The organism is Edaphobacter modestus (genome assembly GCF_004217555.1).
GTDB lineage: Bacteria > Acidobacteriota > Terriglobia > Terriglobales > Acidobacteriaceae > Edaphobacter > Edaphobacter modestus.
This window is the reverse complement of the sequence record NZ_SHKW01000001.1, coordinates 4,895,217-4,952,887: the sequence shown is the minus strand read 5'-3', so window position 1 is coordinate 4,952,887 and position 57,671 is coordinate 4,895,217. Positions and strand designations below refer to the sequence as shown.

Below are 57,671 nucleotides of genomic sequence, written 5' to 3'. Positions count from 1 at the left end.
CGATCATGCGGCGCGTCTGCACTGCGATGTTGTTAAGAGCCTCGAACGAGATTCCGTTGGTGAAGGCTGCATCTCCGGCCAGGGCGACGATGTGCTCGCTGCCTCCGGCGAGGTCCCGCGCGACAGCCATTCCGAGCGCGGCGGAGAGAGCGGTTCCGGCGTGGCCGGCGCCATAGCTGTCGTGCTCGCTCTCGGTTCGCAGCATGAATCCGTTGAGTCCTTCAGGCTGGCGAATGGTGTGAAAGCTGCGCTCGCGGCCGGTGAGGAGCTTGTGCACGTAAGCCTGATGGCTGACGTCGAAGACGAAGCTGTCGACGGGAGTGTCGAAGACGTAGTGAAGAGCGATGGTCAACTCGACGACGCCTAGGTTGGGGCCGATGTGTCCGCCTGTCCTGGCGACTACGTTGATAAGCCGTTCGCGAATCTCGTGGGCGAGCTGCTCCAGCTCGACCGGCGAAAGCTTCTTTACGTCGGCTGGCGATTTGATCTTTTCTAAAATCCCGTCCATCTGTTGTCCCGTATCCAATGGTCTATCCCTGAATTGACTCGGCTTCCCTTACATGAGACTCTTCGGGCTCTCTTCTGGACAGCTTTTAGTATTCTTCTGGACAGCTTTTAAGTATAACGACGGTCCGGGAGTTTAGTTGTTGTGGGTCAAACACCCTGGGATGGGTACCCCCTGCCTGCGATTTGTGGAAGTCGTTTCCTCTGTTAGGTTTGCGAGATTTCCACAGTGTAAATTGTTGCAAACAAAGGGATTAACCCCTAAAATATTGAATTTACGTCACTTATTGGCGAACTCGCGGGAATTGCTTCTTTGAGTTTTCTCTACCTTTCTATGCTAGCAAGGAAAGGGAAACTAATCGGCAATTCTATGTGCCGTGTTTTGTGTGTTTTATGGGATTAACAGCTTGACAGGGTTTTGGTGAGCAGTTGTCTTGAGGGGCGGGGATCGCCTTTGGAGAGTGGATAATGCAGGTCCTTCGACTGCGGGGTTCGCTGGTGCGAACCCCTTCGCTCAGGATGACACTTTCTCGGTGAGCCCTTTGTGAGTGGTGGACTTTGGTGGGACTCTTGCGTGCGGACTCTGGGGGAGTCTTATGGGGATTCTTGCGGGTGGGCTCTTACGGGGACTCTGGTGGGGGTTTCCAGAGGGTGGCTCTTGTGAGGCGAGGAGGGGAAGATGGATATCCCCCTCCCGGTTGCCCATCGCGCCGGACGTTTCGCCCGACGCGCGATGGTTGCGGCTTCAGATCTGCGAGTAGGGCGCAGGTGTGAGGATGAGGTTATCGACGTTGCTGACGGTGGGCTCGAAGTTATAGCGCGGGTCGGCGCCGAGTTTCTTCCAGTCCGGATCGGCGTTGAAGCGCGCCCAGCCCGCGTCGAGGGCGTCGAGATCGGGAAAGGCAAGCATGTAGGTGAGCTTGGGCAGGTTGGGTCCGACGAGGCCGTCGGCGAAGAAGACGTTGTCGCAGCCGGACCGGCGGAAGAATTCGAACTCACCGTGGTGGAACATCTCGACCTTGCGGATGTGATCGAGGGGAGTTGCGCTCTCGTAGGTGCGGAGCTGAAAGATGCGCTTGGAGGCCTTGGCGGGAACGGTGAGCTTGGGATACCCCTCGAAGGCTTTAAGCAGGGTGCTTTCGATGCGCTGGAAGGGAGGCTCTTTGGCGGGGGCGGTCCAGAAGGGCTCGGCGGCCTTGAGGAACTCGGCGTCTTTGGCGAGGATGAGATCGACGTCGACGACGGTCTCGAGTTTGGTTCCCGGGATGAGGATGTAGGTGGTGGGGGTTTGAGGGCCGAACTGAACCTTGAAGGCCCCGATGGAGTTGAGGCCGAGACGGTTGAGGGCGGGGATAAGAGCGGAGGAGAAGAACTGGTCGGAGAGCTTGCCCTGCGGTCCGCTGCGGAGGGTGTACTTACGGAGCTGATAGTACTCACGGGCGGAGGAAGCGGGTGCCTGCGCCGAGGCCGAGGAGGCTAGGGTCGCGGCAGAGGTCGCGAGAGCGGACTTTAGAAAATTTCTTCTTTGCACAAAAATCTCCGGGATGGTTTGTTCTCTGGTCTGACAGTCTAACCGATAGTCGTTCGTAGAAGTAGAGATGCGCCTTCACTTATGGGAATTCATGAACGCTCTGCTTTTTGGATTTCGGGCTGGCGTGCGGGATTGGCGGCTTCGGAGGGATATCTGGTGTTACGGGCGAAATACTGGGATTCTTCGCTTCGCTCAGAATGACGGCGGGCGGTGGGGGTGGTGGCGGACGGTAGTGGTGCTCATGACGGCGATCGGCAGTGGCGACTTCGGCGTGGCGGCTTTGGTGGTGGCGGCTTCGGCGGGATGTCTGGCGCTACAGGCGAAATACTGAGATTCTTCGCTTCGCTCAGAATGACGGCGGCGGGTGTGGTGGCGGACGGTGGTGGTGCTCATGACGGCGGTGGCGGCTTCGGCGGTCGGCGGTGGCGGCTTCGACGGTCGGTGGTGGTGCTCATGACGGCAGTCGATGGCGGGCGTGGTGGTGTTCAGGCTCGGGAGTGGGAGGAAGCGTTACAGGACGGTGTCAGTCCGAGACGCCTTCTAGAACCTGTTCGCTGATGGGTTCGGAGCCGAACTCTCCTTCCCACTTGGCGACGACGACGGAGGCGAGGCAGTTTCCGACGACGTTGACGGTGGTGCGGGCCATGTCGGCGAGAGCATCGATGCCGAGGAGGACGAAGATGGGCTCGGAGGGGAGGCCGAAGGTGGAGGCGGTGGCGAAAAGCACGACGAGGACGGCGCGGGGAACTCCGGCGACTCCCTTGCTGGTGAGCATGAGGGTGGCCAGCATCATGATCTGCTGCCCGAGGGAGAGATGGATTCCGGCGACCTGCGCCACGAAGATACTGGCCGCTGAGAGATAGAGCGCGGAGCCGTCGAGGTTGAAGCTGTAGCCGGCGGGGATGACGAAGGAGACGATGCGGCGGGGAACGCCGAGGGCTTCCATGCACTCCATGGCGCGGGGCAGGGCGGCCTCGCTGGTGGAGGTGGCAAAGGCGATGGTGGCTGGCTCGGCGACGGCGGAGAGAAAACGGCGGACAGGCACACGGAAGAGCAGGGCCGCGGGAAGGAGGACGACGAGGCCGAAGGCGACGAGGGCTCCATAGAGGGTGAGCAGGAGTTTGCCGAGGTTGACGAGAACGCCGAGTCCCATGTGGCCTACGGTGTAAGCCATAGCCGCACCGACGCCGATGGGAGCAAAGTACATGACGATGTTGGTAAAGCGAAACATGACCTCGCTGAGGCCTTCGCAGAGGTGAAGAACCGGGGCGCGCCGGGATGGGCTGAGACCAGCGAGAGCAATTCCGAAGAAGACGGCGAAGACGGCAACCTGGAGGATCTGGCCTTCGGCGACGGATTTGGCGATGTTTTCGGGAAAGACGTGAAGGAGAAACTCCTGCCAGTGGGTCGCGGGGGGCGCGAGCTGCGTGGTTTCGATGGCCGCGGGGGGTGGGGGAAGGGTGAGGCCGCGGCCAGCCTGACTGAGGTTGATGGCGATGAGGCCGACGACGAGGGCGAGAGTGGTGACGACCTCGAAGTAGATGAGGCTCTTGATCCCGATGCGCCCGACTCCCTTGATGTCGCCGTGGCCGGCGATGCCGGTGACGAGGGTGGCGAAGATAAGCGGAGCCACGATGGTCTTGATGAGACGAAGGAAGATGTCGCTGAAGACGCGGAGCGAGACGGCGAAGTGCGGAGCGTCAAAACCAAGCTCCGCGCCGGCGACCATGGCGACAAAGATCCAGGGAGTAAGGGTTCGGCGGCGGGCGGCGAAGACGGCAAGCAGACCGATGGCGATGCATCGGAGAAGGCGCGCGGCGATGAGGGAGCCATGAAACGCAGGGACAGCGATACCGGCCGCAAGCAGAAGGGCTGCCGCGGCGAGAAGAATTCGTTCGAGAGATTGCGTTCTCACTTCGCGAAGAATATCAGCAGGAGACGAGGAATCATGCGAGGCGGAGCTCGCGGAGAATCTCCGCAGGATTTCTTGGTATAAAGAGCTTTGGCCTCTTGCCGTGCCGCTCGGACACTGCGCTGCGCTTCCTTCCTGTCCTCGGAGCGGATTTGCCCGGTGAGAGAAAACACGTGGCTGTCTCCTGTGCAGGAAGGCTGCTTCCGAGGTCTGATGATGCGAGATAAAAATCTGTACGTTTCCGTTATGGTCTTCGGGCTGTTGCTGGCATCTTCGGCGCGCCCGATCGCGGCGCAGATGCCGACGTCGGCGGCGGGGCTGGATGGACTGGGCCAGAAGGGCCCGGCTTTGAGTCCACTGACGCAGCCCACGCTTTCGCCCGGGGTGATTCTTCTGATGGAGCTGGAGGGAAGGTTCGCCCAGGCAGTGGCTGCGGGGGGAGGCAAGGCGTTTGCGGAGTGGTTTGCCGAGGACGCGGTGGTTCTGAACAACGGCCAGCCCGCGACCCTGGGGCGGGGAGCGATTGCGGCGCAGGCTCAGTGGGACCCGAAGGTTTACCAGTTGACCTGGGCTCCTCAAGGCGCGCAGATGGGACCCTCGAACGATATGGGGTTCACGTGGGGTCACTACGAGGGTCACTCCAAGGACAAGAACGGGCAGCCGGTGGTGATCTCGGGACGCTATATGACGGTGTGGAAGAAGATGCCGGATGGGAGCTGGAAGGTTGCGATGGATGCGAGCTCGAATGAGCCCGCCCAGGCAGCCGAATGCTGCGCGGTGCCAAAGCCGTAAGCCTCGCTACACCTAAAGTTGGATACCCGGCACCCCCCTGCTCCCCTAGGATCGACCTGCAAGCATGAACGCTCTTTTGGTCAAAGACGAAGGCTCGCGAAGTCAGGCCCTTGAGCAAGACGATGGGCTGAACTCCACAACGGACCCTGTCGTCGAAGACCTGGCGGGACTGGCGGCGCAGATGTGTGAAACGCCGGTTGCGCTGGTTTGCGTGGTGGAGGAAGACTGCTTCCGCCTGAGGGCGACGGTGGGCTGCAGTGCGACAGCGCTGCCGCGGGGAAGCATACCCTATGAGATCGCGATCGAGGGAGACGGGATCCATGAGGTCTCCGACGCGCGGCTTGAGCCTGAGCTTGCGCCGGACGGATTGCAACTGGATGGACAGTGCTACTGCTTCTACGCGGCCGCCCCACTGACCATGTCGACGGGAGCTCATCTGGGAGTTCTGGCCGTGGTGGATCGGCACCCGAGACAGCTTACGAAGACACAGTCGAGCGTTCTTGGCACGCTGGCTCGACAGGTAGTGGCGAGACTGGAAGCGAACGAGCGGATCCGGCAGATGGAGCTGGAATCGCAGTCACAGGGACGGTCCGAGTCGGAGCTGGCGATCGAGAAGAATTTCGTTTCGGCGGTGCTGGATACGATCGGTCTGCTGGTGGCAGTCTTCGATGCCGAGGGGCGGATCGTACGATTCAATCGTGCCTGTGAGATGACTACGGGGCACAGCTTCGGCACGCTGAATGGAGGCTATCTGTGGGATCACCTGGTTCCAACGCGGGAGATTCCGGCGGCGATGGCGGCCTTCGGCCGGCTGCGGGATGGACTGTTTCCAGCGACCTTTGAAAATCGCTGGCTGCATCGTGACGGCACGACACGACGCATTGCGTGGACGGCGACCGCGCTACAGGACACGGACGGGCAGGTTGTGTTCGTGATTGCGACGGGAATGGACGTGACGAAAGATCGAATGGCGGAGCCGACGCTCAAGGAGAGTGAGGCTCCGTATCGGCAGCTGGTAGAAAGCTCGCTCGGGATGGTGTTCACGCACGACATTCGAGGGCAGCTGCTTTCGTTGAACGCGCATGGAGCGGCGACGGTAGGCCGCACGGTCGAAGAGATGGTGGGGCATTCGCTGGCAGAGTTTATTCCGGCGAAGCGCCAGACGGCGATCCACGACTACCTGCGAATGGTTGGAGAGGTGGGCGAGGCGCAGGGCGTGCTGCATCTGGCGCACTCCGATGGCGAAGTTCGCGTGATTGCGTACCGAAACAAGCTGATCACGGTGAGCGAAGGCGCGCCTTATGTGCTGGGGTTCGGCGTGGATATTACCGAACAGGTGCGTGCGGAAAGAAAGCTTCGTACGCTGGCGCGGCAGTCGAACTCGATCCTGGAGTCGGTGGGCGATGGGATCTTCTGCATCGACCTGGAAGGCAGGGTGACGGTGGTGAACTCCGCCGCGGTGCAGATGCTGGGCTATCGCAAGGACGAGATGCTGGGGAAGGTGATGCATTCCCTGATTCACCATACGAAGGCCGATGGAACGGTTTATCCGATGGAAGAGTCGCCCGTCCGCAGGTGCCTGTTGAACTTTGGCACAGCGCGTGTGATGGACGAGATCTTCTGGCGCAAGAATGGAACCTATTTTCCGGTTGAATATGTTGCCCGGCCGCTGATCGATTCGCAGGCGAGCGAAAGCGGGGAGACGCGGGCAATCGGGGTAGTGGTGGCATTCACGGACACGACGGAGCGACGCGCCCTGGAGCGGATGAAGGATGAGTTTATCTCCACGGTCTCGCATGAGCTGAGGACACCGCTCACCTCGCTGCGCGGCGCGCTTGGCCTGTTGCGCGGCGGCGCACTGGAGGAGAGGCCGGAGAAGTCGCAGCAGATGCTCGAGATCGCGATCAACAATACGGACCGGCTGGTACGGCTGGTAAACGACATTCTGGATCTCGAGCGGATCTCGAGCGGAAAGAGCGAGCTGCACCTGGCGAGAGTTCGCGGTGACGAGCTGTTGCGGAGGGCCGCAGGCTCATACGAGGCTGAAAGCTCGCGCTCGAGCACGCGGATTCTGGTTGCGGCAACCGATGTGGCCGTATGGGCGGATCGGGATCGCATTCTGCAGGTGCTGCATAACCTGCTTTCCAACGCGTTCAAGTTTTCAGCGCCGGAGCGCGAGATTCAATTGACGGCGTGCAAGCTGGATGAGCAGGAAGCCCTCTTTGAAGTGCAGGATCACGGGCGCGGGATTCCTGCGGACAAACTGGAGAATATCTTCGATCGCTTTCAGCAGGGAGACGCTTCGGATTCACGCGCGCTGGGTGGAGCGGGACTGGGGCTGACGATCTGCCGCAGGATCATCCATCAGCACGGCGGACGCATCTGGGTGACCAGCACTCCTGGAAAAGGCACGACCGTTCACTTCACTTTGCCGACGGGGCCGAAGACGAATCTGCGGTAAAGAGGAAGGCCGGCTGGACCTCTTCGGAGTTCCAGCCGGAGAATCTATTCTTCGTTTTCGCGAAGTTTCGCAATCACGGTGAAGTCCTCGAGTGTGGTCGTGTCGCCTTTGATCTCTCCTCCGGAGGCCAGCTCGCGCAGAAGACGACGCATGATCTTGCCGCTGCGGGTCTTGGGGAGGGCCTCGGTGAAGCGAACGTCATCGGGGCGAGCAAGGGCTCCGATCTCCTTGGCGACCCACTGACGGATCTCCTGCTTGAGCTCGTCGGAGGCGATGTGGCCCTCTTCGAGGGTCACGAAGGCACAGATGGCCTGTCCTTTGAGATCGTCGGGACGGCCGACGACGGCGGCCTCCGCAACCTTCGCGTGCGCCACCAGTGCGGACTCGACTTCCATGGTGCCGAGGCGATGACCGCTGACATTGAGTACGTCATCGACGCGGCCCATGAGCCAGTAGTAGCCGTCGGCATCGCGACGGGCACCGTCGCCGGTGAAGTAGCTTCCCGGAACCTCGACCCAGTAAGCCTGCTCGTAGCGCTCGGGGTTGCCATAGACGGCGCGGGCGAGCGACGGCCAGGACGTCCGGAAGACGAGCAGGCCTCCCTTTCCGTCGGTGATCGGCTGGCCTTCCTTGCTGACGATCTCGGGCACTATGCCGAAGAAGGGCCGTGTGGCCGATCCCGGTTTCGTTGGGACGGCACCGGGGATGGGAGCGATCATGATGGCTCCCGTCTCGGTCTGCCAGTAGGTATCGACGATGGGGCAGCGCTCTTTGCCGATCTCGCGGTGGAACCACATCCACGCCTCGGGGTTGATGGGTTCACCGACCGTTCCCAGGAGCCGCAGCGAGGCGAGCGAGTGCTTCCGGACATGCTCAACTCCCCACTTCGTGAAGGCACGAATGGCAGTAGGAGCGGTGTAGAAGATGGACACCTTATGGGCATCGACGATCTTCCAGAACCGATCGCACTCCGGCCAGTTCGGAGCGCCCTCGTACATCATGACCGTCGCTCCATTCTGCAGGGGGCCGTAGACCACGTAACTATGGCCGGTCACCCAGCCGATGTCGGCGGTGCACCAGTAAACATCCTCTTCGTGGAGGTCGAAGACGTACTTCGACGTGAGGTAGGTCTGGACCGCATAGCCGCCCGTGGTGTGAAGCAATCCCTTCGGCTTTCCGGTTGTGCCGGAGGTGTAGAGAAGGTAGAGCGGATCTTCCGCGTCCATCCACTCGGCGGGACACTCTTTCTCCGCCGCAAGCATGGACTCATCCCACCAGACGTCGCGGCCGGGCTTCATCTGCACGGGCGTTCCGGTGCGGCGGTAGACGACGACATTCTTGATGGTGGGGCACTGCTCCAGAGCCTCGTCCGCGATCTTCTTCAAATGAATCTCGGAGCCGCGGCGATAGGAGGTGTCCTGCGTGATGAGCGCGACGCAGGAGGAGTCGTTGACCCGGTCCACGATGGCATGAGCAGCAAAGCCACCGAAGATGACCGAGTGGACAGCCCCAATGCGAGCACAGGCAAGCAGCGCGATAGCGAGCTCCGGGCACATGCCCATGTAGATGGCGACGCGATCTCCCTTGTGAATGCCGAGACCCTTGAGGACGTTGGCAAAGCGCTGCACCTCCGCATGAAGGTCGGCGTAGGTGAGCTTGCGGACGTCTCCCGGTTCCCCCTCCCAGAGCAGCGCGACCTTGTCGCGCCGGGAGCCGGTGGCGTGACGGTCGACGCAGTTGTGCGACAGGTTGAGCTTGCCGCCCGTAAACCATTTTGCTCCGAAGCCGGAGCCATCGCGTCCGGGCTCGAGAACGCGGGTCCAGGGAGCAAACCATTCGAGCTCCGAGGCCGCCTCGGCCCAGAACTCTTCCGGCTTTTCGATGCTGCGGCGATACATCTGCTCATACTGCTCGAGGCTGGAGATATGAGCCTTGGCGCGGAACTCCTGTGAGGGCTCGAAGACCCTGTTCTCCCGCAAGCTCGAATCCAGATTCGCCGTTCCTTCTGCAATCGCCGTCACGCAACATCCTCCACTAAATTTCTGTACAAAAAAGGTACGCTATCGCTTATACGAGCGGCAACCAGAGGGTAGGACAAATGTCCGGGGCTTGAGAGGGTGCGGGAAGGTTTCGTACTTTCATGGGTTAGTTTTTTACATTTCCGCGGGGAACAAATGGCAGTTCCATCGATTGCGGCATCTGCCGCCCCGGTGAGCAGCTTGCACGAGGCCTATGCCTCAGGAAACGAGGCAGGAGAGATTCATGGCTCGGTTGTCTCTTGATCGGGAATGTTCGATTGCGCCGGCGGGGTACAAAGCAGCGGACGGCATAGGGGCTGTGGGCAGGACAGGAAGCCCCAGAATGAATCACGAGCCACGTTCCGCCCTGTGGTTGGGTTGAGGCAGCATGTTATCCGCTGACGGCGAGGCGAGCGGTAGACTTTAGAACAGAATGTCCTCGACAACTGTCTTCTGGTCCGCCGGCGTGGGATTTTTTCTCGGCTTCGGTTTTGGCGTGGGGTGTGCGCTGGCGGTGATGTATTCGATCTACCTGGGCGGCTACCGGGCGGCGATTCGTGACTCCCGCCTGTTGGAACCTCCGGAGCGCTATCGAAGCGCGCTGAAGAAGGTCGAATCGGCGGGCGCAGACAAGAAGGGTTGAACCTGTACATCCTGCAGCGCCCCCAGTAGTCTCGGCAATGTCGTCAGCCTTTCCGGTTGCCGATCTCCAGGTCCCTGTCCCGCTTCGCCAAAAAGACAGGGCGGGGACCTGTTCCCTCCCCTTCGCCGTCGCAGTTGATTCTTCATCGTCTCCGCCAAGATCTCGTAACGCGTGACGATGCGAAAGCAATCGCAGCACGCTAGCCGCGGGCGGCGAGCAGGGTCTTCAGCTCCTTGACTTCGGCGGTCAGTGCGACGATCTGTCGGAGGATCTCACCGCGCTCTTTGCCTTCGCGCAGTGGATCTTTCTCTTCCACGTAGAAGTTGCCGCTGGGTTCAAGCACCAGGCATTCCACCTGGCTGAAGTCGTTCAGTCCCCCTCTGTGCAATATCGTCTTCAGTTCAAGTTCGCTGAGCGCCTCGCGCTTTACGGCCTCAGTGTCGACCTTGCCCTGCTCGATCAGTACCGTCTCTTTGCCTTCAACAATCCTGTTGAGCCGGGGAAAGCGAAACAGAATGCGCGTCAGCACAAAATTGATCCCGAGCAGAGAGAAGACACCGACGATGCCCCCGGAGACGGAGTTGTCATCGCCGATGATCGAATTCTGCACGGTGTTCGAGAGGCAGAGCAGGACGATCAGGTCGAAGGGGTTAAGCTGCGCCAGTTCGCGTTTCCCGAACAGGCGCAGGAACAGGACGAGACAGAGATAGACGATCACCGGCCGCAGAATCTTCTCCAGCAACGGCACATGGAGGTGGAACATGCTGTCGATCACAGAGGACTCCTTACGCGTGGTTGGATCGTGCGGCCCGGATGTCGCCTAGGCGTAACGCTTCTGATGCCACTGCCAGGCGCTGGCGATGATCTGGTCGAGCTCGGGGAACTTCGGCAGCCATCCCAGCTCCGCCTTGATCTTCTCCGAGCTGGCGACCAGAACTGCCGGGTCTCCGGGACGGCGCTCGCACTCCTCGACGGCAATGGGGCGGCCGGTCACGCGGGCCACCGAGTCGATCACCTCCCGAACCGTAAAGCCCTGTCCGTTGCCGATGTTGTAGATGAGACGGTCGCTGCGTTCGAGCGCGCCAAGAGCGAGAAAATGGGCCTCGGCGAGGTCGCGGACGTGGATGTAGTCGCGAATGCAGGTTCCGTCCTTGGTGGGATAGTCCAGGCCGAAGACCTTGATGCCTTTGCGGCGGCCGAGGGCGACATCGAGGATGAGGGGAATCAGGTGGGACTCCGGCTCGTGGGCCTCGCCGTATCCCTCAATGGCTCCTGCGACGTTGAAGTAGCGGAGACTGGCGTAGCGAAAGCCATGAATGCGATTGAGCCAGGTGAGCATCTGTTCGACCAGCAGCTTGCTCTCGCCGTAGGCGTTGGTGGGGAGCAGCCGGGCATCTTCGGTGATGGGAGTCGTTTCGGGCTCGCCGTAGCAGGCGGCGGTGGAGCTGAAGACGATGCGGTCGTGACCGGTGGCAAGCATCGCCTCGAGCAGGGTGAGGGTGGCCATGGTGTTGCTGCGGAAGTACACCTCGGGGACTTTCATACTCTCCCCGGCCTCTATGAGCGCGGCGAAGTGCATGACCCCGTCGAAGTGCTGCTCGCGAAGGGTCGCTTCGATTTTTGGGCGGTCTGCGAGATCCGCCTGGACGAAGCGCGCGCCTGGTGCGACGGCCTCGCTGCGGCTGTGGCAAAGATTGTCGTAGATCGTGACCTGATGGCCCGCAGCGAGCAAAAGCCGGCTTACCGTGCCCCCGATGTAACCTGCGCCACCTGTTACTAAGATATTCATTTCATAGCTCCTAAACCCTTCTTTCTGCATACCACAAAAGTATCAGTGTCATCCAAATGGGGTTACGGCACTATACTTGAGTAAGTGAATTGGCAGAGCCCCGGCGAAAGAGAACCGGATTGGACTCCCGATTGCACGGTGCCTGCTGCAACCCTGACGCAATTCTTCACGTCTGTCTTGTTACGCTCCACGGCGGCAGCGATGCGTTGTCGTAATTGTTGCATCGAGCAAAATGCTCGACGGCATTCACCCAAGTTGGGCTAGGGTTCAATCTCCCCGGTACACCAGTCCTCCGGTATCTTTACCCGGATTGGTCCCAATGTTCCACCTCTTCTGCAGAGAGGTGTCAACAAAAAGGACTCTTTATGGCGAAGCCACTCCACACTGACGATCTCTCCCCTCCCAGCGTTCAGTTCTCTCATTTCGGCGTCTTACACGACGGTCAACAGAGCAAAGGATCGCTGTTCACCTCGATCACGGTAAACGTCGTGATTGCCATCATCGTCTGCATCGTGGGAGCAGCGGCAAAGAAGATTGAAGAGACTCACAGGTTGACAGAGGTGACCCTGTCCCTTCCTCCGAAGCCGATCGAGCCGATCCGCCCCAAGATTATTCCCAAACCCCTTCCTGCCCCGCCGGTGGCAAAAGTCGAGCCACCGAAGATCAGGATGCCGGAGGTCAAGCCTCCGGAGCCCATCAAGCCGGTCGAGGTGAAGATGGCGCAACCGGCTCCGGAAGTTCCTCCCGCTCCCCCGAAACGGGTGACGGCACCGGCGGCTCCGAAGCCCGTATCGCTGGCTCATCCTCAAGCGGCGTCGGTGGTGAACGAATCTCCCCACCCGTCGCCGGTAGCGCTTGGCCGACCGGACAATCCGATTGCGCCTTCAAACCGCCCAGCCACCAGCTCGGTGGATCTGGGCCAGAAGGGCGCGCCTGGCATGCCGGCCTCGAATACCGGAGCGGGCCCGCGTGCAACCGCCGTCAACCTGGGCTCGGGTTCCCCGGGCAGCCAGAGTATGTCGGGCAACGGATCTCGTCCGGTGCAGGGAGTGAAGCTCGGAGTTCCCGGCGGAACGGGTCCTTTGAACTCGACGAGCCGGACGGCTTCGACGGGCCCCGTGAATCTGGGCCAGGCCGTGCCGCCGATGCCGAAGGCGCCCACGCCCGCGGCGACGGCAGCGAAGGCTCCGAAGGTTCTTTACAAGCCTCGGCCTGAATACACGCAGGAGGCGATCAAGCTCCGCATCGAGGGAACGGTCTCGGTGCGACTGCACGTGTCCGCAACGGGCGTAGTGCAGGTTCTCGGCGTTACGAGCGACCTGGGCCATGGCCTGGGGGAGTCCGCCATACGTGCCGTTCAAGCAACTCGTTTTCAACCCGCCACGGATGCTTCGGGAAACCCGGTGGACTGGGAGGGGATTGTGAACGTCGTCTTCCAGCTTGCTGGATAGCGGCAGGATGCTCCGGCCATTTCGTTGTTTTTTGTAACCGTCACTAACCGCAGCAAGACATCATGGATGACCTAAAGGTCGCCGCAGGAGCCGTAATCATGATTTTTCGGAGACAGCCTACCGCCGGTTTCGTCCTGGCAGTAATCGCCACCACCTTTTCCGCCCACGCGGCCTTCGGGTTCCCCCTGCCGGGCAAGAAGGCAGCGGCGCAGGATATACCGGCGGCCAAGCTAACGGCCAACCAGAACCAGTTGATCGACAAGGCCATCGTAAGGGAGAAGGAGGTCATCAAGACCGTCAAGGAGCGAGCTCCGCTGGTCGAGACCTACATCCAGAACATGCGGGCTGACGACAAGCTGGGTCAGACACCGGACTCGGACCAGCACTTTCTGGGCCGCGTCGAATTCAGCCGGATCATCGGTGGAAGCGAATACGAGGTTAACAAGTCGACCGCACAGGGAAGCGATGGCGGCAAGTTTGGCTTCTTCAAGCACTCCACCTCGTTCATAACCGGTCTGGGCAGCAGCCTGCACCTGAACTTCAGCGAGGTCGGCTTCGTCCAGATGCTGCTGATGGACTCGAACGACTTCGACCGGCAGCACTACCAGTTTGGCTATGTCCGCAACGAATTTCTGGGCAACACTCCCACGGCGGTCTTCGATGTGACGCCGCTCGGGAAAGACAAGCGGGGCCGCTTCTTTGGCCGTATCTGGATAGAGACGCGTGAAGGCAACGTTGTACGCTTCAACGGCAACTTCGCCGGCTCGGAAAAGGATTCGCGCGAGTACTACCACTTTGACAGCTGGCGCACCAACGTCCAGCCCGGTCTCTGGCTGCCAACCTCGTTCTACGTGGAAGAGAGCGATTCGAAGAGTGTCACCCGTACGCTGAAGTTCAAGGCGATCAACCACATCTGGGGCTACGTTCTGAAGGTTCCGCAGAAGGACTCCGAAAATACGTCGATGGACGTGGTCGGTGCGACGGACGTCAGCAGCGAGGCACAGGATCTCAGCCCGCTGGGAGCGCAGCGCGCCTGGGTGGCACAGGCCGAGGACAACGTTGTCGAACGGTTGTACCAGGCCGGCCTGCTGGATGCACCGAGCGAATTCGACAAGACTCTCGAGGCGCTGGCGACCAATATTCTGGCGTACAACAACATCACGCTGTCGCGGCCGATTCACTGCCGAACGCTGTTGACCGAGCCCCTGGAGTCGCTCTCGGTGGGAAACACCATCATCCTGTCGAAGAGCCTGATCGACACGACTGCCGTTCTCAGCCAGGACGGCGCCCAGCAGATGGGCAATTTGAATGCGCTGCTGGCCTTCCAGCTTGCCCACATTATTCTCGGCCACCGGCTCGACACGAAGTTCGCGTTCAACGACCGGCTTCTCTTCCCGGCGACTTCGGTCTTCAACCGTATTCCGATGCACCATACGAATGCCGACAATGAAGCGGCTGCGAAGAAGGCAGTTGAGCTGCTTGGAGCGAAGGAGCTGGTCGGAGGCGAGCAGTATTTTGGCCTCTACCTACAGCAGCTTCAGCAGCGGCTGCCGTCGCTGAAGGCTCTTAACCAGCCGATGATCGGCGATGGACTGGTGAAGAGCGACAACGACCAGACCTTCTGGATGGCGGCCATGGTGGCCAAGTCTCCGAAGCTGGATATGGCAGACCTGAAGCAGCAGGCCGCAATGCCGCTGTCGAGCTTCCTGCGCCGCGATCCGTGGACCGATCAGACGATCACGCTCCACCCGGCCTTCGAAACACTGCTGTCGCCCGCCGACAAGATGCCCTTTGAAGTGGGGCCGGTATACATTAAACTTGGTTACTACAAGCCACCGACTGAAACTCCGGCCCCGTCGGGCGGAGCTCCAGCCGCCAATTCGCAACCGGCTCCTGCCACCTCCCCGGCAACTCCGGCAGAGCCCACCTCCCCTGCAGCTGCTACAGCCAATCCGCCGCAGAATTGAAATTCGATCGTTCCACCGGGGATCGTCTTATACGGCGATCCTCACCTTTCGACCATCTAACAGAGAATAGAGAGTTCTGCTTTTCTCTGTAACTTAGCCTGAAAGTCATCACTGGAGGACCGCGGTTGAAACGTATTTTTTCGATTACTTCCATCGTCTTTTTATTGTGGGCCAGTGCCCACGTTTCCCATGCGCAGGCAATTCCCACGGCCACCCGTACCGGCTCAATCCAACTGGGCGCAGGGTATTCCTTTGCCAGTCCTGACTATGGGGAAAAAAAAATTCAGGGCTACACGATTTACGGGAGCTATGACTTTACGCGGCACTGGGGAATTGAAGGCAATATCCACAAAGTCAGCGTGATTACCCCAACCGATATTGGCGAAGACTCTTATCTTCTGGGACCTCGCTATGTCTTCCACATCAGCCGCTTCAGCCGCTTGAAACCCTATGCCAAAGGGCAGCTTGGTCTCGGCCGTTTTAAGACCGACTACGATAAAGACTCTCTCAGGCCGAACTACTCGTACACCTACAAGATCTATTCGGTGGGTGGCGGTGTCGACGTACGGACGACCCCTCATATTAATGTCCGGGCGTTCGATTTCGAATACCAGGGATGGCCGGGATTTGCGGCGAATGGATTGTCGCCCTATGTCTTCACCTTCGGGGCAGCGTACACTTTTCACTAAGAGCCAGGGCTGCTCTGCCGATAAGCAGGTAGAGCGGCCCTTCGCGTGAATGTTTCAAGGCCTGTTCGAACGAACATACAGGCCTCTTTCAGGGGAACGTGATTGTTTAAGAAGATTCTGATAGCAGCATCCTTGTTTACCACCTCCGCAGTTCTTCATGCACAAGCCAGTCCAACCGCCGAGCGGCCAGCCTCACTACAGATTGGGGCAGGCTTTTCCAGCGCGAACACGGACTACCTGCCGAATCGGGTAAACGGAACCACCCTCTACGTGGATTGGGACTTTTATCGTCACCTCGGCGTGGAGGGCGAGTTTCGTTACGTGAAGGACGGGCAGACCAATATGTACGAAAAGACCTACGAGATCGGCCCACGATATTCCCGTACGTATCGGGGACGGTTTTCTCCCTACGTCAAAGGGCTCTACGGACGAGGAGTGTTCAACTTCACCTATCGCGGGGAGACTACGGCGAATCTGGCTTATAACATGTTGGGTCTCGGCGGCGGCCTGGACTACAAGTTGCTTCGCCACGTCAATGTTCGAGGCGAATACGAATACCAGCGCTGGTTCGGCTTCCCGACCAACGGCCTGTCTCCCTCCGTCGTTACCATTGGCGGCGCATACCGCTTTTGAATAGCAGTTCAGCGATTCGCTGGCCAATAGCTGACCACAAGAGAAAGGCCCCTGATCGATCAGGGGCCTTTCTCTTGAAGCGGATGTTTCTTTAGAAGTGATATGCCATACCGATGGCGGGCATCGAGACCACTTCCCAGCGATTGGTCTTGAAGTTCGTGAGGCCGAAGTCCGGAGCCTTGACGACAAAGCCACGGTATTGCGCACGGATGTCCCAGCTCGGGCTGAGCTCATAGGCAACGCCGCCGCCGAAGAGCGCGCCGATGCTTGTATTCTGGCTCGTGTCGAAGTTCGTCGTTTGGAAGTCGCGAATCGGCGTAAAGATCAGCCCACCGACGCCGCCTTCCAGGAAGGGGTTGAAGTTCCGGAAGTTCAGAGAGTAGACATACGCGCCTGTAATCTCCTGCTGGCGGGTATGGATACGCACATTCGGAAGAAAGCTGGTGTTGTAGTTTGAACTGTATTGTGCGAAGGAGTAGTTCATCTCAAGCGCGCTTCGGGGTGTCAGCATATAGCGGTAGCTACCCAGAAATCCGACGGTCTTCGTCGTGTTCAACTGCACCGCGTTTCCATTCACCTGCGGCGTCAATACCCCAATCACGCTTGCACTTACGTCCTGCCGGCTCTCCTGTGCGTACCCGAAAGACGCCATCAGCATCAGCGCGCCCAACACCATCGTCTTCTTCATTCTTCGCTAGATCCCTTCGAATTCGTCCAGAACAACTTGGGGCTGACTTGTCGGCAATGGCACCTGCCGCAGTAACTTCCAGCGCCTTCGTCACTGTCCCTTCATTGTAAACGCACAACCGGGCCTGATGGGATGCCGAACGCAGAAAGGCCGGAGAGGACCTCCGGCCAGACCGTTCCAATCTTGATATTGCATTTTACTGAGGTGCTGGCGCGCCCTGCTGACGATCCTTCATCCGCTCCCGCATCTCTGCCTGCATCTCGTCGTATTTCGTCTTCTGATCGTCCGTCAGAACGGCGCGGATCTTATCCTGAGATGTCTTTCGAATCTCCATCATCTTGGATCGTTTGTCGTCGTTCGACATCGAGGTGTCATTTCTCAAAGCCATAACCTGCGACCTTGCATCGTCATTGATGGACTTGACCTGGGCCTGCTGGTCCGTCGTGAGGTTCAGTTTCTGGGTCAGCATCGCGGTCGCGTCTCCACGCTGATGACCGTGCGTGCCTTCCGTTCCCTGCGAAGCTGCCGGCGCGGTGTCCTGCGCCATCACTGGAAGAGCACATAGCGCGCCAGTACAAAGCGCAACCATTGCCATCCGCATACCTGCTTTGCGAAACATGGTTATCGTCATGGAATCTTTCCCTCTCAATTGGCGCGACCAGGAGACCTGGCCCAAAGCCTGCTCCATCAGACGTGGATTGCCGGGAAATGTTCTGCGTTGCGGAGAATTTAATCTTCCCGTCATGCCCCGCGGTCGGGCTGGAAGCTGTAGGGATCGCCGTGACTCGCTGCGTAGGATTCCACCACTTTGAGGAAGGCGGCCGCGGCGTGGGACAGGTTGGCCTGTCGCCGGTAGACCAGGCGCAGCTTGCGCTCAGTCTGCAGCTCCGGCACTTCCAGCATCACCAGGGTGCCGCTGGCGAGTTCCGGAACAGCAGTGAGGCGCGGAACTAACGCAACGCCATTGCCCATCTCCACAAAGCGCTTGATGGCCTCGAGCGAAGGCAGCTCAACCCCCATCTGCAAGGGGGTTTTATGCTTCTTGAAGGTCTGGATCACCTTCTGGCGTTGGGGCGAAGGAATATTGTGGGCGATGAAATTCTGCGATCCCAGCTGCCGGATGGACACCTTCCCTGCCCCGGCAAGAGGATGGCGGGGATTGACGACGAGGACCAGATCGTCCCGATAGACCACGATCGACCGGATCTGGCTGTCGTCGGGACGGAAGGAGAGCACCCCGAATTCGACGGAATGAATGAGGACTTCATCGGGAATCCTGCTGGCGAGCGTGCGCTGCACGGCCAGCTTGATCCGGGGATTCTGCCTGCGGAACTCGTCCAGCAGGGGGAGAAGATAGAGGCTGGTGTACTCGTTGGCGGCCAGATTCAGCCTGCCCCGATGCAGCGATCGCAGCTCCGTCAGGGCGCCTGAGGCTTCGCTCCGCAGATTCAACATCTTAGCGGCATACTCTCGCAACACTTCGCCGGCATCGGTGAGGGTGCCGTCTCTTGACGAACGATCAAAGAGAACCTCTCCGATCTCCCCTTCGAGCTTGGCGATTGCCTGACTCACCGCCGGCTGAGTACGATGGAGCCGAGAGGCGGCCCGTGAAAAACTTCGCTCCTCCGCTACGGCCAGAAATGTCTCCATCTGGACGAGATCCACGTTTTACCTCACTTTGGGCCCATGCCCTTGATCGCGCGAATGCTTCGATTAGAAGTTTTGATATGAGCGCAAACCTTCATAAGCCTGGGTTATGATAACGCCTAGGTACGAGAGTGACCAGAGCTATGCCAAATCCTGATCAGATCGTCTTCTTCGATACCACCCTCCGCGACGGCGAGCAGTCCCCGGGCTGCACGATGCACCACGACGAGAAGTTACGCATGGCGCATCAGCTTCGCGACCTGGGGGTGGACATTCTTGAAGCCGGCTTCGCCATTGCGTCGGAGGGGGACTTCGACGCGGTCCGGGCGATTGCCCGCGAGGTGACCGGCACCCGCATCGCCTCGTTGGCGCGTTGTAAGCGCGAGGATATCGATGCGGCTGGCCGTGCCATCCAGCCGGCCAAGTTAAACCGGATCCACATCTTTCTTGCCTCCTCCGACCTTCATCTCGAATACAAGCTGCGCATCTCGCGCGAGCAGGCGCTCGACCAGACCGCCGAATCTGTCCGGCACGCGCTTACCTATACCGATAACGTCGAGTTTTCGACCGAGGACGGCACCCGTACCGATCCCGAGTTCCTGGTGAAGATGATCACCGTCGCGGTGCAGGCGGGTGCGACGACCATCAATATTCCGGATACAGTCGGCTACACCACTCCCGAAGAGTACTCCGCAATCTTCCGCATGGTGCGCGAGCGCGTTGCTGGAATCGAGAACGTCATTCTCTCCACCCACTGCCACGACGATCTCGGCATGGCGGTTGCGAACTCGCTGGCGGGAGTGCAGGGTGGCGCGCGTCAGATTGAATGCACGATCAACGGCATCGGCGAACGTGCCGGCAACGCGGCTCTCGAAGAGATTGCCGCGGCACTCATGGTTCGACGCGACAAACTTCCTTACACGAGCAACATCCGGATGGATCAGCTTTACCCGACCAGCCAGATGCTGGCGGAGTGCATCAGCTTCGGAGCCGCGCCCAACAAGGCTGTCGTCGGGGCGAATGCTTTCGCGCACGAATCCGGCATCCATCAGCACGGCATGCTGGCAAATCCATTGACCTACGAGATCATGACCCCGGCCTCGGTCGGCGCGGGCAGCACTAACCTCGTGTTGGGCAAGCACTCTGGGCGACGGGCTCTGGCGGACCGGCTCGAAAGACTTGGTCACACGCTCACACGCGAGCAGCTCGACGAGGTCTATCACCGCTTTACCGAGCTTGCCGATCGCAAGAAGTCGATCTATGACCAGGACATTCTCGGCTTGCTGAAGCCCGAAAAGGTTCCGGCCGTGGCGACTCCATAGCAACGGTTGGACGAACCAGAAAATGCGGGGCACGAAGCCCTCATCACTTCTCGAAGAAGGAATAGCGAATGCGTCTCAAAGTTGCAGTTCTCGCCGGCGACGGCATCGGTCCTGAAGTCACACGGGAAGCTACGAACATTCTGCACGCGGTTGCCGAGTTGGGCGGACACGAATTCACCTTTGTCGAAGGTCTGATCGGCGGTGTTGCCATCACCGACAGCGGATCGCCACTCCCCACCGCGACGCTCGACGCCGCACTCGATGCCGACGCCGTTCTGCTGGGCGCGGTCGGCGACAACAAGTTCAACTCGCTCACGCCGGACAAGCGTCCCGAGGCCGGCCTGTTGCAGATTCGCCAGGCGCTTGGCGGCTTCGCCAACCTTCGTCCTTCGGTGGCCTACACCGCGCTTGCGGGCAGCTCTCCCCTGCGCCCCGAGGTGACCGAAGGCGTCGACATCCTGTTCGTTCGCGAGCTGCTGGGCGGTCTCTACTTTGGCGCGCCACGCCGGTGGAACAAGGAGACCAACGAAGCCATCAACACGATGCGTTATACCCGCGACGAGGTGGTTCGGGTCGCCCGCGTCGCCTTCGAGCTTGCGTCGAAGCGCCGCAAGAAGGTCACTTCGGTCGATAAGGCCAACGTGCTTGAGGTCTCGCAGCTGTGGCGCGCGACCGTTACCGAGATCGCCAAGGACTATCCCGAGGTCACCCTCGAACATCAGCTTGTCGATTCGATGGCGATGCACATCATGAATATCCCGCGGAACTTCGACGTTGTACTCACCGAGAACCTCTTCGGCGACATTCTCTCCGATGAGGCGGGAGTGATTACGGGCTCGCTCGGCATGCTGCCCTCGGCCACCATCGGTGGTGCGGTGAATCTCTACGAGCCTGTGCACGGCTCCGCCCCTGACATCGCCGGAACCGGCAAGGCGAATCCGCTGGGAGCGATCCTCACCGCCGCGATGGTTCTGCGCCACTCCGCGAATCTCGAGCAGGACGCGCGCGCGGTGGAGCAGGCGGTCCTCAAGGTTCTGGAGGCGGGTTACCGCACCGCGGACATCGCACGTAAGGGCGAGAACGTGCAGCTCGTCAACACGCAGGAGATGGGCAAGCATGTGCACCAGGCCCTGGCCGAGTCCATCGACCGCCGTCAGGCCATGCACGCCGTATGAGAAATCGATGACACCAAAGACTAAGGCTATCCTCATCAATTGTTCGATTGTTGCCGCGTTGATCTATAGGTATTGGACTGGCAGTCCGTTATTCATCCTCATAACTGTTGGCATCTTTCTTCTCGTCTTTGCCAACTTACTGATGATGTTTGCGGCGAAACAGCAAAGCAAAAAGATTCGATAAGTCTTCAAGTGCGACGTCACCTCCAACTCGGTGCGGTTTTCCTCCTGATCTTCGTGACCTCAGGAATCCGCGCGCAGCTTCAGCTGAAGCACGATAAGCCGAAGGCGGAGGATCTGTCGTGGATGTGGCAGTACACGCAGCCTGCAGACGGCGGAAACGGCAGCGGACTGCTAAACGACGTGCGCTTGAAGGCCTTGTTGCAGGCACATTTCACGGCACCACAGACCTTCTGGAGCAACGGCAAGAGTCTTCCCGAGACCATCTTCGAGTTTCTCGGTCAGTCCCGCTCCGTGGTCGCCGACGATAACCGCTACTTCGTTGCCACTGGCTGCGTGGCGCAGTTCTGCCCGAACCGCGGCCTGCTCTGGATCGATGTTGGCAGCGCCCATCCGTTGTTCGTCTTTGCAGCGACCAACTGGATTGCAGAGAGCAAAGCCACCGATCAGGCGGGATCGACCTATACGTTGTGGGTCTTTGCCAGCCGCGCGCTCGACCCTGCCCATCTTCCCCAGCCACTTACGCGCTCGATTGCACCCTGGGCCACCGAACCTCTTGCCGACAACACCGTCGAGCAGATCGCCAATGTGATCCTCGTCGATCCCGACGGACAACCGCACCCGATTCAACCGGCCGATCTTGGCATCGGCCAAACCAAGAAACAGACTGAGCAGAAGGCAAACTCATGAGCACAGCACCCAAGACGTTGTTCGAAAAAGTCTGGCAGCAGCACGTCGTCGCAGAGCCCGCAGGCGAACCGACGATCCTCTACATCGACCTGCACCTCGTCCACGAAGTCACCTCGCCGCAGGCCTTCGACGGCCTTCGCATGGCTGGCCGCAAGCTGCGCCGCCCTGACCGCACGATCGCCACGGTGGATCACAATGTTCCCACCACCAGCGCGTATGACCGTCTCCACATCGTCGACCAGATCTCTGCCAACCAGGTGAATGCGCTGCGCAAGAACTGCGCCGAGTTCGGCGTCGAGTTCTTCGACGTGCAGGACGCCTCGCAGGGCATCGTCCACATGATCGGGCCGGAGCTGGGCGCAACCAAGCCGGGCATGACCATCGTGTGCGGCGACTCCCACACCTCCACCCACGGAGCCTTCGGCGCGCTCGCCTTCGGCATCGGCACCAGCGAGGTCGAGCACGTGATGGCCACGCAGACACTACCGCAGGACAAGCCCAAGACCTTCCGCATCACGGTTGATGGTGCCGCAGGCGCTGTCGACGGCGGGCTTCCCTTCGGCGTCACCGCCAAGGACATCATCCTCGACATCATCGGCAGGATCGGCACCGACGGGGCCACAGGATATGCCGTCGAATATGCCGGCTCGGCCATCCGCGCCCTGTCGATGGAAGGCCGCATGACCATCTGCAACATGAGCATCGAGGCCGGTGCCCGCGCCGGAATGATCGCTCCCGACGAGACGACGTTTGCTTACCTCAAGGGCCGTCGTTTCGTTCCTCAGGGAGCCGCATGGGATGAGGCCGTCGCCCACTGGCGCACACTGCCCACCGATGAAGGCGCAGCCTTCGACCGCGAGCTTCACATCGATGCCGCCACCCTCGCTCCCGCCGTCACCTGGGGAACCTCCCCCGGCATGACCACCACCATCGATGCGAAGGTTCCGACGCTGAATGACGCGAAGACCGAGGCCGACAAAAAATCCTTCGAACGCGCTTACGAATACATGGGCCTCACGCCCGGCACGCCGATGGAAGAGATCAAGATCGACACGGTTTTTCTGGGCTCCTGCACCAACGGACGCATTGAAGACCTCCGTGCCGCAGCAGCCGTCGTCAAGGGTCATCACATCGCCACAAAGATTCGCGCCATGGTCGTTCCCGGATCGCAGGCGGTCAAGCATCAGGCCGAGGAAGAAGGTCTCGACGAGATCTTCAAGACCGCCGGCTTCGAGTGGCGCGAGCCCGGCTGCTCGATGTGCCTCGGCATGAATCCCGACATCCTGCAACCCGGCGAGCGCTGCGCCTCCACCAGCAATCGCAACTTCGAAGGACGCCAGGGACGCGGCGGACGCACACACCTGGTCTCGCCGGAGATGGCCGCCGCAGCTGCCATCACCGGTCACTTCACCGACATCCGCAAGTGGAAGCAGACGGAAGGAGCCTCGCGCTAATGGAACCGATCAACATCATCACCTCGAAGGCCGTGCCGCTGCCGTTCCCGAACATCGACACCGACCAGATCATCCCCAAGCAGTTCCTCAAGCGCATCGAGCGCACCGGCTACGGCGAGTTCCTGTTCTTCGACTGGCGCTACGATCTCGAGACACCCGACCACGTCGAAGAGCGTAAGGAATTCGTTCTCAACAAGCCCGAGTACAAGGGCGCCGAGATCCTCATCGCCGAAAGGAACTTCGGCTGCGGCAGCTCACGCGAGCACGCCGCCTGGGCAATCAATCAGTACGGCTTCCGCGCCGTGATCGCGCCGACCTTTGCCGATATCTTCTTCTCCAACGCAGGCAAGAACGGCATTATTCTCTGCCGCCTCACCGAAGACGAGGTGAAGACGTTGCTCGAGCGCACTACCGCCAACCCCGAGCACAAGCTCACCATCAACCTCGAGCAGCAGACCGTCACCGACGAACAGGGCTTTCACGCAACCTTTGATATCGACCCATTCCGCAAGTACTGCCTGCTGAACGGTCTCGACGACATCGGCCTCACGCTGCGCCACGAAAATGAGCTCGACAGCTTCGAAGAGAAGCACAACAAGGACTTCTGGTCGCTGCCAAAGACCGCCGCTTAACGTCGCCGTCATTCTGAGCGCAGCGAAGAATCTCAGTAGTTCTTTGCAGCGCCGCAAAGCTTAGAGAGGAAGAGAACAGCAAGTGAGCAACGAACTCAATCCGGCAAAGAAGTATTCGAAGGTCCTCACCGAAGGCCCATCACGCGCCGCTGCGCGCTCCTACCTGCGTGGCGTCGGCTTCAGCAAAGAAGACCTGCACAAGCCCATCATCGGCATCGCCAACACCTGGACCGAGATCGGCCCCTGCAACTTCCATCTCCGCCAGGTCGCGGAGGCGGTCAAGCAGGGCGTGCGCGACGCAGGCGGCACCCCGATGGAGTTCAACACCGTCACCATCTCCGACGGCATCACGATGGGGACCGAAGGCATGAAGGCCTCGCTGATCTCGCGCGAAGTCATCGCCGACTCAATCGAGCTCGTCGCTCGCGGCAACAGCTTCGACGGCCTCATCTGCATCGCCGGCTGCGACAAGAACATGCCCGCCGCCATCATGGCGCTTGGCCGCCTCGACATCCCCGGCCTCATGCTCTACGGCGGCTCCATCGCTCCGGGCAAGCTTCCCCAGCCTGACGGCACCACGAAGGAGATCACCATCCTGCAGGTCTTCGAAGCCATGGGCTCGCACGCGGCTGGAAAGATCAATGATGACCAGCTCGAAGCTCTCGAAGCCGCAGCCTGTCCCGGCCCCGGGGCCTGCGGCGGTCAGTTCACCGCCAACACCATGGCTATGGCAGGCGAGTTTCTCGGCATCTCTCCCATCCAGATCACCGGCGTTCCCGCCATGTCGCCGGACAAGGCCGAAGCCAGCCGCGAGGCAGGCCGTCTGGTCATGGAGCTGGCGAAGAACGATCTTCGTCCCTCGAAGATCGTGACGCGCAAGGCCATCGAGAACGCCTACGTCTCCGCCTGCGCGTCTGGCGGAAGCACTAACGCTGTCCTGCATCTGCTCGCCATCGCGCGCGAGTTCAACATCCCCTTCACTATCGACGACTTCAACGCCATCAGCGATCGCACTCCACACATCTGCGACCTCTCCCCCGGCGGCAAGTACGCCGCCAAGGACTACCAGGACGCAGGCGGATCGCGCCTGCTCGCGAAGCGGCTGCTCGACGCTGGCCTCATCGACGGCAACCTGATCACCGTCACCGGCAAGACCCTCGCCGAAGAGGCACAGCACGCCGTCGAGACGCCGGGACAGGTGGTTATCTATCCGATGGACAAGCCTCTTAAGCCCACCGGTGGACTCGTTATCCTCAAGGGCAACCTGGCTCCCGAGGGCTGCGTCGTCAAGGTCGCAGGCCACGAGCGCATCCTGCACACCGGCCCCGCACGCGTCTTCAACTCCGAGGACGAGTGCCACGCTGCTGTCGAAGCCGGCAAGATCAAGCCCAACGACGTCTGCGTCATTCGCTACGAAGGCCCCCGCGGAGGCCCCGGTATGCGCGAGATGCTCGCCGTCACTGCAGCCATCAAAGGCATCCCCGAGCTCACGGATACTGTCGCGCTGCTCACCGACGGCCGATTCTCCGGAGCCACGCGCGGCCTCATGGTCGGCCACGTAGCCCCCGAAGCCCAGCTCGGAGGCCCAATCGCCGCCGTCCACGAAGGCGACACCATCACCTTTGACATCAAGAACCGCGAGCTGCGACTTGAGGTTCCAGCGGAAGATATTGCAAAGCGCTTGAAGGAAGTGAAGCAGCCGGAGCCGCGTTACAAGCGTGGAGTCTTCGCGAAGTATAGGAACAGCGTGAGCAGTGCCAGCGAAGGAGCGGTTACCACGTAATTTGCATCCTTCCAGAAAGATTTTATGCCCATTGAATTTGCTCAGTTAAAACCCGGAGAACTCTACTCGAGACAAATACTCGCCGAGTTATGGAGCTATAAAACATTTCATGCTTTGGCCAGAGGAGTAGTCACGCCTGCTGGAGATAACAAGATCGTTTTGTTCGTTACCGAGAACAAACAAACATCTTCAGAGCAGTATGAAGACAAACTGCACGAAAAGACGCTTGATTGGGAAGGACCAAATGACCACTTCGCCGAAAAAAGGATGCTTGCTACATCTACCACCGGCGAAGAAATTCATCTGTTCCACAGAGAACGACATCACTCAGATTTCGTCTACGTCGGGCAGCTCAAGATCTTGCAAACCGAATTGAATATAGACAAACCAAGCCGATTCAGATTTCAAATTCAATCGGCATAATCCTCGATGGCGAATGGAGCATGTATGACAGACCAGAAAAACGCACACCCCACCCTGACCGGAGCCGAGATCCTCTGGGCCACGCTTGTAGGCGAAGGTGTCACCACGGTCTTCGGTTACCCCGGCGGAGCCATCCTTCCCGCCTACGACGCTCTGCGCAAGTTCCCCATCCACCACGTGCTCACGCGGCACGAGCAGGGCGCCGCGCACATGGCTGACGGCTACGCGCGCGCCTCGGGCAAGGTCGGGGTCGCCATCGCCACATCGGGCCCCGGCGCGACCAACCTCGTCACCGGCATCGCCACAGCGATGCTCGACTCTATCCCGATCGTCTGCATCACCGGGCAGGTCTCGTCCAAGGTGCTCGGCTCCGATGCCTTCCAGGAGATCGATATCACCGGCATCACACTACCGATCACCAAGCACAACTTCGTCGCCACGCGCGCCGAAGACGTTGCTCCGATGATCCGCGAGGCCTTCCAGATCGCGCAGTCCGGACGCCCCGGCCCCGTGCTGGTCGACATCACCAAGGACGCGCAGCAGGGTGCCGCACTCTTCAACTTCGACGAGGCCGCGCCCGCCGCCTTCCGCCCGCACCCCATGCTACGCGCCGAATCCACCGAGATGCATCGCGCCATCGAGCTGATGAGGGCCTCGACGAAGCCCGTCATCCTCGCGGGCCACGGCATCATCCTTTCCGCCGCAGAGCGCGAGGTGCTGGCCTTCGCCGAACGCTACCAGATTCCTGTTGCTACGACGCTGCTCGGCCTCGGAGCCTTCCCTGCCTCGCACCCGCTGGCGCTGGGCATGATGGGCATGCACGGCGAGTCGTGGGTGAACCATGCCATTCAGGAGGCCGACCTGTTGCTTGCCTTCGGGATGCGCTTCGACGACCGCGTGACCGGCAATCTCGCCAGCTACGCGCCGAATGCGAAGAAGATCCACATTGAGATCGATCCCTCGGAGATCAACAAGAACGTCAAGGTGGACGTCGCGCTGATCGGCGACCTCAAAGAGGTCCTTCGCACGATGGAGCCGCTCATCCACGACAAGAACTATCTCGTCGACGCGAGCGCGAATAACAACACCAAGGAGTGGCTGCGCGAGATCCGCGCCCTGAAGGGCGACGCCGCCGTGCGCGACATCATCAACCTTCCCGACAACGGCCATCTCTACGCCGCGCACGTCATCAACGACATCTGGCAGGAGGCAAAGGCCGCAGGTCGTCTCGACAAGACCATCATCGCCACCGACGTGGGACAGCACCAGATGTGGGAGGCGCAGTACTTCAAGCACGAGGACACGCGCACCCTCATCACCTCAGGAGGCCTCGGGACCATGGGCTACGCTCTGCCCGCAGCCATCGGAGCCAAGATCGCACGGCCTGACTGCGACGTCTGGTGCATCGCCGGTGACGGCGGCTTCCAGATGACCGCCGCAGAGCTTTCCACCATCCAGCAGGAGTCCCTTCACATCAACGTGGCCGTCATCAACAACGGCTTCCTGGGCATGGTGCGCCAGTGGCAGGAGGCCTTCTACGACAAGAACTACTCCTGCTCCCCAATCCTCTCGCCCGACTTCGTCAAACTGGCGGAAGCGCACGGCATTCCCGGCTCTCACGTCACCGAGCGCAAGGATGTAACACAAACCGTCACAAATGCACGAACGGCACCGACGGCGTTCCTCATCAACTTCTCTGTCGAAAAGGAAGATGGAGTTTACCCGATGATCGCTCCGGGCAGCGCGCTGCATGAGATGGTCCGCAGGCCGAATCCGCTGATAGAGACGGCGGAGGACGAGTAAGAAGAAGATGAAACTGGAACAGTTCGATCTGAAGGCACTCGCTCCAATATCGAGCTTTATTGCAACTCTGTAGATTGAAATCTTTTATTGGAAAGAGCCTTGCATGAAGATCGTGCTTCAACAGAAGTCTGGCCTTGGGAATCAACTGTTCCAGTATGCTGCGGGTCTCTACTTTTCCCATAAGCACGCAGCCACGCTGGAGATTATCCGTGAATCAGAGGAGCGCGCCGTGTCGTTCGGTCATCCACGTCCCTTTCTGCTTTCGAAGTTCCGCATCACCACACCGGTGCGGCAACGGAACGGATGGGATCGCCTGCTCTGCTCGACGGCCTCCTATAAAGATCCCATCTCCATACCTGCGCGTCTTCTTTCCGGCACCCATCGCTACAAGCCGGACTTCCGCACCGACTGGCTCTTCGTTCCGGAGCTTCCCGTGACTTCGACCACCAGGAACATTTACGTCGACGGCTACTTTCAGGCGCATCAGTATGCGAAGACCATCGAGCAGCAGCTACGGAGCGAGCTCGCGCTTCGGGATGCTCCTACAGGCAAGAACATCGAGACGCTGAATCAGATTCGCGCGTGCGAGTCTCCGGTATCGCTCCACGTACGGCGCGGCGATTACACCACCATCTACAGTGGCCGCGACGCAATGCCCATCACCTACTACCAAAATGCCATTGCGGCCATCCGCGAGCACGTATCTGACCCAACGTTCTTCGTCTTCTCCGACGACATCGCTTTCTGCCGCGAGAATTTTCCTGCAGGCCCACGCTATGTCTTCGTCGGCCACAACAGCCAGACCGAGGCGCACGAAGATCTCCGGCTCATGTCCTCCTGCCGCCACCACATCATCGCCAACAGCAGCTTCTCCTGGTGGGGAGCATGGCTCAACCCAGATCCCGACAAGGTCGTCCTCGTCCCCGACCGCTGGCTCGATCCCAATGTTCCGCACACCGATCTTCTGCCTTCCTCGTGGAAGCGCGTCGCCACCGCAGCCCCTGACTCATCACGCAGTTCAACTTCAGACGACAGCCTGATAAGGACGTAACGAATGCTTCACACCTTTGTAGCTCTCGTAGACGACAAGCCCGGCGTGCTCACACGGGTCGCCTCGCTCTTCCGCCGCCTCAACGTCAACATCGTTTCACTTACCGTGGGCGAAAGCGAACGCGAGGGGATCTCGCGCATGACCATCGTCTGCGACGCACCCGAGCACGCCGCAGACCGTGTCCGCGCCTCTCTTTACAAGCTTGAGATCACTCGCGATGTCGATGAGCTTGGCCGCAGCGAAGCGGTCATCCGCGAGCTCTGCCTCATCAAGGTCGCTGCCGGCCCCAACTCTCCGCATGGCCAGCACTCGCGCTCGCAGATCTTCGAGCTCGCGAATGTCTTCCGCGCTCGCGTCGTCGATCTCGCGCCCGAGTCCATCATGCTCGAGATGACCGGAGCCGCCAGCAAGATCGAAGGCCTCCTCCAGGTCCTGCGCGAATCCTCATTCGAAGTTCTCGAGGTCTCCCGCACCGGCCGTATGGCCATGCGTCGCGGCCACCACACCAGCCGCGTGCTCAAAGCCCTCGGCACCAAGACCTCTGAAGAGACTCCGCTGGCCTTCCCGGATCGCCCGGAAGCCGACGATCTCCCTAACCAGTTCGCCGAAGACGACGCGTAATCACTCTCCATTTACGATTAACGAAACAACGAAAAGGAAGAAGACAAAGCAATGGCAAAGACCTACCACGACGCAGACGCAGACCTCTCCCTCATCCAAGCCAAGAAAGTCGGCATCATCGGCTACGGCTCGCAGGGCCACGCCCACGCCCTCAACCTCAAGGACTCCGGCGTCGAGGTTCGCGTAGGCCTTCGTCCTGATTCCCCCAATGCCGAGCGCGCCCGCAAGGCTGGCCTCCAGGTCGACACCGTCGCCAATGTCGCCAAGTGGGCCGACGTCATCATGAATCTCACGCCCGACCAGACCGCGGCCAAGGTGCATAAGACAGAGGTCGAACCAAATCTCGCCCCCGGCAAGACCCTCATGTTCGCGCACGGCTTCAACATCCGCTTCGGAACCATCGTTCCGTCCGCAGGCGTCGATGTCTCGCTGGTCGCTCCCAAGGCGCCCGGCCACCGCGTCCGCGAGGTCTTCACCGAAGGCGGCGGCGTTCCCGGACTGGTTGCCGTCGAGCAGAACACCTCTGGCAAGGCACTTGAGCTTGCGCTCAGCTACGCCAAGGGCATCGGTTGCACCCGCGCCGGAGTTCTCGAGACCACATTCACGGAAGAGACCGAGACCGACCTCTTCGGCGAGCAGGCGGTTCTCTGCGGAGGCACCGCCGCCCTGGTCAAGGCTGGCTTCGAAGTCCTTACCGAGGCGGGCTACCAGCCCGAGCTCGCGTACTTCGAGGTTCTGCACGAGCTCAAGCTCATCGTCGACCTGATGTATCGCGGCGGCCTTGCCTACATGCGTCACTCCATCTCGGACACGGCGGAGTGGGGCGACTATGTGGCCGGACCACGCATCGTCACCGCCGAGACCAAGCAGGCCATGAAGAAGCTGCTCGAGGAGATTCAGAACGGTTCCTTCGCCAAGAAGTTCATCGAGGAGAACGAGACCGGTCGTCACGAGTTCGCTCGCATCCGCCAGCAGGAGGCCGCGCACGGCATCGAGAAGGTTGGCGCCGAGCTGCGCAAGGCCATGCCCTTCCTCGATCCCGTCAAGGTCGAGAATGGCGCGGTCGTAAAGGCATAACTTTTCTTCATCGAAACGAGGTACGGCGGCATCCTAAGGGTGCCGCCGTTTCCTTTCGTCACAAAACCCGGAGAATTCCTCCGCATCTTTGCTCCTCCCCTGTTTGCAAACCTGTCACAATGGAGCAAGAGTCGCCGTTTCTTGTTTTCCTGCCCACGACGGCAGAAGGAGATTCGCCTCATGGCCGCCCCAAGCAGTTACGAAGCTCTACTTCCCCAGCAGCTCGGGCTCCAGGTGTTCATCGCTCCTCCCACACACCCGACGCCGCAATCAGAGATCATCGCGGCGCTGCGTACTATCTCTGCACTCGACGGTCTCAACGAAGAGGAGTACCTCTGGTTCGCCACTCACGGCACCGAACGCGTCGGTGACGACGGAGCCATGGCATTCGCCGAAGGCAGCCCCTGCGATCGCATGGTCTTCATCCTCAAGGGTGAGGTGCACGTGCGCCGCCACAATGCCGGCCCAATGGCGCTGTGGATCGGCCGCGCCGGCCAGATGACCGCTAAGCTGCCCTTTTCGCGCATGAAAGTCTACGGCGGCGAAGGTTACCTCGTGGGCCCAGGCTGGTTGCTCGACATCCATGAAGATCGCTTTCCCGAGATGCTCGCGGCGATCCCTTCCATGACGCAGCGCTGTGTCTCCACCATGATGGATCGCGTGCGCGAGGTCACACGCATGGAGCAGCAGGCGGAAAAACTCGCCGCTCTGGGCAAGCTTGCGGCGAACCTGGCCCACGAGTTGAATAATCCGGCCTCCGCTGCCCAGCGCTCCGCCTCCAGCCTCTTCTCCGAGCTGCGGCAGTACGGCGACCAGAAGTATCGTCTTGGCAATCTCTGCCTCTCCGATACGCACACGTCGCAGTACCGCTCCTGGGTGGCGCGTACGCGCTCCACGCTCGGGGAACACGAGGCTGCGAACGGCAGGTCTCCGGATGCGCTGGCTATCAGCGATCGCGAGGTCGATCTGCTCGGCTGGCTCGAAGGCCACAACGTCCCGAATCCCTGGGCCATCGCTCCGTCGCTGGCCGAAACCGGCATCGCCTCCGCTCAGCTCGACGAGCTTGCCGGCCTCGTCACCTCCGAGGCGCTTCCGGTCGCAGTAGCCACCTTCGCCAGCTCCCTCCGCGTCGAACGCATGGCAGAGACCGTGGTCAACTCGACGGTACGCATCTTCGACCTTATCCGCGCCATCAAGGACTACTCGTACATGGACCAGGCGCCGATCCAGGACATCGACCTGGCACAGTCGCTCGAGAACACTCTCGCCATGTTCAAGTCGCGCCTGCAGCATGTGTCCGTTGTAACGGATTTCGATCCCGCACTTCCTCCGGTCGCCGGCTACGGACGCGAGCTCAACCAGGTATGGACCGCGTTGATCGAGAACGCGCTGGATGCGATGAAAGACCAGGGAACGCTTCGGGTCTGTGCACGGTTGCAGGGACGGATGGCCTTCGTCGAGGTATGGGATACTGGCCCCGGCATCGATCCGGAACTCAAGAGCCGCATCTTCGAACCGTTCTACACCACCAAGGCCCCCGGCCGCGGCCTAGGGCTCGGACTCGATACCGCGCAGCGCATCCTCGAGCGTCACTCCGGCTACATCCACGTGGATTCGAAACCCGGAGCTACCTGCTTCCAGGTTAGACTGCCGCTGGAACAAGCCCAGACTTACTAACCGCAGCAGCGCCGAAGCAAACAGCCGCAATCAACTTAGCACGGCGCTGCTTGTCGTTTTAGTCACATCCCGCCCAATCTGCTTCACTGAATCGACCAGCAGATCGAAGTCGCTTCGTCGCGATCTGTGATTTGAGATTGCCACGCGAATCGCAAACCGGCCATCGAGCATTGTTCCCGACGGAACGGCGATCCCACTCTCCTGCAACCGCATGAGTATCTCGCTGTTCTCCGTGTCGTTCGCGCCGGCATACCGGAGACAAACAATATTCAAGGGAGCCTCGGCTGCCAGCTCAAGCTCAGGGCAGGCCTTCACCAGCGACACCAGGTATCGCGCCTGCTCTACGTTCTGTTCGATGGCGGCCGCTATCGCGTCCACTCCCCGCGCCTTCAGGCTCATCCACGCCTTCAAAGCCCTGAACCCTCGCGACAGCTCGATACCGCGATCGGCAAAACGCAGTCCCCCCGCGGCCGGCCCTCGTTCCATCGCGGTCAGATAGCTGGCTCCCGTGGCAAATGCGGCCTTATGGCCCTCTGCATCCCGCACCAGCACACAGCCGATGTCGTAGGGCATGTAGCCCCACTTGTGCAGATCGAACGCCAGCGAGTCGGCCCGTTCGATTCCCCGTACCAGGGGCCGCAGCTTCTCGGACCAGTACGCGGGAGCGCCAAAGGCGCCGTCTACGTGAAACCAGAGATTCTCTTGAGCGCATAGATCCGCAATTGCCGGGAGATCATCCGTGGCCCCGGTGTTCACCGTTCCCGCTGTAGCCACCACGCAGAGAGGCAGGAGGCCAGCCCCGCGATCCGCGGCGATCGCCTGCCGCAGCTGCTCGAGCTTCATCCGGTATTCCGAGTCGACTTCAACCACGCACAGAGCCGCCCGTCCCATCCCCATCAGCTCCATTGCCTTCTTCAGCCAGCTATGCGCTTCACTCGAGCAGTACACCCGCAGCCTGGGTCCTCCCAGCAGACCCTCGGCACGCACGTCGAAGCCGGCCTTTGCGTGCCGGCCCACCGCCAGCCCGATCAGATTCGCCATCGTGCCGCCGCTCATCAGCAGGCCGCTGGTCCCGACAGGCATCCCCATCAATCCGGCCATCCAGCGAATCACCTGCTCCTCGATCAGCGTTGCGGAGTCATCGAATCCCCCTACGTTAGGATTCATGCCAGCGGCCAGCATCTCCGCCAGTACGCCCTCCGCAGTCCCATTGCCCATGACCCAGCCCCAGAAACGGGGATGCGTATTCCCGATTCCGTACGGCAACACGTCCCGCAGGAAGCTCTCATAAGCCGCCATGGCCCCTTCGCCCGTGCGCGGGACCGGCTCCTGCTCGATGGCCTGTCGTGTCTTCGCCGGGAGTCGCTGCCACACGGGCTGCTCTCGTCTTCCCTGCAGATGGTCGAAGATTCCATCGACCATCCGATGGCCAAGCGCCCGGAGCGCGGCCCATTCCTTCTCATTTGCGGGATCCAGGGTTGTCTCTTCTCTATCTGAATACGTATCTGCGCGGTGCGAAGTTCTGCCCATCCCCTAACAATACTCGGGGCAGGGCTGCATCCTTCGCCGCAGGCGTAAACGGAGGAGCACCACAGGACACGATCCGTCCAGAACTTAACGGACTAAAATGTAGATGCGTTTGCTCGGAAGAACTACTTCGTCACTTCCACACCCCGCCAGAAGGCGGTATGGTGTTTCACGTTTCGGGCGGCAGGCTTGGGGTCGGGGTAATACCACGCTGCGTCCTGATTCTCCTGCCCGTCGACCAGGATCGTGTAATAACGAGCCTGGCCCTTCCATGGACAGCTTGAGGTCGTCGAACTTGGCCTCAGGAACTCGCGTTTGACCGATTCGTCGGGAAAATAGATGTTCCCTTCAACTGTCTCGTAGGTCTCACTCTCGGCCAGAACCTGCCCATTCCAAACTGCCTTCGCCATAGTCTGCAACCCGTCTTTTCAATAATTTACAGCAACGCTGCCCAATTTAGTGGGCGGCACAGTACACCAGACCCCATAGACTACTACTGAGTAGTTGTAACAGAAATGATGCAAAAAAGAAAAAGCGGTATACCGCCGGTTATCCCTTCGTAAGCCCTAGCGATCGCTGAAATCCTTCGTGCAGCCTGGCGGCCTCCGGAAATCGTTCGATGAGGGCCGCTGTGTGCCGCATAAACGGATGTCCCGACTGCTTCTCCGTCTCCGCGTGAAAGTGGTGGAACTTGGCGTAGATCAGGATGCCTTCGCCGTTCGAATCCAAGAAGAGATCCGGGTCCAGCGCGCCGCGGAGCACCAGCGAGGCTGCCATCTCCCAATAGCCCAGCACCTGCCTCCAGGCGGCGTTGTGCTGCGAGCCTACATCTCGCGAGACCGCTCGCAGCTCCTCCAGCGTCTTCGGCTGAAAGTCGAAGACCATGAAGCGTCGCGACCTTCGCAGGGTTTCCTCACGACGCATCTCGTACAGCTTCAATATCAGTTCCGCGTCAGACGCAGTCGCCATCCACTCTTCCTCTTCTTAAAAGTGCTGTCAGGCCGCTTCGCCTTCAGGCTTCGCCACGGGATCAGCAACCAGCTTCTCGTAGCTGCACGGCGGGGCACTCGGAGCTGCTTCTTCTTCCTTGTCCCCCTTCTTCTTCCGTCGCTTCGGCAGAGCCTCATGGTTATTCGGACACACCCAGAATGTTCCCTTGTCGTTAGCCACCTCGAGCAGATATGCACTATCGCACTTCGGGCAGGTCTCGCTGATCAGCTTCTGGTTCGAGGCGAAATCGCACTTGGGATAGTTCACGCAGCCGTAAAAGACATCGCCGCGCTTCGTCTTCCGGACCGCGATATCGCCGCCATCCTTCGGACACTTCACCTCCAGCAGCTCCTGCTTGATGTACTTGCACTTCGGGTATCCGCTGCAGCTGATGAACTCGCCATACTGCCCATGCCGCAGCAGCAGCGGCTTTGCGCACTTCGGGCAGCTCTCCTCCAGCTGCACCGGAGGCTTCTGCTGCACCTTCTGGCTCAGCTTGCGAATCGTCTTGCAGGGTGGATCCTCGTTGTAGCCGGGGCACGCCATAAACGGCCCCCACGGTCCATTACGCAGCACCATGACGCGTCCGCAGTTGTCGCAGAACTCTTCTTCCGCGACCTCGTCGGCTCCCGGCGCGCTCAGGTCGGGCTTCGCCGCGTAGTTTTCCTTGGTGAAGTCGCAGCTGAAGGTCTCGACCGTGATCTTCTTGCCCTTACCCTGCGCCTCGTTGATTGCGGCAGCAAGCTCCTTCGCATCCGCCGCTTCACGGCTGAAGTCCGTAACATCTTCCGTCATCGCCTTCACCGTCATCGGGAAGGTGAAAGCGGACGTGATCTTCTTCACCACGGCCTTAGAATCCTTCTTCCACGGCCCTGCCGCAACATTCATCGGCTTGGTCTTGGTGAAGTTGGAGCAGGAAAAGAAGCTTCCGAACTTGCCCCATTTCAGAATCAGCGGAGAGCCGCACTGCTCGCAGATCTCAGTGGTCGGCTCCTCCATCCGCTTGATATCTTCCATGCTCTTCTCGGCGACCTTGAGTTCTTTCTCAAAGTGGTCATAGAAGCCATTCAAAAGATCGGTCCAGCGCTCCTGCCCATCTTCCACGGCGTCCAGCTCGCCTTCGAGCGTAGCCGTGTACTGCGTGTCGAAGATGTAAGGGAAGTTCTTCACCAGCAGCTTGGTGACGACAATCCCGATCTCGGTCGGCACAAATCGTCCCGTGATCTTCTTCACATAATCGCGGTCCTGGATCGTATTAATGATGGACGCATAGGTTGAAGGGCGTCCGATGCCCTTCTCTTCCAGGGTCTTCACCAGGCTCGCCTCGTTGTAGCGCGGAGGAGGCTGCGTAAACTTCTGCTGGGGATCGAGCTTCTCGAGCTTCAACGCTTCGCCAGTAGTCAACTCTGGAAGCCTGCGCTCCGTCTCGTCCTCTCCCTCAGCTCCCTCAGATTTTTCGGACTCGCCCTGCCCAGCGCGCAGCGTCTGTTTTTCTTCCTTGGCTGCCTTCCCCTTGGCTGCCAGACGCGCCCGCTTCTCTTCCTCTTCGAACTTCAGGTGCCCATCGAACTTCAGGACGCTTCCGCTTACACGGAAGTCATAGCTCAGCTTCGCCTTCGCCTCGATCTCCACGGTCGTCTGGTCGAAGACCGCAGGCGTCATCTGGCTGGAAACAAACCGTTGCCAGATCAGCTTGTAGAGCCGATACTGCTCGTCGGAGAGGTAGCGCCGGATCGAATCCGGAGTGAACTCCACCGACGTCGGCCGGATCGCCTCGTGCGCATCCTGCGCCTGTACCTGCTTCTTGCCGACATACTCGTTAGGCTTGGCTGGAAGATATTGATTGCCCAGCTTGCCGATAAACTCACGCGCCTCCGCAATCGCATCCGGGCTGACTCGCGTCGAGTCGGTACGCATGTACGTGATCAGACCGATCGTTCCCTCGGACCCAATCTCTACGCCCTCATACAGCCGCTGCGCCACACCCATCGTGCGCCGAACATTGAACCCCAGCCGTCCCGCGGCCTCCTGCTGAAGCTTGCTGGTCGTAAACGGAGCCTTCGGGTTGTTCCGGCGTTCCTTCTTCTCGACCGAGCGCACGCTCCACTTTGCGTTCTTCAGCTCACCAACAACCTCGTCCACCGCATCGTGGTCCGGCAGGGCATTCGCAAGAAACTGCTCCTTGCCATCGGCGTCCACTCCGTTGGCCACACGTGAAGGCACGCCGTTCACACCGACGAAACGAGCCGTGAATCCCTGCTTGCCCCCTCCGGGCAGAAGATCCGCGTCGATCGTCCAGTACTCAACCGGCTTGAATTCGTTGATCTCCTGCTCGCGCTCGACGATCAGCCGTAGCGCCACGGTCTGTACTCGGCCCGCGCTCAACCCGCGCCGAACCTTGTCCCACAGCAAAGGAGAGATCTGATAGCCCACCAGCCGGTCCAGAACCCGGCGCGTCTGCTGCGCGTCCACCAGATTCTCGTCCACATCGCGAGCCTGCTCGAACGCGGCCCTTACAGCCTTCTGGGTGATCTCATTAAAGGTCACCCGCCGCAGCATCTTCTTGTCCTTCATCACCGGCATCAGCTGCATCGAAAGATGCGCCGCAATTGCCTCGCCCTCGCGGTCCGGGTCGGGCGCCAGATAGACGGCATCCGCCTTCGCCGCCAGCTTCTTCAGGCGGTCGACGACCTTCTCCTTGCCAGGAGAGACGATCAGCGTCGGCTCGAAGGTTCTCCTCTTCAGCTCCACGCCAATGTCGTTTTTGGGCAGGTCCATGATGTGGCCCAGCGAGGCCTCCACCACGTAGTCGCTGCCGAGATATTTATTGATCGTCTTCGCCTTTGCCGGCGACTCTACGATCACGAGTGACTTAGCCATTTCTTCCCTTCATTCCCCAGAGCATCCCGACGAAGCGGGAGGTTCCATCGATCCTTCTCTGTTTTGCGAGGATTCCCTTGCGAACCTAACACGGTTCGCCGGATACGTCATCCCCTCACAATTCCCAACAGACGAAGTCAGTTCCAAAAAGTCATCACCTTGGACCGACTCGAGTAACACGCAGCATCCCGAGAGCCCTTGCTCTAAGTCAACGGACAGGCTTACTTAGCCATGCTGTACAAAAAGTTTTCCACCGCTTGCCGGCCTTCCCGGGAGTTCGCTCACATGGTCCGGATATAGTTCTTTCCCGGAAGCTGCCTCACGCGTCCCGCCAACTCCAGTTCGAACAATGCCGTAAAGATCTCCGCCGATCCGAGCTCGCCCTCCAGGCGCTCGATCAGCTCATCCAGCTGGATCGATTCGTCCTGTCTTAGCCGGTCCAGAACCATGCGTTCATGATTCGAAAGCCTCGTTTCGCTAAATAAGGATGCGGATTCCTGGTCTTTCGATTCACTGTTAGCGCTAACCCCAATTTCGTCTTCAAGTTGCAGCCGGATCTCCGATGCCAGGTCCTCCCAGACGTCCTCCCAGGTCGCCGTCAGCTTCGCTCCCTGCTTGATCAGCGTATTCGGACCCCATGCGTTCTTGTTGGTTACGTTTCCCGGAACCGCATAGACATCGCGGTTCTGTTCCATCGCCAGCCGGGCCGTAATCCGGGTACCGCTATGTTCGGCCGCCTCGATGACCAGGACCCCCACGCTCATTCCGCTCAAAAGGCGATTCCGGATGGGAAAATTCTGTGGGGCCGGGAACGTGCCCAGGGGGTATTCGCTCACGATCGTGCCGCCGCTTTCCACGATCTGTTCGGCCAGCCGCTTATTCTCCTTCGGGTAGATCACATCGATTCCCGTGCCCCATACCGCGACCGTCTTTCCGCGGGCCTCAAGCGCTCCTTTGTGAGCCGCCGTATCCACCCCGCGAGCCATTCCGCTTAATATAGTCAGCCTTCGCGCCGCAAGATCGCGCGACAGCATCTCGGCCATGCCGGCGCCATAGGGCGAAGGATGACGCGTTCCCACCACCGCGATTCCTGGCCGAGACAGAAGCTCGACATCGCCCCGAATCCAGAGCACCGCCGGAGGATCGTAGATCTCGCGCAGACGATTCGGATACGCCGCCTCGACCGGCGTCAGGATCGCTCCACCACTCGCCGCCACCCGGGTCCACTCGTCCTCGGCAACGGCTCGCGCCTTTCCATCAAAGACAAACTGCGCCGAGTGGGCAGGCATACCCAGCCCCTCAAGCTCGGTCAGGGAAGCATCGAAGAGCCGCTCCGGCTCTCCGAGTTGCCGCATCACCCTCCACGTCCGCGTCATCCCCATCGCCGGCGTCAACACCAGCGCGAGCCACGCCAGCTGCGCCTCTGCCCGGACTCCCTCCGCCACTCCCTCTTCCTGCTGGCCCAACTTCAATTCGTTCCTCTTCCTGCCGCCTTAGGTCTGCGACACGGCCTGGATCAATCCACGGATATACCCATAACAGTAAGCGAAGGACTGCAACCCCTGGGGGTCGCTCTCGGCTACAGGAACATGATCCGGCATCAGCATGTAGGGATAGCCGATCTCCCTGTAGACCTGAATCGCCTTCCACATGTCCACATCGCCCTCATCCGGATACACCTCTACAAAATCATTCCGGTGACCGCGGATGTTCCTGAAGTGAACGTTGAAGATCTTCTTCCGCGTGCCGAAGTAGCGAATCACGTCGAAGATCTCGGTTCCCGGGTCCGCAAGCATCTCCGAAACCGTCCCCTGGCAGAAGTTCAGCCCGTGATACTCGCTCTCCCGAATCGCAACGAACTTCTTCAACCCGTCTACCGTCCCCAGCACCCGATCCACACCCTGGTAGCCCTCCGGTGGAACTCCCGGGTCCTGCGGATGACACGCCATGCGAATCTTGTACTCGTTCGCCACCGGAATCATGCGATCGAGAAAGAACGTAATCCTCTCCCAGAACGCCTCCGCATCCACATGTCCCGCAATCGTCAGCGGAGTCTTCGGGTGCGCCTCCGCGAGCTTCCACTGGCTGTAGCTCGCGTCGCCGCGTCCCTGCACTCTGCCCGACCGCAGCACCCCAAGGATGCTCATGTTGTACTTGATCGAAGGCAGCCCCGCGCGGGCGCAGTTGCGAATCAGCATCTGCAGCTGTTCGATATCGCGGTCCCGCTCCGGACTCTTCGCCAGCATGATGGCCGGGTGCTTCTCGCGATCGATGTAGCTCGACTCCAGGATCGGCGGCCCGACGCATACAATCTCGATGCCATTCTTCTCCGCCAGATCCCGCATCCGGCTCAGCTCATCGACGGTCGAGGCGATCCGGCCCTCCGACGTCTCCGGATACCCGCAGATATGCTTCACCCCATATCGCGCCAGGTACTTCAGATGAGCATCCGTCGTCGGCGCGCTCTGGCAGCCGAGCTTCATCATCGCCTTCGGAGTTTTCGCAGACTTCGGCGCGGCGGCCGCAAACGACTCCTGAGCCCCGGAGCCCAACACCAGCGCTGTCGCGCCCGTTGTAGAAAGAAACCTTCGACGATTCATGACTTCCCGTTCGACCTCACACTCGATTTCCATCTCTCTTGCAGCGCCTCGCTCAATACGAACGAGGCTCCGCACATCGCCAACGCAACAAACAGGCTCGTCCACTCGTTTCCGCTAAACCCCCGAACCTTTGCGACCCTCGGGATATGCAACAGGATCACCCACAGCAGAAACATCAGGCCCAGCAGACCCGCGGACAACCGCACCTGTATCCTCGAAACCAGGCTCGCAGCCACCAGCAGGAACGCGATCCCCGTAAAGTACGTCCAGAAAAGATGTCCCGGAATCCAGGCAGGGATCAGCGCCGCCACGAACTTCGAGTACATCAGGTGCTGGATTCCGAAGACGACCAACGATACCGCAAACAGCCATCGGCCTGTCTCCACCAGCAACCACTGCGAGCCTCTGCGCTGCCCGGCTGCCTCCGATGGAAAGGTTCCGGCGATCACCAAAGCGGCCCCTCCCATCGCGGCCAGCTCAAACAGACTCGTCCACGGCCTTGGATCCCGCGGACTCGCCAGCAGCGTTGGCAGATAAATCACCAGCCCTCGCAACAGGATTCCCACTCCAAGAGTGTTTGCCGCAGCCCGTCCATACCAACGCAACACCAGGCACATTCCCGCCGCGATCAGGGCGCACCCAAACAGCAGCGCCAGACCCCGCTGCGTCTGCACCCACGGAGGCCCCGCCGCAGGCACGGGCCCTCTTCCACTTCCCGAGCCTATGCACTGCAGTCCAAAGAAGACGATCGCCACGGCATACAGCAGGCGGCCAATTCGGGTCAGTCCATCCATCGTGTCGGCTCCTCGCGCACGCCCATGAAATCCTACAACCCTTCCGTCAGGGTCCAAACAGAAACTTACTGTTCCTCGTCACATCGCCGACATTCGAGTTGTGTCCCCGTCCGCGAAACCCGGCCCTGCTCCGTAGTCACCCACTCTCGAATCATCCAGGGAGGATCATGGCGCACATGCTGTCCATGCCCGCACTCCAGCTCCGCCACCCAGTGGTTCTCTTCGTCCTGATGGAAGCCGATGATCGCACGCTGCATCCTCTTGCTCCTCGCTGCATCTTCTACAGTAGATCTTTGGGCACTTCACTCCATCCCGTCCGCGTAGCCGCCATCAACTTCCTCAATCCGGCTCCTCTCATGTGGGACTTCGAGCACCCACCGCTCTCCTCCGCACTTGCCCAGCGCTACCAGCTCCACTACACGCTCCCCGCTCTCTGCGCCGACGAGCTCCTCGCCGGCCGCGCCGACCTCGGCCTCATCCCCATCGCCTCACTCACGCCCGAGCTCGCCATCGTGCCCGGCTGCACCATCGCCTCGTTCGATCGCGTTCGCTCCATCCAGCTCATCGTAAAAAGCCCGCACAGGCTCGAGACCGTCCGCACCGTCGCCGCAGACAACGCCTCCCGCAGCTCCCGCGCCTACGTCGAGATCCTCTTCCGCAACTTCCTCCACACCGAGCCCCAGTTCCTCACCGCCCCCGCCGATCCCATCGCGATGCTCCACCAAGCCGACGCCGCCCTGCTCATCGGCGACCCCGCCCTGCTCGCGCTCGAATCCCGCCAGCAGATCGAAGAAGCCGTAGGCCCATGCCAGTGGTTCGACGTGGCGCACGAGTGGCACACCCGCACCGGCCTTCCCTGGGTCGCCGCCGTCTGGGCCGTCCGTCCCGAAGCCCTCTCCGTCAGCCATCTCACCACAGCCCAGATCACCGACGACCTCATCGGCTCGCGCGACCACGGACTCGCCCACATCGACGACCTGGTCCGCGAGTGGACTCCGCGCATCGCCATTTCCTCTGCCACCATCCACCATTACCTTTCGGTAAACATCCGGTATACCCTAACCCCGGACTGCATCCGCACCATCCAGCTCTTCCGCCGCTACGCCGCCGAATCCGGCATATTGCCCCCGCTTCCCACCCTCCGTTTCCTCTAAACCACCCTCCAGCACGGTTTTTCGCCGGCCGACGCGACCTGGCATGGCTCCGGAGCGTCATATCCTGTATGACCACCACGGCTGCCACTTCGATTGTGGCTGAATTCGCGGCTCGCGCCGCGCGCACAGTCGTGGCTCCCACCTCGCATCGCTCTCCGCTGATGCACTTCCTCTTCACCTTCGGACCCTTCGGCCTGTTCCTCGTCTCTATCGTCGATTCGTCCTTCATTCCGCTGCCCATCCCCGGCGTCACCGACATCATGCTCGTACTGATGGCTGCCCGCCACGCCAACTGGTTTCTGCTCGTCATCGTAGCCTCCGTCGGGTCGGCGATTGGAGGCTATCTCAGCTATCGCGTCGGCAAGTCCGGAGGCATCGCCTTCCTCGAAAAGCGCGTGCCTCCACGCATCTTCAAGCTGGTCCGCGACTGGATGGAGCGTCATGCCATCCTTGCCGTCGCGCTTCCCGCCCTACTTCCCCCGCCCATGCCCCTGGCTCCCTTCGTCCTTGCAGCGGGAGCCCTCAAAATGTCGCAACGCAAATTTCTCTGGGCCTTCATCCTCAGTCGCACCGTAAGGCACATCATCGCCGCCGGGCTCGGCCTCTACTACGGCAGATCCATCCTTCGCCTCTGGAATCAACTCTCGGAAAAGTACGCGACCACACTTCTCGTCGCTACCTGGAGCATCATCCTCGCCAGTTGCGCCATCGCCTTCTGGCAGCTTTACAAGGCCTCACGGAGCGTCGTGGCTCCGCAAGACCTTGCTCCCCAGGGCAAGACGGCCGCGTAGCTGGAGAGATACGACCGCCGTCCTCTCGAAAGGTGGGGGATCTCAACCGTTGGTCTTTTGCGTTGCATCACGGCGTTCGAAATAGAAAGCAGGTCTGCGTTACGCCACAGCCTCGCTCCTCTTCTTCGGCGCAAACTTCCGCTTGTAATACGCCGTCGTCGCAGCCACAGCCGGTACACCCACGATCGAAGGCCACAGCCACAGGTACCAGGTGTTCCCAAGCACCTGCCCCAGGGTCACCACGCTGAACGCCGACCACGCTGCGATATAGCTGGCAATGAAGTTGCCCAGATGTCCGTACCACCAGAACATCTTCTCCTTCGGCTTGTAGACGAACGAGATCATCTGCCTCATCGCTGCGCCGATTCCGATAAACCCGAAGACCGCTCCCACCGCCGGAATCACCTCGATCGAAGCTGGACGGAACACGCTCAGCCACACCAGCAGTGCGCTCACGGCCAGCGTAATCACCCCTGCGATCCAGTCGATCGGCTCGGCGCTTCCGCCGCGAGCCAGATCCTTCAACCGCAAAACCCTATATCCGGCAAACGCCAGGTAGAAGCTGAAGACCGCCACCAGCGCCAGAAACCGTACCGGGAAGAAGAACGCCATCGGCACCGCCGTAGCCGCCACCGCACCCATCGACCACAGGTACACCATGCCCCAGCGTTTATGCTGCCTGCCGCCCTTGGCCGTCGCCAGCGCCATCGGGGCCAGCAGAAACGACATCGTTCCTGCTGCGATATGAATCGTCAAAAATGCCTTTACCCACAATGGATCCAATCCGTGTCCGTGCATCGCATCCTCCATGACGTCTATTGCTTCAATCGCGTGGATCTCTTCCTGCCCGAAGTCTTTTTCCGGACTCCGCTGTCGATCGCATCCAGTTCCTTCAACGTCTCTCTGCCCCACTTCACCAGAGCCTCGCTGTAATGGCGGCCATAGCTCACCGTCATGAGCCAGAAACGAGCCTGCGGATCGTCCGGCCGCTCCCGCCGCACCTCTTTTGCGATCTCCGAATACCTCGCCACTGCCTCTTGCTGCGTCGCAACAAACGCCGCAACACTCTCCCGGCTCGCACTCACGGGCGCATGGCCCCCGAAGAATAACTTCAGCAACAGCTCATTTCGCGGAACCTCAGCAGCCGCCGGCACCATCACCCACTCTTTTAGCCGTTCCCTTCCCTTCCCCGTCAGCGAATACACATTGCGGTCGGGCCGTCCCTTCTGGCGCTCCGTCTTCTTCTGCACCAACCCCTCCGCGGTGAGCTTCTTCAGCGCCGGATAAATCTGGCCGTAGCTCTCGTTCCAGAAGTTCCCGATGGATTGCGCAATGACCGAACGGATCGTATAGCCGGACATCGGCGCCATACTCAACACACCCAGCAACGCATCCGGCGTTGCTGTCCCGGTCCGATCTTCCGCTTTCGCAGCTGTGGTCTTTCTCTTCATATCTGCAAGATATATATCTGGCAGATATCTATACGCAAGGTCACTCGTCACAGTTCCGTAAAATTCCGCCGACATGCAAAAAAGAAACGGACCCCGAAAGGTCCGCTTCCATCTGTCTCGGTCTGGAGCTACGCCCGTTAGAACTCCCACCGCAGCAAGGTCGCCCCTACGGTAAAGCCAGCGCCTACACTGGCCAACAGCACCAGATCGCCCTTCTTCATCCTTCCCTCTTCGAGGGCAGTGTGCATCGCCAACGGAATGGTTCCAGCCGTCGTGTTCCCATAGCGATCGATGTTGATCACCACACGCTCCTCCGGCAGTCCCAGTCGCTCCGCCGTCGAAAGAATGATGCGTCGATTCGCCTGGTGCGGAATAAAGCAGGACAACTCGCTTCCAGCCACTCCATTGCGGCTCAGCACCGTCTCCGCTGCCTCGGCCATCTTGCGCACTGCGAACTTGTAAACAGCCTGCCCGTCCTGATGAACGTAGTGCATCTTCGCCGCCACCGTCTCAACCGTTGACGGATGCAGGCTTCCGCCTCCCGGCATATTCAGCGCTACCGCGCCCGATCCATCAATCTCGTGCCAGTAGTCGATCAGGCCCACCTCGCCCTCTTCGCATGGCTCCAGCAGCACCGCGCCCGCGCCGTCACCGAAGATGACGCACGTTGTCCGGTCGGTATAGTCGATGATCGAGCTCATGACGTCGGCCCCGATCACCAGAACCTTCCTGTGCATCCCGCTCTCGATCAGCTTGGCTCCCACCTGCAGCGCATACGGAAACCCCGAACACGCCGCCGACAGGTCGAATCCCCACGCGCTCTTCGCTCCCAGCTTGTTCTGCACCAGGCAGGCCGTGGCCGGAAACAGCATATCCGGCGTCACGGTCGCGACGATAATGACCTCGATCTCACTGGCATCCACGCCGCGCTTGGCCAGGCAGCACTTCGCCGCCTCAACCGCCAGATCGCTCGTCGCCACGCCCTTATCCACCAGGTGCCGCTCGCGGATTCCCGTGCGCTCCACAATCCACTGATCGTTGGTTTCGACCATCTTTTCCAGGTCTGCATTCGTCAACAACCGTGGTGGAACATATGCTCCTACCGAAGTGATCTTTGCCCGCCCCTGTGTCCGCGGCTTCAACGTCAGACTCAAACCTTCACCTCAATCTCTGGGTAATACTGAATTCGCAAATTCTTGCAATGCCAACTATTCTCGCTAAGAAGTCACAGCCTGTCACTTCATGACGCACGCCTCCGCACTTTGGACGCACCTCTCTCCGATCCACTTCGAATCATTCCATGGAAGAGAGAAGGGACCGCTGCCGGTTGTCCTCGTGAAGGTGCCTCCACCTTCGCCGTTCGCCGAACAGGTCGTGATGCACAAATGACGTACGGGGGATTCGTTGCATTCCTTACAGCACCTATGCCGCGCGAGTGAGCGTAAAAATGCGACGCGACGCCCAGTGCACCATTCCGGAAAACGAGATCCAGTTTCCATGAGGCATAAAAAATGTACCGGGCGACCTACTGCGCCCGTAATGACCCGTTACCGTTGCTTCCTTCCGGACCTGGCGGGGTTGGCGGGATTACGTCGCGTAGGACCCGGCACACGTCTCATTCTAACATCCGGAAATCCACACCCAAAATCGGCGTAAACCATTCATTCCCAACCCGCTCATTACCCTGATACTCTTTTCACCCATGCGATTGGTTCTGCCACTTCTCCTCGCCGCGTCCCTATGTCCATGGGCCTCCCTCGCGCAGGACGTCCATGTCCGCGTCGCGCAGAGCGTCAAGACCGGCATCGAAGGCACCACCGAGTTTCCCACCATCCAGATGGCCATGGACCATCACCCCTTCGCCGGCCCCGCTCGCGGCAAAGATGGGAAGCCCGGCCGCGTCTATATAGAGATCGAGCCCGGCACCTACCACGAGCGCGTCATCGTCACCCAGAACCACTCCAACATCACCTTCGTCGGCATGGGCAAAAACCCCGAAGACGTCGTCATCAGCAACTCTCTCAACGCCAAACAGGCAGGCGGAACCTTCTTCACCGAGACCGTGCGCGTCGACGCCCCTGGCTTCGAGGCCGACAATCTCACCTTCGAGAACACCGCCGGCAACACCGGTCAGGCCGTCGCCATTGCCGTCCGCTCCGACCGCGCCATCTTCAAACACTGCCGCATCCTCGGCCACCAGGACACCCTCTTCGCCGACTACGGCCGCCAGTACTACCTCGACACCTACATCGAAGGCACCGTCGACTTCATCTTCGGCAACGCTCAGGCCGTCTTCGACCGCAGCGAGCTCCACGAGCTCTCCCCCGGCTTCCTCACCGCGCAGTCGCGAACCAGCGCCGACCAATCCACCGGCTATGTCATCGTCAACAGCCGCGTCACCGCCGACGATGCCGCGCTCGCCGGCAAGCACTTCTTCCTCGGCCGTCCCTGGCGGCCCTACTCGCGCGTCGTCTACATCCACACCGAGCTGCCAGTCACCCTCGCCCCGCAGGGCTGGGACAACTGGGGCAAGGCCTCCAACGAGCAGACCGCCTTCTTCGCCGAATTCGGCAACTCCGGCCCCGGGGCCAACTTCACCGCCCGCGTCCCCTGGTCCCACCAACTCACCTCCCAGCAGGCAAACCAGTTTCTTCCGCAGAATTTTCTTTCCGGCCAGGACCACTGGGACCCCATCGCCGAAGCAAAAAACCTCCCCTGAGATTCAGCGCGAAAGAATTCAGGTTCTCTAAAAGTGCCCACTGGCATAATTAACAGTTTCCGGCTATCGTTGCAGCCGCTACCATTCGCGTTGGCGATATCAACTCGAAGCTGATCCAGGATTGCTGGTCTAGGAAATACAGATAGGAGACTGGGTATGAAAAGGATTTCGTTCCTCTGTCTGGCCCTGTTGCTCATGGTCGCGAGCAGCGCTTTTGGCCAGGACGTTCGGTACAACTTCGACAAGGGTACCGATTTCTCCAAGTTCAAAACCTACAAATGGGTCACGCTCAAGGACGCACAACAGGTAGACGACCTCATCGACAAACAGATCAAGGCTTCGTTTGATTCTGCATTGGCAACCAAGGGCCTGAGTAAGGTCGAGGGAGATAACGCCGATCTCTTCGTCGCCTACCAGGTCGCCGTCTCAACCGAGAAGCAATACACCTCCTTCGACAGCGGCGGTTGGGGCTATGGTCCAGGCTGGGGCCGTGGAGGATGGTATGGCGCGGGTGGAGGAATGTCCACCGGTCAAACCTCAACGATTTACAACGGACAATTGGCTTTGGATATGTATGACGTGACTCAGAAGGATCTCGTCTGGCGAGGGGTTGCGAGCAAAACCCTCGACCCGAAGGCAAAACCTGATAAGCGCCAGAAAAATCTCGATAAGGCAGTTACAAAGCTGCTGAAAAACTATCCTCCCCCTCCCCCCAAATAACCCGCACCGGATTACATTCCCGTCTCGTTCTCCCGGCGAACCCGAACTCTGGAAGATGACAGGGCCACTCTTACAGCGAGGCCCTGTCTTTCCTGCCCCCACTCTCCGGAGAGCGCCCTTCCTGGTCGCATCCGATATCCGCCCGGCGGGCAAAACAATACCTTCCCGCAAAGAAGCTCCCGTAAGATACGGAGACGATGCGCTCCTCTCCAACCACCAGCATGACTCGAGACTGGGGCAGAATCGACGGCGTCGATCTCCTGCGTGGACTGTCGATCCTCTTCGTCCTGATGAACCACGTCAACATGCGTCTGCTCTCCGCGAAGGTTCCCTACACGAAAGGGCTTTCCCCGCAGCTCGTCTCTTCCCTCGTGTGGAACGGCCAGTTTGGCGTGCAGATGTTCTTCGTGATCTCCGGCTTCCTGATCACTTCCACCAGCATCCGGCGCTGGGGATCGCTCCACGCGCTCTCCGTAAAAGACTTCTACGTCCTGCGCTTTGCCCGCATCGCACCGCTGCTGCTTCTTCTGCTCTGCATCTTGAGCGGCCTGCATCTCGCGCATGTGACTGGCTACGTTGTCTCACCAAAGACTGGCGGACTGGGCCGCGCACTTCTCGCTGCACTCACCTTTCACATCAATCTCCTCGAAGCAACGCGCGATTATCTCCCCGCCAGCTGGGACATCCTCTGGTCGCTCTCCGTCGAGGAGATGTTCTATCTCTTCTTTCCTCTCGCCGTTCGTCTTCTGCGAACCAAAAAACTCCTGATCCCCCTGCTGATGCTCTTCGTCATCGTAGGCCCCTTCGCGCGAGCCCGAGCCTTCAATCCCAATCCGGTGTGGCGAGAGTATTCCTACCTGGGAGGGATGGACGCCATCGCCCTCGGCTGCCTGACCGCCCTCCTTCTCTCGAACAAGCGCCTCTCAAGGCCATCCATCAGGCTCAGCGGAATTGCCGGCTTCGCATTGCTGACCTTCAGCCTGTGCTTCTCCATAAAGGCCTACACCTGGGGCCTGGGAAGAAACGGATTGAATATGACCGTGCTGGCCATCGGGACCAGCCTGACCATCGCCGCCGCCACACAATCATCCTGGAGAGCTCCACGTCTGCTGTCTCCCCTCCTCATCCTCGGCCGCAACAGTTACGAGATCTACCTGACTCATGTGTTCGTCGTCATGGCTCTCTTCGAGATGTTCGTGCATCTCGGCAAGCCCCTTCAAGTCGTGCCCTTGCTTTTCATCACAACCATCGGATGCGCAGGTGTCCTTGGATCGCTCGTGGCCGCGTTTTATTCCGAACCCATGAACCGCACGATTCGCCGCAAGGCTGCTGGCGCTGCAAGCGCACCGGAACCAGCCATCCCCGCTCAGGTCTGACTCCAACAAAGGGCCAGACAAGCCCATCCGCTTGGCACCCGTCGCTCGAAACGTCTACACTTCCTCCACACCTCAACAAGGGGAAATACCCAGTGCTAAATCGATTTTCCAGACGTGAATTCGCGAAGCTCTTCGGCTCCGCCGCCCTCGCTCCCTCCGCTCTTCCCGCCCTCGCTGCCGCAGCCCCTGCCGATACTCCTTCCACCGCCCCGGCTCCTCACCTCTTCCCCAAGGGCTTCCTCTGGGGATCGGCCACAGCCTCCTATCAGGTCGAAGGCGCGGTCAAGGAAGACGGCCGCGGCGTCTCCATCTGGGATACCTTCTCCCACACTCCCGGCAAGACCAACAACGGCGACACCGGCGACGTCGCCAATGACCACTACCACCGCTACAAAGAAGATGTGCAGCTCATGAAGGCCCTCGGCCTCAAGACCTACCGCTTCTCCGTCGCCTGGCCGCGCATCTTCCCCAACGGAACCGGAGCTCCCAACCCCAAGGGCATCGACTTCTACAGCCGCCTCGTAGACCAGCTTCTCGCCAACGGCATCCAGCCCTACTGCACCCTCTTCCACTGGGATCTCCCCCAGGCCCTCGAAGACAAGGGCGGCTGGCAGTCCCGCGATACCTCCGAGGCCTTCGCCGCGTATGCCGGTTACGTCGCCCAGCATCTCTCCGACCGCGTCAAGCACTTCATGACCCTCAACGAGATGAAGTCCTTCGTCGACATCGGCTACCGCGATGGCCGCCACGCACCCGGCCTCAAGCTCTCCGTCGCGAAGGTCAATCAGGTGCGCCACCACGCTGTCCTCGCGCACGGCCTCGGCGTTCAGGCCATCCGCGCTCACGCGAAGCCGGGAGTCAAAGTTGGCCTCGCCGAAAACGCCGAAGCCTGTGCTCCTGTCATCGAGACCGCCGAACACATCGCCGCAGCCCGCAAGGCCACGCGCGAAGAGAACGCCGGCTACCTGACCGCCGTCCTCGAAGGCAAGTACACCGACGCCTATCTCGCCCACCACGGAGCCAACGCGCCAAAGTTCACCGCCGCCGACATGAAGGCCATCGGCTCCCCCATCGACTTCGTCGGCCTCAACAACTACACCACCACCTGGGTCCGCGCCGACAGCGCACCTGCCGGCTACGCCGTGGTCCCGGCTCCAGCCTCCTACCCGCACATGATGAGCCCCTGGCTGCGCGTCGGCCCGCAGGGCCTCTACTGGGGTCCCAAGCTCATCGCCGAGATCTGGGGAGTCAAAGAGATCTACATCACCGAAAACGGAGCCTCATCCACCGACGTCCTCACCCCCGACGGCCACGTCTACGACACCGACCGCGTCATGTACCTCCGCAACTACCTCACCCAACTCCACCGCGGAGTCTCCGAGGGCGTTCCCGTCAAGGGCTACTTCTGCTGGAGCTTCATGGACAACTACGAGTGGGCCGACGGCTACGCCTATCGCTTCGGCATCCACTACGTCGACTTCAAAACGCAGAAGCGCACGCCCAAGCTGAGCGCGCACTTCTATAAAGAAGTCATCGCACGAAACGGTCTCGCCTAGTTCCTCCCTCGCTGAAGACGCATCGCACCTACAGCCAGCCGTTGAAAGCGCATCACAACTACATCCATGTGTCATCCTGAGCGAAGCCTCACGCAGCCTCATCGCGAGAGGCGCAGCCGAAGGACCTGCGGTTCGTCTGGATCCGCGTGTCATCCTGATCGAAGCCTCTCGCAAACTCATCGCGAGAGGTGCAGTCGAAGGACCTGCGGTTCGCCTGGATCCGCGTGTCATCCTGAGCGAAGCCTCTCGCAGCCTCATCGCGAGAGGTGCAGTCGAAGGACCTGCGGTTCGTCTGGCCTGTACAAGGATGATCGAGGCTATGAAAAGCACTCGTGAAGATGAGCGCGCTTACTCAAACATTTGGAGTAGAAACATCATTACGGCGTCATCGAGCCGGCTTGGCAACGTTCAGCTATCCCCCTTCGGCAGATCCATTCAGACCGACACCCGTGAGCAAAGCGGACGCGTAAGCCTTGGCCCGGCCTTCCTGCCTTGGAACAGTCGTCAGCCAAAGCCTTGCTCAATAAGGCGCCACGAAAGATCCTTTCCGCTGAAACCACAGGCACTTCCGTCCCGTGCAATACGATTCAACTTCATCGCGCATGCACGCGCTTTATCGGAATCCGAACAAGACTCTCCGAAAGATCATGATCTGCGCTCGGGACGCGGGATTGGGGCCGAAACCGAGCCCTCTTGCAACTGATACACGATCAACGTTTAGATCGATAATCGGCCGGTTTTGCCCGTTTAACATGCAGTGTTTTGCATGCTTTAAAAAATTTTAAGGTGGTGTTTGCCCCTGCTCTATCTCTCGATATCCGCACAGATATTGGGCGGCGCAGCACGCGCAATTTATTGCACATTAGTCAGAAAAATCTTTCAGTCTAGGCAATACAACTTTAGGGGCATCTACTACTTACCAGCAACACTCAACCAGTTCTTGCGCGATCAACTTTTCGTCCTTTAGGAGATTTACTCTGTGAAGAAATTCTTGTCTTCTCTCGTTGTACTCGCGGCCCTTGCAGTTGCTCCGGCGCTGCATGCCACCCCTATCACCGGTCAGTTCTCCGTTACGGGTACGGCTGTCACCGATAACGGAAGCTCGTTGGACTTTACCCCCAACACCATCAATGTAGGCGCAGCCAGCACCATTATGGGCGACTTCACGACCCTTCTCACCGCCGGTGAGGCTGGCATCATCACCTCGCCCATCAACTATGCCAGCTACGTTCCCGGTTCTGCCTCGCTCGTCTTCGGCAGCGGAAGCACCCTCCTAACCTTCACGCTTGACTCTGTCGTAAGTGACCACACCGGCAACTTCGGCAACTTCACCGGAACCGGCACCATCACCGCCGCTGGATTCGATCCCACTCTCGCCAACCTTTTCTTCTCCACTCAGGCGACCGGAGCTGTAACCTTCTCCGCCACGGCGGTCAGCAACCCCTCGGCTGTTCCTGAGCCCTCCACCCTCATGCTGCTCGGCACCGGTCTCATCGGCGCTGCAGGAGCCCTCAAGCGTCGCCTGTCGTAATTGCAAATTTGTCTTGATCTCCTGATTCGGTATGCACGTCCACCGTATAGGTCTCAAGCAATTGATTCCGGTACGATCCACCCATCGAGGGCGACCTCGATGGGTGACTTTCTTTAACCCGCTCCTCGTGTCAAGCCCGGCGTCCTCGCGGAACACAAATAAACCTCATAAAATAAACGACTTGCAGTATCAGGAAAAATGCCGAAACGATGAGTCCGCCTCGGTAAAATAGAAATAAAGAACAGAACGAGAGCACCGCGAGCGGATGGAAGATATATACCCTTTGTTTTGAATATTTTACCGTCATCTCATCCATAAAACATGGAGCTTTATACGCAGGTCCGGAACTAAGTTATTCAGAATCAATATTTTGACGCATTTCTGGGGAAGGGGTCGCCGCCCCACGAACCGCGGAAAACTGCTAAACTTAGAGGCTGTGACTCTTCCGGCGACAACTGAGACTCATCCGCAGGCTGAAGCCGGCTTCCCGCGGCCAAAGATTGGCTTCGTCTCTCTCGGCTGCCCCAAGAATCTGGTCGACTCCGAAGTCATGATGGGCCTGCTCCACTCCGCTGGAGGCGAGCTCACACCCAACGCCGAAGACGCAGAGATCCTCGTCGTCAACACCTGCAGCTTCATCGACTCCGCCAAGCAGGAGTCCGTAAACACCATCCTCGAGATGGTTCAGCACAAGCAGGCCAACGGTGGACGAGCCCAGCGCCTCATCGTCGCCGGCTGCCTGGTCGAACGCTACCGCGACGAGATCCGGAGAAACATCCCCGAGGTCGACGCCGTCGTCGGAACCGGAGAGCTGGAGGCCATCCTGAACGCCGCCGGCCTGACCCCGAAATCCGCTCCACAGGACTCGCCGTTCAACATCCTGCCGCAGTCCAACATTCACCCGCAGGCGCTCGCCGCCCGGGCCCACAGTGCCGTCCACCAGCACTCGCACCCCACCGAGCAAGGGACACAACTCCAGCTCGAACACGCAAAAGAACTCGGTAAAAAAAAAGGTGTCATCCCGAGCGGAGGCGCAGCCGCAGCCGAAGGATCTGCGGTCTCCTTCCGCGCCGAAGGCGACCTGCGGGAAAAACAAGGCCGCTTCTCCCGCGAAGCCTGGGACGGAGCCACCGCCGCACTGCCCGAGTACCTCTACTCCGACGAAACGCCGCGCATCCTCTCGACACCTCGGTCGAGCGCCTACATCAAGATTGCTGAAGGTTGCGATCATCCCTGCAGCTTCTGCATCATCCCGCAGCTTCGCGGAAAGTTCCGCTCTCGCCGCATGTCCTCCATCGTCGCCGAGGCCGAGAACCTCATCGCACAGGGCGTCCGCGAGATTACGCTCATCGGCCAGGACACAACCTGCTACGGCGAAGACCTCGGACTCACCGACGGTCTCGCGCAACTGCTCGAAGCACTCGCCGCGCTGCCCGGCCTCAAGTGGCTCCGCTTCCTCTACACATACCCCAACAAGGTGACGACGCGACTGCTCGAAACGATGGCGCGCCACGACAACATCGCGAAGTACCTCGATGTTCCGCTGCAACACGCGAGCGCCAGTGTTCTCAAACGCATGAAGCGAGGCGGCAACGCACAGATCTTCCTCGACCTCATCGAGAAGGCGCGCCGCACAGTCCCCGGCATCGTCATCCGGACGTCGTTCATTGTGGGGTTCCCGGGCGAGACCGAAGAGGACTACAAGGAACTCGAAGCCTTCATCAAGGCCGCGCGCATCGACTGGCTCGGAGTCTTCACCTACTCCGACGAAGAGGGCGCCAAGGCCTTCGAACTCAACGCCGAACTCAAGGTCCCCGAGCGCACCATCCAGGGCCGCCGCCGCAAGCTGATGAAGCTCCAGCAGAAGATCAGCGCGAAGGCGAAAGCCGAGTGGGTAGGCCGCGAAATTGACCTCCTCATCGAAGGCGAGTCCGAAGAGACCGAGCTTCTCTGGGAGGGCCGCACCATCCAGCACGCCCCCGAGATCGACGGCAAGGTCTTCATCAACGACTTCGGACCCCACGAAGAACTCGTGCGAGGTACCTTCTACCGCGCCGAGATCACCGAGTCCCACGACTACGACGTAGTCGCCCGCATCATCGAGTAGTTAGTCTGCACCCAAACGTACCGCACCTCGCACTTGAGAACGGCAGCTAACTAACGAGTGGAAACAACTTCAAGCAGCAACTGATCCTGATTCCGGATCACAGCACGCTCGTTCGGATTCGTGATCCTGATCAGTCCACCTGATGACTCCATCTGGGATTCCGGATCGTATCCATAGAGCCCCTTGGCGGTCGTCGAAAAGACGCCCATCGCTCGAGGCACCATCACACCATTGAGACTGACCGGCAAACTGTAGACACCGTGGTAATCGGCATAGCCGACCTTTTGCATCATCGTGTTGCTCACATCTCCGACCCAGCCCGACCGGTTGACCTCATGGCCACCAACCTGCCGGGTGTTCCAGCTTGCCTGGCTGGCGTTGCCGTTATCCCCACCGCCGCTCGTCGGGAGAAACGTGTAACCGACGTGCATAAAGTGGGCCGCCGCAATCGCCCTTGTGTCTACCGGGACCGTCTTGTCCCGATAACTCAACTCCGTAAACCGGATGATCAGCATGGAAGGATGCGCTGCAGTCCCATTCCCGGCTTCGGACGTCACCACCTCACCCCGGACCTTCGCACCGCGATTGAGGTAAGCACTCGCAGAGACCGGAACGCGTTGCGTCGTCGTAACAAAAAAAACGGTTCCCGCCTTTACCTTGCCCGCGCTGAGCGTCCTGCCGAGCTGTACCGGCAGGGTAATACCAGACGCCAACGGCTGCAACTCAGTTACTGCTCTGCTCTGCTGCGAAGCCCCTGTTTCCACCAAAGCTGAGAGCGACGCAAGCAAGAACACAACACTGGCACACCTTCTATGAGCGGAAGTCCATGCTGTAAACATAAGACACCTCGCACTCATTAGACGCACACAGGATTAAACTAGATGTTTAGTCCGGTATTTGATGGTGCATTCTTATCCAGAGACTGGAAGGAGAATAGGAGAACCCATCGGACCTGCCCCTCAAAGGCAAGACAGCAATCGTCACCGGAGGAAACGCAGGCATCAGTCTCGCCATTACGAAGCCTCTTGCCCCGAAGGCGTCACCGTCAGAGACCCGGGCCGTCGCCCGCATCCTCGAGTAACCCTACTGCGCGTCGCGCGGAGGGAGTAACCTCTGCGCGTCCTTAGGGTAGCCCCGCAACAGCATATGGGCGGCGATCTTGTATCGCCTGGGCTCATGAAAGGGATGCCGCACAATGGATCGCAGCATGAGGGCGAGAGCGCCGGGAGAGCCGTTTTGACGCAGCAGGATCGCAGCCTCTCCCTCCAGCCGGCTGATGATGCAGCGCCCGCGAGTCGCCCGCTCCAACGCGGAGAGATGGGGCAGAACGTGCTGCTCGACCACCGCCACCGAATGCTTCAGAGTTTGCAGCGCCTTATGGGTGCGGGAGGCCGGATGCACGCGGTACAGAAGCGTCGGCTCCGGGGTGTGGATGAACTTCGCTCCGCGGTGAAACAGCCTCAGCCATAACTCCCAGTCCTGAAGATTGACATAGCGGCTATCGAAGCCTCCCGCCGCAAGCACAGCGGACCGGCGCAGCGCGGTGGCGCTGGGAATGAAAGCGCATCGCTCCATCAGCATCCTGGGAAGCTCCACCTCCGGTGGGAAAGGCATGAGCTCTCCAGGATGAAAGACTCCGGTGACGGGGTCGGGGATCAGCTCTCTTCCCCCGGTATAGCAGACGTCAGCTTCAGGGTTGCGTGCGATGGCGCGGGCGAGGTTCGCCAGATGCTCTTTCTCCCAAAGATCGTCATGATCCACCAGCGCCACCCAGTCGGTCGAGGCGGTGGAGATTCCAGCGTTCCGGCTGGCCGATACACCGGCGTTCTCACGATCGAGAACACGAATCCGGTCGCCGAACTCATTCGCAACGAAAAGCGTCTGATCCGTTGAGCCATCGTTAACCACGATGATCTCAACAGCGGGGTACGACTGTGCAAGCACGCTCTCCAGCGTCTCGCGGAGAAAGTTCTCTCCGTTATAGACAGGAATCACAACGGTAAGAGCCGGCAGGCCTGTCTTCTCCAGGTACGACATGCGAGCCCCCATGGAACATTCCTTGAGCCAGTCGATGCCCTCAGGCTACGTGATTCCGACGGATGCGCCAACCATCAATGGAGGGGTTCACACCAAAAGAACATGCAGATCGGGCCGATGAATCCATCCCGCTGACAACGACATCTACATCAAGTACATCGCTGCAAGGCAGACACAAGAGGAGACACCGTGGACCTACAGCTCAAAGGCAAGACAGCAATCGTAACCGGAGGCTCAGCCGGCATCGGCCTCGCAATCACGAAAGCACTCGCTGCTGAAGGCGTCACGGTAACAGTTCCCGGACGCAGCAAAGAGAAGCTCGACAAAGCTGTCGAAGGCATCCGCAACGTGAAGACTGTCGTGGCCGACGTTGCCTCCGCCGAAGGCGCAGACGCACTCATCCAGCAAGTCCCCGACACCGACATCCTCATCAACAACCTCGGCATCTACGAGCCCAAGCCCTTCACCGAGATCACCGACGCCGACTGGCTCAAGATCTTCGAAGTTAATGTTCTCAACGGAGTTCGCCTCTCGCGCCATTATTTCCCTCGCATGCTGGAACGCAAGCAGGGCCGAGTCATCTTCATCTCCAGCGAGTCGGGCATTATGACGCCTCCCGAGATGATCCACTACGGCGTCACTAAGTCCTCGCAGCTCGCCATCTCGCGGGGCCTCGCCGAGTTGACCAAGGGCACGGCCGTCACCGTCAACACCGTCCTGCCGGGACCAACGCGCTCCGAAGGTATCGTCGAGTTCCTTGAAAGGATCGCCTCCACTCCCAACCCCACACCGCAACAGGCAGAGAAGGAGTTCTTCGAGAAGCAC

General features: G+C 60.1%; 52 protein-coding genes and 1 other RNA gene (2 of these 53 cut by a window edge). 30 read left to right on the top strand and 23 right to left on the bottom strand.

The annotated features are described in order from the left end of the window. On the bottom strand, positions 1-508 hold the beginning of the coding sequence (dxs, locus tag BDD14_RS20925) for a 1-deoxy-D-xylulose-5-phosphate synthase (RefSeq protein WP_130423433.1). Its footprint begins 1,391 nt before the window's first position; 508 of the gene's 1,899 nt are visible here — the first part of the coding sequence; its start codon is at positions 506-508; its stop codon lies beyond the left edge, outside the window. A gap of 741 nt (positions 509-1,249) precedes the next feature. After that, the gene (locus BDD14_RS20920; RefSeq protein ID WP_130420901.1) at positions 1,250-2,035 is read right to left on the bottom strand and encodes an NIPSNAP family protein; all 786 of its coding nucleotides are present in this window, start codon (positions 2,033-2,035) and stop codon (positions 1,250-1,252) included. Between the two features lie 91 nt (positions 2,036-2,126). Here BDD14_RS20920 and BDD14_RS20915 point away from each other — a divergent pair, with 91 nt between their 5' ends. Then, positions 2,127-2,366 (top strand): hypothetical protein, encoded by a 240-nt coding sequence (locus tag BDD14_RS20915; RefSeq protein WP_130420899.1) that lies wholly within the window; start codon positions 2,127-2,129, stop codon positions 2,364-2,366. Between the two features lie 192 nt (positions 2,367-2,558). Here BDD14_RS20915 and BDD14_RS20905 read toward each other — a convergent pair whose 3' ends face one another. After that, positions 2,559-3,950 carry a dicarboxylate/amino acid:cation symporter gene (locus tag BDD14_RS20905; RefSeq protein ID WP_130420895.1) on the bottom strand — a complete coding sequence of 464 codons (1,392 nt, stop codon included), beginning with the start codon at positions 3,948-3,950 and terminating at the stop codon, positions 2,559-2,561. A gap of 210 nt (positions 3,951-4,160) precedes the next feature. Here BDD14_RS20905 and BDD14_RS20900 point away from each other — a divergent pair, with 210 nt between their 5' ends. Beyond that, on the top strand, positions 4,161-4,739 hold the full coding sequence (locus tag BDD14_RS20900) for a YybH family protein (protein ID WP_130420893.1): 579 nt from the start codon (positions 4,161-4,163) through the stop codon (positions 4,737-4,739). 64 nt (positions 4,740-4,803) lie between these two features. Further along, the gene (locus BDD14_RS20895) at positions 4,804-7,200 is read left to right on the top strand and encodes a PAS domain S-box protein (protein ID WP_130420891.1); all 2,397 of its coding nucleotides are present in this window, start codon (positions 4,804-4,806) and stop codon (positions 7,198-7,200) included. 44 nt (positions 7,201-7,244) lie between these two features. Here BDD14_RS20895 and acs read toward each other — a convergent pair whose 3' ends face one another. After that, on the bottom strand, positions 7,245-9,221 hold the full coding sequence (gene acs, locus BDD14_RS20890; RefSeq protein ID WP_242618092.1) for an acetate--CoA ligase: 1,977 nt from the start codon (positions 9,219-9,221) through the stop codon (positions 7,245-7,247). Between the two features lie 430 nt (positions 9,222-9,651). Here acs and BDD14_RS20885 point away from each other — a divergent pair, with 430 nt between their 5' ends. Then, on the top strand, positions 9,652-9,861 hold the full coding sequence (locus tag BDD14_RS20885) for a hypothetical protein (RefSeq protein WP_130420889.1): 210 nt from the start codon (positions 9,652-9,654) through the stop codon (positions 9,859-9,861). 199 nt (positions 9,862-10,060) lie between these two features. Here BDD14_RS20885 and BDD14_RS20880 read toward each other — a convergent pair whose 3' ends face one another. After that, positions 10,061-10,636 (bottom strand): DUF421 domain-containing protein, encoded by a 576-nt coding sequence (locus BDD14_RS20880; RefSeq protein WP_130420887.1) that lies wholly within the window; start codon positions 10,634-10,636, stop codon positions 10,061-10,063. Positions 10,637-10,681: 45 nt separating this feature from the next. After that, positions 10,682-11,650 (bottom strand): UDP-glucose 4-epimerase GalE, encoded by a 969-nt coding sequence (galE, locus tag BDD14_RS20875; protein WP_130420885.1) that lies wholly within the window; start codon positions 11,648-11,650, stop codon positions 10,682-10,684. A 365-nt stretch (positions 11,651-12,015) separates the two neighbouring features. Here galE and BDD14_RS20870 point away from each other — a divergent pair, with 365 nt between their 5' ends. From BDD14_RS20870 to BDD14_RS20855, 4 genes are all read left to right on the top strand, one after another. Then, positions 12,016-13,101 carry an energy transducer TonB gene (locus BDD14_RS20870; RefSeq protein ID WP_130420883.1) on the top strand — a complete coding sequence of 362 codons (1,086 nt, stop codon included), beginning with the start codon at positions 12,016-12,018 and terminating at the stop codon, positions 13,099-13,101. A 98-nt stretch (positions 13,102-13,199) separates the two neighbouring features. After that, positions 13,200-15,068, top strand: coding sequence for a hypothetical protein (locus BDD14_RS20865; RefSeq protein WP_130420881.1), 1,869 nt, complete (start codon positions 13,200-13,202; stop codon positions 15,066-15,068). A gap of 125 nt (positions 15,069-15,193) precedes the next feature. Then, complete coding sequence (locus BDD14_RS20860) at positions 15,194-15,757, top strand: porin family protein (protein ID WP_165420182.1); 564 nt, start codon at positions 15,194-15,196, stop codon at positions 15,755-15,757. 102 nt (positions 15,758-15,859) lie between these two features. Further along, complete coding sequence (locus tag BDD14_RS20855; RefSeq protein WP_130420877.1) at positions 15,860-16,390, top strand: outer membrane beta-barrel protein; 531 nt, start codon at positions 15,860-15,862, stop codon at positions 16,388-16,390. A gap of 91 nt (positions 16,391-16,481) precedes the next feature. On the opposite strand, the gene BDD14_RS20850 is transcribed toward BDD14_RS20855, so the two are convergent. The 3 genes from BDD14_RS20850 to BDD14_RS20840 all read right to left on the bottom strand — a co-directional run bounded on the left by BDD14_RS20850 (position 16,482) and on the right by BDD14_RS20840 (position 18,728). Continuing rightward, positions 16,482-17,078 (bottom strand): outer membrane beta-barrel protein, encoded by a 597-nt coding sequence (locus tag BDD14_RS20850; protein ID WP_130420875.1) that lies wholly within the window; start codon positions 17,076-17,078, stop codon positions 16,482-16,484. A gap of 196 nt (positions 17,079-17,274) precedes the next feature. After that, positions 17,275-17,709 carry a hypothetical protein gene (locus tag BDD14_RS20845; protein WP_130420873.1) on the bottom strand — a complete coding sequence of 145 codons (435 nt, stop codon included), beginning with the start codon at positions 17,707-17,709 and terminating at the stop codon, positions 17,275-17,277. Positions 17,710-17,819: 110 nt separating this feature from the next. After that, positions 17,820-18,728 (bottom strand): LysR family transcriptional regulator, encoded by a 909-nt coding sequence (locus BDD14_RS20840; protein ID WP_423201762.1) that lies wholly within the window; start codon positions 18,726-18,728, stop codon positions 17,820-17,822. Between the two features lie 140 nt (positions 18,729-18,868). Between BDD14_RS20840 and BDD14_RS20835 the strand changes: the two genes are divergently transcribed. From BDD14_RS20835 to BDD14_RS20780, 13 genes are all read left to right on the top strand, one after another. Next, the gene (locus BDD14_RS20835; protein ID WP_130420869.1) at positions 18,869-20,047 is read left to right on the top strand and encodes a 2-isopropylmalate synthase; all 1,179 of its coding nucleotides are present in this window, start codon (positions 18,869-18,871) and stop codon (positions 20,045-20,047) included. A gap of 68 nt (positions 20,048-20,115) precedes the next feature. Then, positions 20,116-21,222, top strand: coding sequence for a 3-isopropylmalate dehydrogenase (gene leuB / locus BDD14_RS20830; RefSeq protein ID WP_130420867.1), 1,107 nt, complete (start codon positions 20,116-20,118; stop codon positions 21,220-21,222). Between the two features lie 7 nt (positions 21,223-21,229). Then, a complete protein-coding gene (locus BDD14_RS31980) occupies positions 21,230-21,406 on the top strand; it encodes a hypothetical protein (RefSeq protein ID WP_165420181.1) in 177 nt (58 codons plus the stop codon). A gap of 8 nt (positions 21,407-21,414) precedes the next feature. Then, on the top strand, positions 21,415-22,092 hold the full coding sequence (locus BDD14_RS20825) for a hypothetical protein (RefSeq protein WP_130420865.1): 678 nt from the start codon (positions 21,415-21,417) through the stop codon (positions 22,090-22,092). Next, positions 22,089-23,546, top strand: a complete 1,458-nt coding sequence (leuC, locus tag BDD14_RS20820) for a 3-isopropylmalate dehydratase large subunit (RefSeq protein WP_130420863.1) — start codon at positions 22,089-22,091, stop codon at positions 23,544-23,546. Before BDD14_RS20825 ends, leuC begins: the two co-directional genes overlap by 4 nt. Beyond that, positions 23,546-24,178, top strand: a complete 633-nt coding sequence (gene leuD, locus BDD14_RS20815; protein ID WP_130420861.1) for a 3-isopropylmalate dehydratase small subunit — start codon at positions 23,546-23,548, stop codon at positions 24,176-24,178. The genes leuC and leuD overlap by 1 nt, the downstream gene beginning before the upstream one ends. Before the next feature lie 82 nt (positions 24,179-24,260). Continuing rightward, positions 24,261-25,961, top strand: a complete 1,701-nt coding sequence (gene ilvD, locus BDD14_RS20810) for a dihydroxy-acid dehydratase (protein ID WP_130420859.1) — start codon at positions 24,261-24,263, stop codon at positions 25,959-25,961. Positions 25,962-25,985: 24 nt separating this feature from the next. Beyond that, the gene (locus tag BDD14_RS20805; RefSeq protein WP_130420857.1) at positions 25,986-26,384 is read left to right on the top strand and encodes a DUF3427 domain-containing protein; all 399 of its coding nucleotides are present in this window, start codon (positions 25,986-25,988) and stop codon (positions 26,382-26,384) included. Between the two features lie 24 nt (positions 26,385-26,408). Beyond that, positions 26,409-28,187 carry a biosynthetic-type acetolactate synthase large subunit gene (gene ilvB / locus BDD14_RS20800; protein WP_130420855.1) on the top strand — a complete coding sequence of 593 codons (1,779 nt, stop codon included), beginning with the start codon at positions 26,409-26,411 and terminating at the stop codon, positions 28,185-28,187. Positions 28,188-28,290: 103 nt separating this feature from the next. Then, positions 28,291-29,238, top strand: coding sequence for an alpha-1,2-fucosyltransferase (locus tag BDD14_RS20795; RefSeq protein ID WP_130420853.1), 948 nt, complete (start codon positions 28,291-28,293; stop codon positions 29,236-29,238). Between the two features lie 3 nt (positions 29,239-29,241). After that, complete coding sequence (ilvN, locus tag BDD14_RS20790; protein WP_130420851.1) at positions 29,242-29,859, top strand: acetolactate synthase small subunit; 618 nt, start codon at positions 29,242-29,244, stop codon at positions 29,857-29,859. 51 nt (positions 29,860-29,910) lie between these two features. Then, the gene (gene ilvC / locus BDD14_RS20785) at positions 29,911-30,936 is read left to right on the top strand and encodes a ketol-acid reductoisomerase (RefSeq protein WP_130420849.1); all 1,026 of its coding nucleotides are present in this window, start codon (positions 29,911-29,913) and stop codon (positions 30,934-30,936) included. A gap of 180 nt (positions 30,937-31,116) precedes the next feature. Next, positions 31,117-32,613, top strand: coding sequence for a sensor histidine kinase (locus tag BDD14_RS20780; protein ID WP_130420847.1), 1,497 nt, complete (start codon positions 31,117-31,119; stop codon positions 32,611-32,613). Between the two features lie 30 nt (positions 32,614-32,643). Here BDD14_RS20780 and BDD14_RS20775 read toward each other — a convergent pair whose 3' ends face one another. From BDD14_RS20775 to BDD14_RS20740, 8 genes are all read right to left on the bottom strand, one after another. Next, complete coding sequence (locus BDD14_RS20775; protein ID WP_130420845.1) at positions 32,644-34,143, bottom strand: pyridoxal phosphate-dependent decarboxylase family protein; 1,500 nt, start codon at positions 34,141-34,143, stop codon at positions 32,644-32,646. A 122-nt stretch (positions 34,144-34,265) separates the two neighbouring features. Then, positions 34,266-34,550, bottom strand: a complete 285-nt coding sequence (locus BDD14_RS20770; RefSeq protein ID WP_130420843.1) for a DUF427 domain-containing protein — start codon at positions 34,548-34,550, stop codon at positions 34,266-34,268. A gap of 139 nt (positions 34,551-34,689) precedes the next feature. Next, positions 34,690-35,109: a DUF4760 domain-containing protein gene (locus BDD14_RS20765; protein ID WP_130420841.1), complete on the bottom strand. Its 420-nt coding sequence runs from the start codon at positions 35,107-35,109 to the stop codon at positions 34,690-34,692. Between the two features lie 27 nt (positions 35,110-35,136). Further along, positions 35,137-38,010: a type I DNA topoisomerase gene (topA, locus tag BDD14_RS20760; RefSeq protein WP_130420839.1), complete on the bottom strand. Its 2,874-nt coding sequence runs from the start codon at positions 38,008-38,010 to the stop codon at positions 35,137-35,139. A gap of 281 nt (positions 38,011-38,291) precedes the next feature. Next, positions 38,292-39,482 carry a DNA-processing protein DprA gene (gene dprA, locus BDD14_RS20755; RefSeq protein WP_423201761.1) on the bottom strand — a complete coding sequence of 397 codons (1,191 nt, stop codon included), beginning with the start codon at positions 39,480-39,482 and terminating at the stop codon, positions 38,292-38,294. Between the two features lie 21 nt (positions 39,483-39,503). Further along, positions 39,504-40,610 carry a mannonate dehydratase gene (locus BDD14_RS20750; protein ID WP_130420837.1) on the bottom strand — a complete coding sequence of 369 codons (1,107 nt, stop codon included), beginning with the start codon at positions 40,608-40,610 and terminating at the stop codon, positions 39,504-39,506. Beyond that, a complete protein-coding gene (locus BDD14_RS20745; RefSeq protein WP_130420835.1) occupies positions 40,607-41,404 on the bottom strand; it encodes a hypothetical protein in 798 nt (265 codons plus the stop codon). The genes BDD14_RS20750 and BDD14_RS20745 overlap by 4 nt, the downstream gene beginning before the upstream one ends. Positions 41,405-41,469: 65 nt before the next feature. Further along, positions 41,470-41,661 carry a DUF3565 domain-containing protein gene (locus tag BDD14_RS20740; RefSeq protein ID WP_130420833.1) on the bottom strand — a complete coding sequence of 64 codons (192 nt, stop codon included), beginning with the start codon at positions 41,659-41,661 and terminating at the stop codon, positions 41,470-41,472. Here BDD14_RS20740 and BDD14_RS20735 point away from each other — a divergent pair. Both BDD14_RS20735 and BDD14_RS20730 read left to right on the top strand, forming a co-directional pair. Then, on the top strand, positions 41,572-42,558 hold the full coding sequence (locus BDD14_RS20735) for a menaquinone biosynthetic enzyme MqnA/MqnD family protein (RefSeq protein ID WP_242618091.1): 987 nt from the start codon (positions 41,572-41,574) through the stop codon (positions 42,556-42,558). The genes BDD14_RS20740 and BDD14_RS20735 overlap by 90 nt on opposite strands. A gap of 68 nt (positions 42,559-42,626) precedes the next feature. Continuing rightward, on the top strand, positions 42,627-43,349 hold the full coding sequence (locus tag BDD14_RS20730) for a YqaA family protein (protein WP_130420829.1): 723 nt from the start codon (positions 42,627-42,629) through the stop codon (positions 43,347-43,349). 99 nt (positions 43,350-43,448) lie between these two features. Here BDD14_RS20730 and BDD14_RS20725 read toward each other — a convergent pair whose 3' ends face one another. The 4 genes from BDD14_RS20725 to ffs all read right to left on the bottom strand — a co-directional run bounded on the left by BDD14_RS20725 (position 43,449) and on the right by ffs (position 46,409). Further along, positions 43,449-44,147, bottom strand: a complete 699-nt coding sequence (locus BDD14_RS20725) for a DUF2306 domain-containing protein (protein WP_130420827.1) — start codon at positions 44,145-44,147, stop codon at positions 43,449-43,451. 17 nt (positions 44,148-44,164) lie between these two features. Next, the gene (locus BDD14_RS20720) at positions 44,165-44,800 is read right to left on the bottom strand and encodes a PadR family transcriptional regulator (RefSeq protein WP_130420825.1); all 636 of its coding nucleotides are present in this window, start codon (positions 44,798-44,800) and stop codon (positions 44,165-44,167) included. Positions 44,801-44,937: 137 nt separating this feature from the next. Then, entirely contained in the window at positions 44,938-45,954 is a 1,017-nt protein-coding gene (locus BDD14_RS20715) for a beta-ketoacyl-ACP synthase III (protein ID WP_130420823.1), read from the bottom strand. Between the two features lie 357 nt (positions 45,955-46,311). After that, positions 46,312-46,409, bottom strand: an RNA gene (gene ffs, locus BDD14_RS20710) — signal recognition particle sRNA small type. 93 nt (positions 46,410-46,502) lie between these two features. Here ffs and BDD14_RS20705 point away from each other — a divergent pair. The 6 genes from BDD14_RS20705 (at position 46,503) to rimO (ending at position 54,809) form a co-directional block, all read left to right on the top strand. After that, on the top strand, positions 46,503-47,519 hold the full coding sequence (locus BDD14_RS20705; RefSeq protein ID WP_130420821.1) for a pectinesterase family protein: 1,017 nt from the start codon (positions 46,503-46,505) through the stop codon (positions 47,517-47,519). Positions 47,520-47,675: 156 nt separating this feature from the next. Then, a complete protein-coding gene (locus BDD14_RS20700) occupies positions 47,676-48,239 on the top strand; it encodes a DUF4136 domain-containing protein (RefSeq protein ID WP_130420819.1) in 564 nt (187 codons plus the stop codon). 197 nt (positions 48,240-48,436) lie between these two features. Further along, positions 48,437-49,615, top strand: a complete 1,179-nt coding sequence (locus BDD14_RS20695; protein WP_130420816.1) for an acyltransferase family protein — start codon at positions 48,437-48,439, stop codon at positions 49,613-49,615. A 92-nt stretch (positions 49,616-49,707) separates the two neighbouring features. After that, entirely contained in the window at positions 49,708-51,171 is a 1,464-nt protein-coding gene (locus BDD14_RS20690) for a GH1 family beta-glucosidase (RefSeq protein WP_130420814.1), read from the top strand. A gap of 979 nt (positions 51,172-52,150) precedes the next feature. Next, positions 52,151-52,702 (top strand): PEP-CTERM sorting domain-containing protein, encoded by a 552-nt coding sequence (locus tag BDD14_RS20685; RefSeq protein ID WP_130420812.1) that lies wholly within the window; start codon positions 52,151-52,153, stop codon positions 52,700-52,702. Between the two features lie 550 nt (positions 52,703-53,252). After that, positions 53,253-54,809, top strand: coding sequence for a 30S ribosomal protein S12 methylthiotransferase RimO (gene rimO / locus BDD14_RS20680; protein ID WP_423201807.1), 1,557 nt, complete (start codon positions 53,253-53,255; stop codon positions 54,807-54,809). A 50-nt stretch (positions 54,810-54,859) separates the two neighbouring features. Here the strand turns inward: rimO and BDD14_RS20675 are convergent, their stop codons facing one another. Both BDD14_RS20675 and BDD14_RS20665 read right to left on the bottom strand, forming a co-directional pair. Continuing rightward, positions 54,860-55,603 (bottom strand): hypothetical protein, encoded by a 744-nt coding sequence (locus BDD14_RS20675; protein WP_130420808.1) that lies wholly within the window; start codon positions 55,601-55,603, stop codon positions 54,860-54,862. A gap of 289 nt (positions 55,604-55,892) precedes the next feature. Next, positions 55,893-56,858: a glycosyltransferase family 2 protein gene (locus BDD14_RS20665; protein ID WP_130420806.1), complete on the bottom strand. Its 966-nt coding sequence runs from the start codon at positions 56,856-56,858 to the stop codon at positions 55,893-55,895. Positions 56,859-57,035: 177 nt separating this feature from the next. Between BDD14_RS20665 and BDD14_RS20660 the strand changes: the two genes are divergently transcribed. Beyond that, positions 57,036-57,671 carry the 5' portion of an SDR family NAD(P)-dependent oxidoreductase gene (locus tag BDD14_RS20660; RefSeq protein ID WP_130420804.1) on the top strand. Its footprint extends 141 nt past the window's final position, so only the first 636 of its 777 coding nucleotides appear in the window; it begins with the start codon at positions 57,036-57,038; its stop codon lies beyond the right edge, outside the window.

What these genes read in the sequence shown, in the direction of transcription:
- leuC (WP_130420863.1), top strand. Translation starts at nt 22,089, where the DNA reads ATGAGCACAGCACCCAAGACGTTGTTCGAAAAAGTCTGGCAGCAGCAC.
- BDD14_RS20775 (WP_130420845.1), bottom strand. Translation starts at nt 34,143, where the DNA reads ATGGGCAGAACTTCGCACCGCGCAGATACGTATTCAGATAGAGAAGAG.
- galE (WP_130420885.1), bottom strand. Translation starts at nt 11,650, where the DNA reads ATGAATATCTTAGTAACAGGTGGCGCAGGTTACATCGGGGGCACGGTA.
- BDD14_RS20665 (WP_130420806.1), bottom strand. Translation starts at nt 56,858, where the DNA reads ATGGGGGCTCGCATGTCGTACCTGGAGAAGACAGGCCTGCCGGCTCTT.
- BDD14_RS20780 (WP_130420847.1), top strand. Translation starts at nt 31,117, where the DNA reads ATGGCCGCCCCAAGCAGTTACGAAGCTCTACTTCCCCAGCAGCTCGGG.
- BDD14_RS20725 (WP_130420827.1), bottom strand. Translation starts at nt 44,147, where the DNA reads ATGCACGGACACGGATTGGATCCATTGTGGGTAAAGGCATTTTTGACG.
- BDD14_RS20865 (WP_130420881.1), top strand. Translation starts at nt 13,200, where the DNA reads ATGATTTTTCGGAGACAGCCTACCGCCGGTTTCGTCCTGGCAGTAATC.
- BDD14_RS20695 (WP_130420816.1), top strand. Translation starts at nt 48,437, where the DNA reads ATGCGCTCCTCTCCAACCACCAGCATGACTCGAGACTGGGGCAGAATC.
- topA (WP_130420839.1), bottom strand. Translation starts at nt 38,010, where the DNA reads ATGGCTAAGTCACTCGTGATCGTAGAGTCGCCGGCAAAGGCGAAGACG.
- BDD14_RS20750 (WP_130420837.1), bottom strand. Translation starts at nt 40,610, where the DNA reads ATGAATCGTCGAAGGTTTCTTTCTACAACGGGCGCGACAGCGCTGGTG.
- BDD14_RS20895 (WP_130420891.1), top strand. Translation starts at nt 4,804, where the DNA reads ATGAACGCTCTTTTGGTCAAAGACGAAGGCTCGCGAAGTCAGGCCCTT.
- BDD14_RS31980 (WP_165420181.1), top strand. Translation starts at nt 21,230, where the DNA reads ATGACACCAAAGACTAAGGCTATCCTCATCAATTGTTCGATTGTTGCC.
- ilvC (WP_130420849.1), top strand. Translation starts at nt 29,911, where the DNA reads ATGGCAAAGACCTACCACGACGCAGACGCAGACCTCTCCCTCATCCAA.
- BDD14_RS20900 (WP_130420893.1), top strand. Translation starts at nt 4,161, where the DNA reads ATGATGCGAGATAAAAATCTGTACGTTTCCGTTATGGTCTTCGGGCTG.
- ilvN (WP_130420851.1), top strand. Translation starts at nt 29,242, where the DNA reads ATGCTTCACACCTTTGTAGCTCTCGTAGACGACAAGCCCGGCGTGCTC.
- BDD14_RS20845 (WP_130420873.1), bottom strand. Translation starts at nt 17,709, where the DNA reads ATGACGATAACCATGTTTCGCAAAGCAGGTATGCGGATGGCAATGGTT.
- rimO (WP_423201807.1), top strand. Translation starts at nt 53,253, where the DNA reads ATGATGGGCCTGCTCCACTCCGCTGGAGGCGAGCTCACACCCAACGCC.
- BDD14_RS20705 (WP_130420821.1), top strand. Translation starts at nt 46,503, where the DNA reads ATGCGATTGGTTCTGCCACTTCTCCTCGCCGCGTCCCTATGTCCATGG.
- leuD (WP_130420861.1), top strand. Translation starts at nt 23,546, where the DNA reads ATGGAACCGATCAACATCATCACCTCGAAGGCCGTGCCGCTGCCGTTC.
- ilvB (WP_130420855.1), top strand. Translation starts at nt 26,409, where the DNA reads ATGACAGACCAGAAAAACGCACACCCCACCCTGACCGGAGCCGAGATC.
- BDD14_RS20700 (WP_130420819.1), top strand. Translation starts at nt 47,676, where the DNA reads ATGAAAAGGATTTCGTTCCTCTGTCTGGCCCTGTTGCTCATGGTCGCG.
- BDD14_RS20850 (WP_130420875.1), bottom strand. Translation starts at nt 17,078, where the DNA reads ATGAAGAAGACGATGGTGTTGGGCGCGCTGATGCTGATGGCGTCTTTC.
- BDD14_RS20770 (WP_130420843.1), bottom strand. Translation starts at nt 34,550, where the DNA reads ATGGCGAAGGCAGTTTGGAATGGGCAGGTTCTGGCCGAGAGTGAGACC.
- BDD14_RS20835 (WP_130420869.1), top strand. Translation starts at nt 18,869, where the DNA reads ATGCCAAATCCTGATCAGATCGTCTTCTTCGATACCACCCTCCGCGAC.
- BDD14_RS20730 (WP_130420829.1), top strand. Translation starts at nt 42,627, where the DNA reads ATGACCACCACGGCTGCCACTTCGATTGTGGCTGAATTCGCGGCTCGC.
- BDD14_RS20795 (WP_130420853.1), top strand. Translation starts at nt 28,291, where the DNA reads ATGAAGATCGTGCTTCAACAGAAGTCTGGCCTTGGGAATCAACTGTTC.
- BDD14_RS20805 (WP_130420857.1), top strand. Translation starts at nt 25,986, where the DNA reads ATGCCCATTGAATTTGCTCAGTTAAAACCCGGAGAACTCTACTCGAGA.
- BDD14_RS20720 (WP_130420825.1), bottom strand. Translation starts at nt 44,800, where the DNA reads ATGAAGAGAAAGACCACAGCTGCGAAAGCGGAAGATCGGACCGGGACA.
- BDD14_RS20915 (WP_130420899.1), top strand. Translation starts at nt 2,127, where the DNA reads ATGAACGCTCTGCTTTTTGGATTTCGGGCTGGCGTGCGGGATTGGCGG.
- BDD14_RS20740 (WP_130420833.1), bottom strand. Translation starts at nt 41,661, where the DNA reads ATGCAGCGTGCGATCATCGGCTTCCATCAGGACGAAGAGAACCACTGG.
- BDD14_RS20745 (WP_130420835.1), bottom strand. Translation starts at nt 41,404, where the DNA reads ATGGATGGACTGACCCGAATTGGCCGCCTGCTGTATGCCGTGGCGATC.
- BDD14_RS20735 (WP_242618091.1), top strand. Translation starts at nt 41,572, where the DNA reads ATGGCGCACATGCTGTCCATGCCCGCACTCCAGCTCCGCCACCCAGTG.
- leuB (WP_130420867.1), top strand. Translation starts at nt 20,116, where the DNA reads ATGCGTCTCAAAGTTGCAGTTCTCGCCGGCGACGGCATCGGTCCTGAA.
- BDD14_RS20840 (WP_423201762.1), bottom strand. Translation starts at nt 18,728, where the DNA reads ATGGAGACATTTCTGGCCGTAGCGGAGGAGCGAAGTTTTTCACGGGCC.
- BDD14_RS20885 (WP_130420889.1), top strand. Translation starts at nt 9,652, where the DNA reads ATGTCCTCGACAACTGTCTTCTGGTCCGCCGGCGTGGGATTTTTTCTC.
- BDD14_RS20765 (WP_130420841.1), bottom strand. Translation starts at nt 35,109, where the DNA reads ATGGCGACTGCGTCTGACGCGGAACTGATATTGAAGCTGTACGAGATG.
- BDD14_RS20870 (WP_130420883.1), top strand. Translation starts at nt 12,016, where the DNA reads ATGGCGAAGCCACTCCACACTGACGATCTCTCCCCTCCCAGCGTTCAG.